The following is a 57,671-nucleotide window of genomic DNA, read 5'->3' on the forward strand; positions in this document are numbered from 1 at the left end:
AGACTTGATACTTTCGCTTTTGCAGCACACCCCGAAGGATCCACCGCCGCGTCGCCATCAAGCGCCCACACTTATCGGCTGTTAATTTTTAAAGAACTCTCGCTCAGAAGCTCTGCTTTCTTCGCGTCCGTCATCAAACGGGAGGCGAATTATGCGATGCCATCTGGGGCACGTCAAGCGTATTTGAGAAAAAAGTTTTAGGCCGCTAGATCGCGCCTTCAAGAGACCATCGCTAAGCTTTGCTAAGACGAAATTGCGCCTAAGACTTTTAGGCGAACCAAAACGAGGTGTTGCGGCGGCCTTATAAACAGCACCTCCTCAAAGCCCAATTATGTAGTAATCCTTATAAAAATGAACGCTACTTTTGACTATCACACTATATAGGTGGCGCACTGAGACCAATGCCCCACCCTATCCGCTCAGTTAGCCGAGCGGCGCAGCCGGCCAGACCATCTCGATCTCCACTGCGATAGAGCGGGCCAGCCCGTCGAGACCAGGGAACAACGATGCATTCGTAATGTTCATCCGGTACAGCCACTTCATTGCGTCCCAGCGTACCGAGGATGGCAGCACAATCTTGCGCAGCAGTTCGTCGTCGCTCGCATAACCGTCCAGGATATCGGGCAACGGACGGTCTATCACACCCGGAACAACAAACGTGCCTGACTGCGCGATCAGGCGATCATCCATCTCCTCGGGCTCACCGAACCAGACCACGGGGTTGCTATTGTCGAGAAAGTACTTCTCGAGGTTGCCGTCCACGCGAGGATCGATCAGGGTTCGGGTCAGCTCGGGTGCTCCTTTCGGAAGCGCACGGTTGTTCCATAGCACCGGTGTGTTGAGTGCGAAAATCGCCACGTCGGAAACCGAGCGCTCCAGTGCGAAGAACGCGGCCACAAACGGCGACTTGGTGAAATCGAGCAATCGTGTGGGCGCGCCATGATGCTGCATGAGACTCAGGACCCGCAGGTCGTCGTCGAGGAGGGTCGGATGCTGCACATAGTTGTGCGCCTTCCGTCTGAAGATGCGAATCGCGCGTTCTTCCCGCGCGCGCCACTGAGAACGGTCAGCTACATACGCAAGCATGTAGCGCGACAGGGAGCTAAGCAACGCCCACTCTGCGTCCTGCTGCCCTCGAAATGCCCAGCCGTCGAGCGTCGCTGATAGCTCCATAAACTGTTTCCAGCTCGAAACGACGGTGGTTTGCATCGGCCAGGCTCCTAAACACACAGACAGAAAACCCAATGATCGCTCAACGCTCCGGCGTTTGCACAGCCAGATTAAACTGCGTTCACGCTTCGTTCGCGATCGCCCCCTGCGCCGCACCCCGAGCCTCGGGGAAATCCGCGCTGTCTGCTGACGACTTCCGCTGAAGGGGCCGCTCGGGATGCAGGAAGATCCAGAGCACTGCGCCGCATGCAGCGGCGGCCCCGATCAGAAACAGGCCGCTTTCCCAACTGCCCGTGACTTTCACCGTGAAAGCAACCGCCATAGGCCCGGCTACGTTCGAGGCGGCGCCCCACAGATTAGTCCAGCCCGACATGACGCCGGTGTAGGCCTTGCCGAGATCCTGCGCGGCCGACCACACGACGACCTGGACAAACCCCACTGCCGCGAATGACAGGCAAAGCAGTGCGATCACCGTCGGCATATGTGCCGCCCTGGAGGCGCCGATCAGCGCCAGTGCACTGACGACAAAACCTGTCATCGCCACCGGCGTGCGCGCCCAGAACACCGAGCCCGTCTTCTTAAGGATGCGGTCGGAAATGGCCCCTGCCACGAAGACAGCAAAAAACACCGCGACCCATGGCAACGACGCGTACATGCCCATCGCCTTGAGCGACAAGCCGCGTGCTCGCATCAGATAGGTGGGCAACCATGTGGTGTAAAAGCTCTGGATCAGCACCAGCAGAAAATACTGCAGCCCAAACAACCAGAACCGCGGTTGACGGAAACATTGCAGGAATTCGCCCTTCACCGCGGCATTTTCCGGCGGCTGTCCAGCGGTAATCAATGCCGCCTCTTCCGGCGTGATCAGCGGATGTTCGGCGGGGCTATCGCGATAGCCCGTCCACCAGACCACGCCAAGCACCAGGCCGATAGCGCCAAAGCCATAGAAAACGGCATGCCACCCGAAATTCGCAATCGTCCACGCCGTCAGCGGAGCGGAAACGATCGGCCCCAGGTAGAGGCCCGCTAGCAGGATCGAGTTGCCTTTCGCTCGCTCGTTGTGCGGAAACCAGCGCTTGAGGGCGACGACCCCGCTCGACCAGTCCGCCGACTGCGCGCCGCCCAATACCGCCCGGCAGCCAAATAGCCACGCGAAGGTCGCCCCGAGCGGCGTGACGATCATCATGGCCGACCAAAGAACGCTGGTGGTGAACAGGACGTTGCGCGAGCCTCGACGCTCGGCCAGCCGGCCGGCCGGAATCTGACCCAATGCATAAGTCCAGAAATACACCGTGAGGATCATGGACATCTCCACGATCGACAACCCGAACTCTTTCTGGATCGTGGGGGCGGCGACCGTCATCGCGGCGCGGTCGAGCGTCATCACAAACGTGATCGGTGCAACAAGGAACGCCACAATCTTCCACCGCAGATTCGCTGTATGAAACGACATTTGTTCGCTCCTTGGAACTGCTTATGATTGAGTTGCGCCCGTGCTGCTCGCTTAACTACGAAAGCACCTCTTCTCGCACCGCGTCGCCGATGCAAATTCCCAACTGTTCTCTCGCGGCCTGGGCCGTCTCACGCAAGACGTCGGGCTGCGAGGCATGAATGCGCAATAGCGCGTCGCCCACGTTGACCGTATCGCCGACCCGACAGAGTAGATCGATGCCAGCGCCCTTGCAGGCGGGCGCGCCTGCCTGCAGCGCGAGTCCGGCAATACGCCAGCCGTCTATATCCGCAATCACGCCGGCCCGCTCAGCGCGCACAGTCTCCACATGCGGCGAAAGCGGCGCAAACTCGCGACTCCCCTGCGCATCGACGATCCGGTCAAAAGCACGACGGGCCGCTCCTTCATTGAGCAGGCGCTCCGCGATAGAACGTGCGGTATACACGTCCGCTATAGCAGGGTCCCAGGACAGGATGCGGGAAGCGAACTTCAGCGCCTTGTCGCGCAGGTCGCTGGGTGCGACCGGATTGCCGTCAAGCACCTGCAGCACGTCGCGCAGTTCGAGTGCAGGGCCGACTCCGCGGCCGATCGGCACGCGTCCATCGGTTATAACTGCATCGACCTGCATGCCAAGCTCCGCACCGACGCGCTCGAAGAGTTGCCCAAGCTGCTGCGCGTCTTCCTGCGTGCAGAGCTTGGTTCGCGGACCGTATGGCAGATCGACGACCACATGCGTGGCGCCGGCCGAATATTTCTTGGAGAGGATCGACGCCACCGACCAACGGCGCGTGTCCAGCCCTAGCGGGCGAACCATCGCGTTAGTCACATCGTCCACCTGCGAATGATTGAGCCGCCCGTTCCAGACGATGCAACCGCGCGCCGCCTTGACTGCGGCCCACATCTCCTCAGCATCGAGGTCGACACGCGCGGCGGCTTCCATCGCGTCGGCGGTGCCCGAAGCAGAGGTGATCGCGCGCGAAGACGTCTTCGGCATCAGAAGACCATATGCGGCAACGATCGGCACAACGATTAGCGTGACGCGGCTGCCTGGCACACCTCCCAACGAGTGCTTGTCGGCGACGATCTTCTCGCCCCAGTCCAGACGTGGCATGCAACGCGTGCGCACGCGCGCAAGCGATACGACCTCTTCGTCGCGCAAACCCGTGATCAACGCGCAGAGAATGGCCTGGCGATCAGCAGCGCAATAGCGATGATTGGCGAGGTCGTCGATCAAAGAGGCATAAGCTGTCTCGTCGAGCGTCGCACCGGCCAGCTTCGCGCGGTAGGCGTCCGCACTGGCGGAATGGCGCGTGGCAACCCGCTCGTGCAGCGCCACGCCCTCTTTGATGGCCGCCAGAAATCGCTCAATGCCGACCGCGCTGGTTGAATCGTTGACAACCTCGACGACCGTCACGCCCGACGGCGGCGGGCTAACCGCGCGTGCGAGGCGCGCCTCGATCTCGGCCGCGTTCTCCCGTCCTCGCGCCGCGATCCGTTGTGACAATAGTTGCCTCGGCGCGGTTACCTCGATGACCACCAACTGGGATACGCGCCCGACGAGCAAGGGGATCACCGCACGCGAGCCATTCGCAATGACATGCTGGCCCGCGTCTAGCGCATTGCTTAAATCGGCGGGCAGGCCGTAGCGAAGGCCGTGCGCTTCCCAGGTAATCAGGAATTGCTGAGCAGCATCGAGGGCGGCAAACTCCGCCTCGTTGACGCCCACATGCGCTTCGCCTGGGGCGCCCGCCGGACGGGTAATCGTGCGGGTAGCAAAGGCGTAATGCGCATCGTCGCGTAGCGCGGCTTTCGCTCCGTCGATCAGCGCGTCCTTCCCGACGCCGCTCGGTCCCACTACGAAAAAGAACACCCCGCCGTTGGCCATTTCTTACTCGGCGTCGTCGAGGCCGATGTCAACCGCCGGCGCCGACTGCATGATCTTGCTGGTGGAGATGTAGTCCACACCGGTTTCGGCGACGGCACGGATGGTGTCGATGCGGATGCCGCCCGAAGCTTCCACCTTGACCTTGCCCGCCACCATCTTCACAGCCGTCGTCATGTCGGCGACGGACATGTTGTCGAGCATGATCACATCCACCTCGGTCTCGAGCGCTTCGGCAACCTGATCGAGCCGGTCGCATTCGACTTCGACCTTGGTCAATACCGGCAATTTCCGGCGAGCACGCTCTACCGCCGCCTTGATGCTGCCGCACACCGCGATGTGGTTATCCTTGATCATCACGCCGTTATCGAGCCCAAGCCGGTGATTGAGGCCACCACCGCAACTCACCGCGTGCTTCTCGAGCATCCGCAGTCCCGGCGTCGTCTTGCGGCTGTCCAGCAGGCGCGCCTTCGTACCCTGAATGGCCTCGACGTAGCGGGCCGTTTCGTTTGCGATCCCGCTCATGCGCTGCACAATATTGAGCGCGGTGCGCTCAGCGGTCAGGATGCTGCGGGCTGGGCCGCGAACCGCGAGCAGGATGCCGCCGCGGCCAATGCGTTCGCCGTCCTGCACGCGTACGTCGATCTGCAATGAAGGATCGTAGCGGGCAAAGATGCGCGCGGCGACGTCGATGCCGGCGACGATCAGCGACTCGCGTGCGTTCATGACGAACGCACCCACATCGCCCGCGTCAATCATGGTCTGCGCCGTCAGATCGCAATATCCGATGTCCTCCAGCAACCACGTGTCGATCAACCGATCCACTGCAAATTGGTCGTACATAACCGCTCCTGATAAGTGAAGAGACTTGCTTCCGACCGTCTGCGACATCGACGCTTTAATAGCGTACACGCTTCAATATTCGTCAACAAGAAAATTTGACAGCGCTTTTCGGTGACGCTGCGAAGTCAATTTCTCCGATCAATCAAGGCCTAAAACACGATAGGAAGCGAAGAGACCATCGTCCCCGTCCGGTAGGCGCGGCTCCGTTAATAGCGCATACGCTATTTACTCGACGAATGCGATAGGCGCTATGTGCGGCGCCGACGCTGCCGGGTCACAGGCAAGAGCCTGACCCGGCATCTGAACGGCAGGCGCGCAAGGGAACTGCGGGGGCGAGGCGGTTGTACTAAATGGTGGGATGGGAGGAATAGACGTAGCGCACCTCGACGTAGGTGGAGACGGAAGATTGAAAGGAACAGCGCTATGGGGCTCCCGCGGTCCCGCTACTCCGCTTCAGTACCCATCATCTTGCGGAGCAGAAACGTCAACGCGACGCGCTCCGCCGGATTCAACTCCCCGTAGGTCTGTTCGGTCACTTCTTTGGCAAAGGGCACCGTACGATCGATCAGCGTCAGCCCCTGGGAGGTTGCGCGCACAAGCAATTTGCGGCCATCGCTCGGGTCTGCGGAAACCGCCACCAACCCACGCGCTTTCAGCCGATCGACTACGCCACGGATCGTGGCCTGATCGATCGCAGTTGTCTTGACGATTTCGTTTAGCGAACAGGCCTTATGTTCGCGCACTGCGCACAGCGTCACAAACTGCGCCGCGGTCAGATCGGAGTCAGGAATCGCTTCCTGGAAGATGGCGACGTGACGCTGGTAAGCCCGCCGCAACAGATGACCTATCTGATCGTGGAAATCGTAGTTATCGCTGCTGGACGTCATGTTTCATTGCAAAAGCGGGAATTTTTACAGTGTACACCCTTCATCCCCGCCTCCATCAGGCACGCCAGGGCAACAACGAATGCTACAGCTTAAAGGTGGAGACGCTGTCCGCCAGACCCTGGGCCTGCTCACGCATCGACAGGGATGCCGAAGCCGATTCCTCTACGAGGGCAGCGTTACGCTGCGTTGCTTCGTCGATCTGCGCAACCGCGTGGCCCACCTGCACGATACCGTCGCTCTGTTCCGCAGACGCCGACGCAATCTCCTGCATGATCGCCGCCACCCGTTGCACCGATACCAGGATCTCATCCATGCATCGACCGGCGTTGCCGACGAGCGTCGCGCCCTTTTCCACGTGCGAACCCGACGTGCCAATCAGCTTTTTGATGTCTTTCGCGGACACAGAAGAACGTTGCGCCAGATTGCGCACTTCGGCCGCGACCACTGCAAATCCCTTGCCGTTTTCGCCGGCACGCGCCGCCTCAACCGCGGCGTTGAGCGCGAGGATGTTGGTTTGAAAAGCGATGCCTTCAATAATCGCGAGGATCTCGGTGATATGTTCGGTACTCGTCTGGATCTGATCCATCGTCGCCACCACTTCCGAGACCACCTCGCTGCCGCGAATAGCCGAGGTTGAAGCGTCCCCGGCCAGCAGCGAAGCCTGCTGCGCGTTCTCGGCGTTCTGCCTGACCACGGAAGTCAACCGCTCCATACTTGCGGCCGTCTCCTGCAGCGACGCCGCCTGCTGCTCGGTTCGTGCCGACAGGTCCGCATTGCCGGCGGATATCTGGTTGGTCGACGTACCAATCGTCTGAGCGGCTTCGACGATCGTCACGACGGTCTCCCGCAGTCGCGTCTGCATTTCGCGTGTCCTGAACAGGAGGCTGCCGGCATCCCCGTCGTTCAATTGAATCGGATAGCTCAAGTCGCCACTGGCCGTGGCCTGAACCACCTCGGCAACATATTCCGGCGCCCCGCCGATGGTCCGGAACAGACTCCGGTTCACCAGGTAGACGACCAACGACAATACGCCTCCGATGACGGACACGGCGATCGCCAGCTGGATCAACGAGGAAACAAAGGCGTTGTCGATATCGTCAAGATACGCGCCCGTGATGAACGACCAGTCCCAGGGCTTATAGGTCAATACGTGGCTGCGCTTGCGTACCGGCTTGGTCGACCCCAGGCGCGGCGTCGCGTAGTCGACGAAACCCTCGCCGGAACCTTGCGCGATCGCGGCCATTGCGCGGTAAACGTATTTACCGTTGGCGTCGCGGTAGTCACCGAAATACTTACCTTCGGTCTCCGGCTTTGACGGATTCATCACCGAGTGCGACGCGGAATCGACGATTGAAATGTAGCCATCCTGACCGTAGCGAATGATCCGCAGTTCGGCTAGCGCCTGCTTTTTCGCCTCGGCAAGCGGCAATACCCCTTTGTCTGCAAGCGCCGCATATCTCAGCGTAATCTGCATGGCGATGTCGCCGGCATCCTTTAACGAGCGTTCACGCTCCTGCAGGCGAGCCTGATATGCCTGCCAGGCACCGAACCCCGCAACGCAGACCAGGCACAGAAGCGACAGGCCTAAAGGAATCCACAACCGTTGTTTGAATGTGAGGATACGCATGACGTCTCTACAGGAGTGAGCGAATACGTACGTCTACGGCAATTTTGCTAATACTTTTAATGGCGCCGCGAAACAGTCCCCGCGTCTCGAAGCTCACCGATTCGAGAGCATACACTACAAATTAATGCCATAGCGCAATTTGCCGCCGCACTGTTTGCGCTGAGCGCATGCGGAAGCAATGTGAATACTTTAGCGGGCGAGCCTGCTCTCGCGCCCCGGAAATCAGCCCCTAAGGCTTGACGAAGCACATAGGGGCAGCCCGGCCAATACAACGGATCAGTTAGGGTGGTAGCCGTCGTTTAACGTGCCGATAAACGCGATGATGTCCTTGATATCCTGGTCCGTCATCGCGGGCTTGTCGGTCGGCTTAACGTCGAACGGCGCGTCGGCATAGTCGATGTTGGCCTGATATTGCTTGGGAACATCGTCGAAGACCATCACCTTGCCCGACGCATCGCGCGGGTAGATCTTCTCGGGGTTCGTATTGCGAAGGTTATAGAAGTCCATCACCTGCTTCATGTCGTGATACACACCATTGTGAAAGTACACGTGGCGCGCTGCACTGTTGCGTAGCGTCGGCGTAAGGAACATTGAGCAATACTGGGTTTGCGTCGCCATATCCTTGCGGATCGGGCCGCACAATCCGATGTCGTAAGCCTTCGGGTCGCGGTTGTGCGCCAGCGCAGGGTTGCGAGGCACGCCGAGCGCTTCGTATTGAGTATCCGTGAAAAGCGGCGGCAGGTTGTCCGCAGTCGGCGCGCTCAGATGGCAGCCGGCGCAGTTGGCCTTCTTCGGATCGTTGAAAAGATGCAGGCCCCGCAGTTCTGTTTGCGTGAGGCGCGCCTTACCTTGCAGCCAGTAGTCGTATTTGCTGGTGAAGGCGTGGAATGACGTCTCCTCGAACTCGTAGCGGCCCACCGCGAACATGGCCTCCGCCGCGAACAGCTTCGGATCATTAAGGACACGTGGACCGAAAATCTGCTGGAACGTCTTGGCGTAAGGTGCTTTGGCAAGTTTGGCGGCCACGTCGTCGACGCTTGCATTGGCCATTTCGTTCGGATCGAGCAGCGGCCCAATTGCCTGTTTCTGCAGCGTGTCGGCACGGCCATCCCAGAACAGGCCGCCTTGAGGCACCATCGCTGGGGCAGCGGGAGCCAGACCTGCGACCTTGTCGGCGCGCTGCGTACCCTTCGCGGCCGAGGCGAGCGCAGCCAGATCGGGCGGGGCCTCGGCATCGGCTGCGTCAGGCCCGATGCTGAAAACCGCCTGACGATAGAGGTAAGCGAGCGACGGCGGCGGACGGTAGCCCGGTTGGTCCAGATGCGGGCCGCCCAGCTGCACGGACAGATTATTTGGCGGTCCGTACGAATGTTCTGGGCTGTGACACGAGGCACATGACTGCTTGCCCGAAGCGGACAATGAAGTGTCATAGAAAATCTGCTTGCCCAGTGTGGCGACAGCGCTCAGCGGAGCAGACGGCGGCAATACCAGTTGTACGGGGTGCGGATTCGCGCCGGTCAGATCTTCAACATAGTCTCCCACCGCATCGGGCATCCGCTCGGGGTAGACCAGTGCATAGCCGGCCAAACCCGCCACAGCGAGCAGCACGACCGCACACCCTGCCAACAGGCGCCGCCGGCCACGCGGCCTGGTTTGTCCGGGTGGCTGGGGGGCGATAGTCGATCCGGCTGATGGCGAGGTGGAGTGTGGGCTCGTAGACATGTGAAGGTGGTGAGAAGCGCAGAAGGTATCAAAAACGCATAGGGCCTGGCCGAAGCCAGGCCTCTCCAAAAAACTATCGTCCCGGCAGCGTGAGCCGCCGGGACGCGAGCCGACAGTGCAGCGTGCCGGCTTATGTCGCTCAGACCGACGGTTGCGTCGCGGAAGCGGACGCCGGCGGCGAGGCGACCTTGGTACCCTCGTTCGGATCGAGGTAGAGCACCGGATTCGGAGTGGTCGTCGAGAAGTTGAACAGGCTCATGATGCTGCCTGTAGCGGCGTCGTTCGAGCCTTGGCCGAGACGCGCACCGTTGAGCCAGTTGTCCTCGATGAAGCGCACCACCGATGCCTGCGTGATCTGCGTGTGGTCGACGTAGTTCGCCTTTGCATACGGCGAGATTACGAGGAACGGAATACGCGTGCCAGGCCCGCAGCGACCGTTGACCGCACCACCGTTGACACCGACACCTTGCACTGCACCCGCTGCGTTACACACGCCGGCGCCGCTCACCTGGTCGGCACCGGTAATGGTGCGCTTGTTGTCCGAGCTATTACCGGCGCTTTCCCCCGTCGTGGTGCTGTCGAACGACGAGGTCGTCGGCGTCGCGAACTGGTGGTCGTACCAGCCGTCCGAATCGTCATAGGTGACGATGACCGCAGTGTTCTTCCAGTCCGGCTGCTGTTCCAGGAAGTTCACCACGCTGGTGACGAAGGCTTGCTCGTCGATCGGATCGGAGTTACCCGGGTGCGCGTCGGCAATCGAAGGCGCCTTCAGGAAGCTGACCGACGGATAGTTGCCAGAGGACACAGCGGCGAAGAAGTCGTCCACGTCGTACTGGTGATGCACCGGCGTCGCGGTGTTGTCCAGCGGATCGGTAAAGCCAATTGCAGCCACCGAAGACGGACGGGTGTGTGCAAGATTCTGCGTGCTCGCGTAGTACTGGAACCACGCATGGTGCTGAACATAGTCGGCCTCGTTCTGCCCCAGCACGCTCGAGAAGGTCGTCCGCGCGCAGCCGGTCGTGCCGTTCGGGTTGACCGTGGTCAGGTTGAACCCGCCCATGAACCCGCCCCAGGTAATGTTGGCCGAATTGAGCAGATCGCCAATGTTCTTCGAGGTCATCGATGCCGTCGTCGCGGACTTGGCCTGAATCGTACAGGTGTCGCCGGTCGGGTCCAGGTCACCCACCAGCGTCCAGCCGCCCTGGAGGTCATAGACCACATTCGGCGACGGGTTGGCCGTCACGCTGCCCGCTACCACTGCGCCGTTGCTCGTGACCACGGCGCCGTTGTGCTGACCCGATACCACGGCGATTGCGCCCGGCGTCGACGGACCATACGTGTCGGTATAGGCGTTGTCGCTCATCGCGAAGTTCTGCGCGTAGTTCCACAGACCCGTCACAGTATTGCCGTCGTAGTAGCCCATCACGAGGCCCAGCGTGCCGAATTCGCCCGTGGAACCCGTCGCGTTGTTACCCGTATTCAGCGGGTACAAGTCCATCTTGCCGCCGTCGGCAGCAAGCTGTTCCGCCGTGTAGCCGTGGTTCTGACTCTCCGTGCCGGCCTGGGTGCGGTCGAGGCGGAACGGATTGATGTTGGTGCCGGCCGGATTCGCCGTGTTAGCGACGGTCGGATTCGAGTTCAGCAGCGCGGTCGTCAGACCGTTGACTGTCGGCGTGCCGGATACCGCGGTAAACGTCGGCTCGCCTGTGGGGTTCGTCGCACTCGGGTAGGTACCGAAGTAGTGGTCGAACGATTCGTTCTCACCAAAGATCACCACGACGTGCTTGATCGGCGTCGCGGTTTGCAGTGCATCCTGCGCGGACACGACAGGCGCGGGTGCGCTGCTCTTGACGTTGCTGCCGCAAGCGGCCAGCGCAAGTAACGTTACCGCGAACGAAATCGGTAACAGGGTCTTTCTTTGTAACATGTGGGGCGCTCCGGATATTCTGCGGCGGATCCATCGCTAAACGGAAAGAAGCCGGTTTGTTAAAGGAGTACAGCGTTGTTGTCAGCTCGGTTACGCCGCTGCATTGGAGCATTTGAATATGAAGGTTTTATAAATGCGCTAAAAGATGTTGGACAAAGCGCATTGATTGCGTGTCGGTTTGGTAATCGGAAGTTGAGCGAATGGATTTTGTAATATTGATGCTCGCTCGAACCAAAGCCCGAAAGTACCGGCGATTGAGGGCATGAAGGGGCCCGCCACGTCGAGAAAATCAGGCATCCGAAATCAGTCGGTGCGTGTGCCTTGACCTTGTCCACGCGCATTACCCGCTATCTTTCTATTCGCGCTTTGCGCCGATTGTGACGTAATTGTGATCGACACATTCGTTTTCAAAAAGACAGTATTTCGTCAATTCATTGAATTAAAAACTTATGCCTTGAACGGGACGCGCGGGCGCGACCGAACGGGTCGCAAAGCAAACTGCCGATGTGCGCAGCCAGTCGCAATCAGACCGGTTGCGCGGGGATTGTCGCTTCCCTATCACCAAAGCGTCTCCCAAACAGGCGTTTATCCGAAAAGGTACTGCGGTCATACTGTCGTCAGGCCTGAGGAGTTTGGCGCGAAGGGTTTTCTGCCCGGGTCGCGCCGGGCCAGGGCGTTTTAGAACCTTTACATGGCGACGGCAATGCTGACACGACAGGCGATTGACTCGGGCGAGTACCTCGACCACTTTGACTCGCTGCCCAACCTTTGGACGAAGGACCGCATCGAGAGCTCCCTCGCGGAGACCATGAGGTCCCGGCCAACGGGAACGGACGACGTCTGGATCTTCGCCTACGGCTCACTAATGTGGAATCCGATGGTGCATTTCGACCGAAAACAGGTCGCCACCTTGCACGGCTGGCATCGCAGCTTCTGTCTTCGCATGGATATTGGGCGTGCGAGCCCCGAGATGCCGGGCCGGATGCTTGCTCTCGAGTCAGGAGGACACGCGCATGGCGTAGCGTTGAAGCTCGCTCGCGCTACGATGGAGCAAGAGCTCGGACTCATATGGATTCGCGAAATGGTGTTGGGCTCGTATCAGCCGACGTGGGCCTCTGTCACGCTGGACAACGTCACCGAAACGCATGCGATTGCGTTTGTTGCAAATACGAGCCGCGACCAGTATGCGGCCGACTCATGCGTGTCTACGGTCGCGCCACTCGTGGCGAGAGCCTCAGGGAAATTTGGCAGCAACGCCGAGTACCTGTTCAAACTTCACGCTGCGCTTAAAGAATACGGTTTACAAGACTCGTATATCGATGAACTCGCTGGCGAGATACAGCGTATTTCCCCCTGTCGTGCCTGAACGATGCGTGCCCGCAACGCGGTTCAGCGCCAACCCTATTCTGCCGACTGAAAACGCAAACTACGTCAGGCGGACTCCGTCGACATTGGCCTCGCTTCAAGACAACGCACCAACGCGCTTTTCGGCTCAGCGACCCGTGGATGCGGTCGCCATCCGATTGCCTCAACCCTTGTGACGTCTGCATTCGTAGGCTAGTCGCGTCCTTAGGCAAGCAGTTCACAAAGTAGCTCGCAGCGCGGCGATTGTCGCTTCGGAAGCTACAAAGAAACCACTGCGCCCTACTTTATCGCCAGAAGCTCGCAGACCATACTTCCGTCAACACATCACGCCGCTCGAGCGCTGTAACGCTGCGACTTGACGACTGGCTCAAATCTTGCAATTTCGCTGAATTTCTTTGCCTATCAATAAGGATTACTACGCATGTTTACCAATCGAAAACGCGTCGTCGGCGCGCTTGGTGCACTGTTCGTGGTTGGCACAGTCGCTGGCATCGGCTTTAGTCACGGGCGCGATTCGTCGCCAGTGAGTGCAGCTCAAGCCGCAGAAACAGCCGCGCCAACGGTTATAGAAGTCGATGTCGCAACTGTGCTTTCCCAGACGATTACCGACTGGCAGAGTTACTCCGGACGCCTGGAAGCTGTCGACCACGTCGATGTTCGTCCGCTTGTTCCAGGCACCATCGTCGCGGTGCACTTCAAGGACGGCGCTCTAGTTAAAAAAGGAGATCCGCTTTTCACCATCGACCCGCGTCCGTATGTCGCTGAAGTCGACCGCGCCGCGGCGCAACTCTCCGCCGCGCAGGCGCGTGCGACGTACACCTCGACCGACGCGGCGCGCGCCGACCGGTTGCTGGCCGACAACGCCATCGCAAAACGCGACTACGACGAGAAGCAGAACGCCACTCGTGAAGCCGCAGCCGGCGTCAAGGCCGCTCAAGCCGCACTGGAAGCGGCTCAAGTGAACCTGAGCTATACGACAGTGACCGCGCCCGTGTCAGGACGCGTCTCGCGCGCGGAGCTGACGGTGGGTAACGTCGTATCAACCGGGCCCAATGCACCGCTCCTCACGACGCTCGTTTCGGTCTCGCCGATTTATGCGTCGTTCGATGTCGACGAACAGACGTACCTGCAATACCTGGGTCGCGACCGCAACGCGACGGTACCAGTTTCGCTGGGTCTCGCCAACGAAGACGGCTATTCCCGCAAGGGCACCATCACGTCGGTCGACAACCGCCTCGATACTTCATCGGGCACCATCCGCGTTCGCGCAAGCATCGACAACACCGACGGCGCGCTTGTGCCAGGCCTTTATGCACGCGTGAAGGTCGGCGGTGGAGAAGCCCATCCTGCGATCCTGATCAGCGACGCCGCGGTTGGTACAGACCAGGCGAAGAAATACGTGCTGGTCGTAGACGCTGCGGGCAAGGCGCAATACCGCGAAGTCCAGTTAGGTAGCCTCCACGACAACCTGCGTGTCGTCACCTCGGGTCTGAAGGCCGGTGAGCGCATCGTCGTCAGCGGCACCCAGCGCACCCGTCCGAACGATACCGTCCGGGCCAACATGGTCAAGATGACCGACGCCGCGAAGCCCGCCGCGTAAACGTCAACGGGAAGCCCATCATGAACATCTCGAGGTACTTCATCGACCGGCCCATATTCGCGGGCGTGCTGTCGGTGGTCATCCTGCTGGCCGGTGTCATCGCACTGACGAAGTTGCCAACCGCAGAGTATCCGGAAGTCGTACCGCCTTCGGTAGTCGTCCGCGCGCAATATCCGGGCGCGAACCCGAAGGTCATCGCCGAGACTGTGGCCTCGCCAATCGAAGAGCAGATCAACGGCGTCGAAAACATGTTGTACATGCAGTCGCAGGCAAATAGCGACGGCGCCATGACGACGACCGTCACGTTCAAGCTCGGAACCGATCCGGACAAGGCTCAGCAGCTCGTGCAGAACCGCGTGTCTCAGGCCATGCCGCGTTTGCCCGAAGACGTGCAGCGGCTCGGGGTCGTCACGGTGAAGTCCTCGCCAACGCTGACGATGGGTGTCAACCTTGGCTCGCCGAATGGCCGCTATGACCTGACCTACCTGCGCAACTACGCGCTCATCAACGTCAAGGACCGGCTTGCGCAGGTTCCCGGTGTCGGCGAAGTCGTGATGTGGGGAGGCGGTGACTACTCAATGCGCGTCTGGCTCGATCCGACCAAGGTGGCCAGCCGTAACATGACGGCCACTGACGTCATCAAGGCCATCCGCGAGCAGAACGTTCAGGTCGCAGCTGGCATCGTCGGCGGGGCGCCCATGACGACGAACGTGCCCTTGCAACTCAGCGTCAATGCACAGGGACGCTTGAAGACGGAAGACGAGTTCCGCAAGATCATCCTGAAGACGGGACCTGATGGCGCAGTCACGCATCTGAGCGATGTAGCTCGCGTTGAAATGGGTGCGTCCGAATATGCGCTACGCGCAAACCTCGACGGAAAGCCTGCTGTCCAGCTGATTATCTTCCAGCAGCCCAACGCCAATTCTCTGCAGATTTCGACGGACGTTCGCCGAATCACCGCCGAACTGCAGAAGGATATGCCGGATGGAGTCAAAGCCGAGATCGTCTACGACCCGACGCAATTCGTCCGCGAGAGTATCGACGCGGTAATCCACACGCTCTTCGAGGCCATCATCCTCGTCGTGATTGTAGTGATTGCGTTTCTGCAGACCTGGCGGGCCTCGCTGATTCCGCTGGTCGCCGTGCCGGTTTCGATTGTCGGCACGTTCTCGCTGATGCTTGCGTTCGGCTTCTCCATCAACGCGTTGTCGTTGTTCGGGATGGTGCTGGCCATCGGGATTGTGGTCGACGATGCGATTGTGGTGGTGGAAAACGTGGAGCGGAATATCGCCGCCGGGCTGACGCCGTTAGAGGCGTCGTATGAAGCAATGCGTGAAGTCAGCGGACCGATTATCGCAATCGCATTGACGCTGGTAGCCGTGTTCGTGCCGCTCGCGTTCATGTCGGGCCTCACAGGCCAGTTCTACAAGCAGTTCGCCATGACCATTGCGATTTCAACGGTCATCTCGGCGTTCAACTCGCTGACGTTGTCACCTGCTTTGGCCGCCGTGCTGTTGAAGGACCACCACGCACCGAAGGACTGGCTCACGCGCGTGATTGACCGCGTCCTCGGGCCGTTCTTCAACGTCTTCAATAAGGTTTTCAATCGCGGTTCCGATGCGTACGGCAAGGGCGTCGGCGGTGTCATCAACCGCAAGTTCGCAATGGTGGTCGTGTACGGCGTCCTGCTCGGTGGCACCGTCCTTCTCGGCAAGATTGTGCCGGGTGGCTTTGTGCCGGCGCAGGACAAGGACTATCTCGTCAGCATCGTGCAGTTGCCGCCAGGCGCCTCGCTCGACCGGACGGCGAAGGTCGTGCATGAGATGGGTGAGATTGCGCGTCGTCAACCCGGTGTTGAGCATACGCCTGAGTTCCCGGGTCTCAACGTGACCGGCCTGATGAATTCGTCGAGCAGCGGTCTGGTGTTTCCGGTGATGAGTCCATCGAAGCATCGCGGCAAAGATGAATGCGCCGCGACCATTGTCGGCAACCTGCAGAAGGAATACGACGGCATCAAGGACGCCACGATTGCGACGTTCCCGCCTCCGCCGGTTTCAGGTCTGGGCACCATCGGCGGCTTCAAGTTGCAGATTGAGGACCGTGGCGCCTTGGGCTACGAAGCGCTGAACAAGGCCGTCCAAGCATTCCTCGCTGCCGCGGCAAAGGCGCCCGAGCTCGGACCGTCGTTCTCGAGCTACCAGATCAACGTGCCGCAACTGAACGTCGAACTGGACCGCGAGAAGGCCAAGCAGCTTGGCGTCAACGTAACGGACGTGTTCGACACGATGCAGATTTACCTGGGCTCGCTGTACGTGAACGACTTCAACAGGTTTGGGCGCGTGTATCAGGTGCGCGCCCAGGCCGATGCCCCGTTCCGCGCCTCGGCCGAAAGCATCCTCGAACTCAAGACCCGCAACGCCGCTGGTGAAATGGTGCCGCTGTCGTCACTCGTGAAGGTCACACCCACCTTTGGACCGGAAACCGTGATTCGGTACAACGGGTTCCTTGCGGCCGACATCAACGGTGGTCCGGCGCCCGGCTATTCGTCCGGTCAGGCCATGGCCGCGGTCGAACGGATCGCGGCACAGACGCTGCCGCGCGGCATCAAGTTCGAGTGGACCGACCTCACGTATCAGCAGATTCTGGCTGGCAACGCCGCGCTCTGGGTGTTCCCGATCAGCGTGCTGCTGGTGTTCCTCGTGCTTGCTGCGATGTATGAAAGCCTCACGTTGCCGCTCGCCATTCTGCTGATTGTGCCCATGAGCATTCTCTCTGCGCTCTTTGGAGTCTGGCTCACGCAAGGGGACAACAACATCTTCACGCAGATTGGCCTGATGGTGCTGGTGGGTCTATCGGCAAAGAACGCGATTCTGATCGTCGAGTTCGCCCGCGAGCTTGAAATGCAGGGTCGCACGATTGTTCAGGCGGCAATCGAGGCTTCACGCCTGCGCTTGCGTCCGATTCTGATGACGTCGATCGCGTTCATCATGGGTGTGGTGCCGCTCGTGATCTCCACCGGTGCGGGGTCGGAGATGCGTCGCGCCATGGGCATTGCCGTGTTCTTCGGCATGTTGGGCGTCACATTCTTCGGGCTGTTGCTGACCCCGGTGTTCTACGTCCTGCTGCGCAAGCTCGCCGGCGGCAAGCAGTTGAAGGACAAGCACGGCAACCATCCGCATATCCACGGTCCCGATGACCACGGCCCTGACCGGGTTGGCGCTGACGATTCGCACGGAGCAACCGTGACGCCCGCGCCGCAACCCAAAGTGCAAGAGCCGGCGTTGCAGGACTAAAGGAGAACATCATGAAACGAATCTTTTCGATTAAAAGAGCTTTCACCGGTTCCGTTCTGCTGGGCGCGTTGCTGTTACTCGCAGGATGTTCGCTAGCACCGACGTACGAGGTGCCATCCACGCCGGCCATTGCCACCTTCAAGGAAGCGCCACAGGCAGTGACGCCTGAAGATGCGGGAGCGTGGAAGACAGCGCAACCGTCCGAAGATGTCGCCCGAGGCGAATGGTGGAAAGCGTTCGACGACCCCAAGCTGAACGACCTCGAGCAGCAAGCGCTCAATGCGAACCAGAACCTCAAGGCAGCGGCTGCGCGAGTGAAGGAAGCCCGAGCGATGAACCAGGCGGCGCGTGCTGGCCTCTTCCCGTCGCTTGACGCGGGGTTTGGTCCGACGCGTGAACGCGTGTCTGCTGCGTCGCTTTTTGAGCCTGACGGCACGAACGTACCGCAGCAGACCTTCTGGCGCGCCCAGGCGAGCGCTTCGTACGAAGTTGACCTGTTCGGCCGCGTCGCGTCCACAGTGGATGCGGCACGCGCCGACACGCAACGCAATGAAGCACTCTATCGTTCGGTTCTGCTCGCGCTTCAGGCCGACGTCGCACAGAACTACTTCGCCTTGCGCGAACTCGACGCCGAGGCGGACGTCTTCGCGCAGGCCGTCGAACTACGCGAGCAGGCGCTCAAGCTTGTAAAACGCCGCTACGCAGAAGGAGAAATCACTGAGCTCGATGTCTCCCGCGCCCAAGCCGAACTGGCAAGCGCGCAGTCCGACGCGATGACTGTGCAACGCCTGCGCGCTGCCTCCGAGCACAGCCTCGCGGTGCTGCTCGGGAGCGCGCCAGCGGAGTTCTCAATGGCGGCCGACCCGCTCAAGCCCGTCGACCTGCGCATCCCTCCAGGCTTGCCGTCGACCCTGCTCGAACGCCGTCCGGACATCGCCGCTGCGGAACGCACTATGGCCGCGGCGAATGCCCGGATTGGTGTTGCGAAGGCGGCGTTCTTCCCTTCGCTCATCTTGACGGGTACCGGTGGCTTCGAGTCGGCAACGTTGGGTGACCTCTTCAAATGGAGCAGCCGGGCGTTCCTGCTCGGCCCGTTGGCGGGGACGGCATTGAACATCCCGCTGTTCGACGGTGGGCGTCGCACGGGCAACCTTGCCAATGCGCGCGCTGTCTATGAAGAGGACGTCGCGGACTATCGCCAGCAGGTACTGGTGGCGTTTCGTGAAGTCGAAGACAACCTCTCGGACATGCGCATTCTGGAGGCGCAGACCCAAACGCAGGACGACGCCGTCAAGGCGTCACAGCGGGCTGCGGATCTGTCCCGTGTGCAGTACAACGAGGGAGCAGTGAATTATCTGGACGTCATCGACGCAGAGCGGACGGTCTTGCAAGCCCGCCGCGCAGCAGTTCAATTGCAGGGCGTACAGGCTGCATCCGCTGTCAATCTGATTCGTGCGCTCGGTGGCGGATGGGGAGATGTCGTACCGCAGCCGGCACAGATAGTTGCGGTAGGGACGAGTCCGGATCCGTCGACGCCAGCATCGGTCGTGCAGAAGTAGTCGAACGTGATTCGATTGGGTAAAAAGTGGGCCCGTCCAGAGAAGACGATGGGCCCGTTGCTTACCGGAGCGGTGAAATGAATCCGGAGAAGCCATCGGCCGTCGCTTATTCGCTCGTTTTCTGCAGCGTCTCAGCCAGATGATTGACCACCGCCCTAGTCTTCGCCGCCATCTTCTGACCAAGAGAAATAATGGCGTGCACAGGTGGCCCATCGGTGTCAGCTTCCGGCAGAAGATGAACCAGCTTTCCGGACTGGACGTAGGGCAGCGCCACCCGGTCAAGGATCTGCGTCACCCCGAAGCCCGCAACCGCAGCCTCTACGAGCGCCTGACCGTCGGCGAGGACGAGTACCGGCGACGGAGAGACGTCGCGAACATTGGCGCCGTCCCGCACCGTCCACGCCCGCAATCGACCGGTGGGCCCGCGGAACACAATCGCGTCATGGTCGGTCAGGTCGGAGAGCGACGTCACCTTACCTCGCCGTTCCAGATAGTCTGGCGAGGCGTACAGCCCGAGGCGCAGGTCACACAGTTTGCGTACGGTCAGGTCACTGTCTTGTGGCAGGGTACCAATCCGCACGACCACGTCCCAGCCTTCCCCCACCGGGTCCGACATTCGGTCCGTCAAAGCCATTTCCAGCGTGAGCTTCGGATACTTCTCGCGTAGCTGGATAAAGCTTGGTAACAGCAAGCGCCCAAAGCCGGCAGGCAGGTCTATCTTCACCCGCCCGACTGGTTCCGAGCGCCTTGCGGCCAACTGCTGCTCAGCCTCGCGCAGTCCATCCAGCGCGTCCTGTGCGGCGGCCAGATAGGTTTCGCCATCCTCAGTTAGCCGCACCGCCCGCGTGGTGCGTTGAAAGAGCTTCGTGCCGAGCCGGGCCTCGAGGCGTTGCACCGCCTTGCCGACGTTGGACTTGCTGCTGCCAAGGTCCTCCGCGGCACGAGTAAAGCTGCCGGTCTGGGCGACCGCCACGAATACCGCAATCTCGGCCATCGGTGCATCGACACGCTCGTTCATCTCTCGACCCATTCGGCAAAGTATGAAGACAGCTCACTTTATCAGTTATGACAAAAGGGCCGTCTGATACCAGACGGCCCGCGGGAGTACGTAATCGCAATCGGTGTCAGGCGCTTACCGTCTCACGGACCACTTCCTCTTTGCCATGGTTCTCGTCTGGCGTGGAGCCTGGTTCGTCGTCCTGAGGTGGTGTCTTGCTCAGAAAGGCAAAAGTCGCAAACGCCGATAGCAGCGTAATGACGATCAGCACGTGCAACAGGCTCGTAAATGCGTCTGCGTAGCTGGCCGAGAGCGCATGCCTGCTGACTTCAGGAAGCGTCGCAGCCGCGTGCACCATGTCGCCGGCAGTCACACGCTGCGCAGCTTCCGCGATTCGCGCGTGCATGGCCGGCGAAGTGTCAGGAACGATGCGTGCAAGACTCGTATGAGCAAGTGCAGCGAGGATAGCTGTTGCGATGGCTAGAGCGATTCCTTCGCCAGCAACCCGCGTCGTGCTGAAAATGCCTGACGCCATCCCTGCGCGTTCCTTCGGCACAACGCTGACTGAGAGACCATCCATCAACCCCCACGGCATTCCCGCGCCAAGTCCGATCACGAGCATCGGCATAACCAGCGCATCTCTCGACGCACTGAAATCCACGAGGCTCAACCAGTAAAGACCTGCCGCCGCGATGAGGAAGCCGATACCCGAGAGCACGCCGGCAGACAGCCAGCGCGCGAACGAAGCGACCAACATCGGAACGACAAGCATAGGCGCGGAAAGCGCGACCATCAGCATGCCGGCGTGCATTTCGTCGAGGCCTTCGGCGCCGATAAAGCGCAACGGCAGCATGACGATGAGCACGATGTAGCAATAGCACGTGCCTACCGGGAGAATCTGCACACCGACAAAGCGAGGATAGCGGAACAGGCTCAGTTCAAGCATGGGACGCTTCACTCGCGTCTCGACCATAACGAATGCGACCAGCATGACCGCCGACAATACCAGCAAGATCACAACCCAAGGACTGCCCCAGCCACTTTCCGGCGCCTGAATGACGCCGAACGTGAAGAGCGCGAGCGTCGCGGTAAAGGTGATGGTGCCCGGATAGTCGAGGCCGGTCGCGTTCGGATCCCGCGTTTCACGCATGCGCGGCACGCCGAAGATAAAGGCGATGACACCGATGACGGCAATGACCATGAAAATCGAGCGCCAACCAAAGTGTTGGATGAGTGTGCCGGCCATCAGCGGGCCGAATGCAAGGCCGATACCAAAGCTGGTGCCAAGCATGCTGAATGCCCGTGTACGGGCGTGCCCTTCGAACTCCTGAGCAAGCGACGCCGCGCCGCTCGACAGGGAGGCAGCCGCGGCGATGCCTTGTGTCGCTCGGAGAATATCCAGCCATAGCGTCGACGGCGCAAAGCTCATGGCAAGTGACGTGACAACGAATCCGCCCAACCCGAGGACGAAAAGGCGTTTGCGACCGAACTGGTCAGCAAGCGCCCCGGCCGCCATCAGCAGGCTGCCGAAGCTGAGCATAAAGGCGTTGGTGACCCACGTAAGCATGGCGGGGCTGCCGCCGAGGTCACGGCCGATTGCAGGAGTCGCGACCGCGCCTCCCGAAAACGCTAGAGGGAGCACGAGAGCCGACAGACAAACGGCTGCAAGAATCAGCAGTTTGTTCCTGTCGGCACCATGTGGCGTTTGACGATGCATGGGTGGGCCTATCGGAAGAGTTGAACAGCCCCGATAAACCAGAGCCTCGCTCTCGCCATGGGCTGTCGAAGCACGCCATTCTGAAGATGGCAGCGATAGAGATAAACGACCCCTCAGTGTTCAGAGCGTCTCCCTGAAAGCGACAATCGTCCGCACAGCAATTGTCGCCACGAAAACGACAGAGTGACTCCCGCACCGGTGTTTATCGCGCGAGCGATTCTCGCAATACTTCATCCCAACGGTGCGCGACGTCTCTCCCGCTTCCAGCTACCCGCCGCACACCAGCCATCCATTCAACTTAAAGGTTCGTCAAATGAAACTCTATATCGCGCAAGCGACATGTTCCCTGGCAGTCCAGGCCGTATTCAATGAGTTAGGGCTGTCCCCCGAACTGATCCACTACGACGTATTCGGCAAGTCCACGTCGGACAACGTCGACTTTGCGAACGTCAATCCACTCTCTTACGTGCCGGTCCTCGAGCTCGACAACGCAGATAAGGAGCGGATGACCGAAACCATCGTCATCGCGTCGTATCTCGCCGATCAATACCCCGACTCCGGACTGATGCCCGCGCACGGCACGCTGGAGCGTGTCAGGATGGACCAGTTGCTGACCTTTGTCGCCACCGAGATCGCGCAGAAGCACATTCCGCTGATGCGCAAACTGATGACCGAGGAAGGCGTAGCGTTCACCACTAACAAGCTGCTCACCGCCTACGCTGCACTTGACGCGCGTCTCGCCGATGGCCGCGCGTACCTCACCGGCGAGCAATTCACTGTCGCAGACGCTTATGTTTGGGCAACCATGTGGCACGAACGGTCTGGGGTAAAGCTTGATCACCTGACGAATCTGATGACCTATATCGCACGAATTGAAGCGCGGCCCTCAGTGCAGAAAGCCCTGAAGGATGAAGCCGAACTGATCAGCCAACACAGGGCGCAGTTGGCGGCGTAGGCCGCCGCAGGAAAATCGCACCGCGTTTCATCAACGCTTGCCGAACTCCATCTCCCACACCTGCTCGATCGCCTGCAACGCACTCAACACGATCGAGCGGTTCAGCGCCGCCGCGAGCGTGCCATCACGCTCCGCGTACGCTTCGCACAGCCGTTGATGATCGGCGCAAGACCGTTGCATCCGGCCGGGCAACGACGTGCTGAGGTGCCGCAGCCGGTTGGTGCGCATCCGCATCGAATCGAGCACTTCCTTGAAGATGCCGTTGCGGCTCACCCGCAGTTCTTCATCGCGAAACGCGACGTTGGCCCAGAAATAGCCGTCGACGTCCGCCTGCGCGGCGGCGTCGGCGAGACGCGCGTGCGCGCGCCACAACGAATCGATGTCGTCGGCAGTTGCATGCTCGACGATCGCGAGCGACACCTGTCCATATAGCAAGACGCGCAGTTGATAGATCTCGCGCACTTCCGTGAGGCTCATCGACGACACACGCGGCCGCCGCCGCGGCGACCAGTCGACCAGCCGCTCGCGGTTCAGCACGAAAAGCGCTTCGCGTACCGGCGTACGGCTGACGTTGAAGCGCTTCGCAAGATCGACCGAATTCAGGTCATCGCCCGGTTGCAGGCGGCCTTCGATAATGCCGCGCGCGACCCAATCGACGATCTCGCCGACCGGCGATGCGTCGCCCTGATCCTCCTCGTCGCGTGTGTCGACAGTTTCGTCCATCCCTCTATCCCTCGATATTCCTTGGTGTGCCGCCCGGCAGCGTGGACGGATTCTAGCAAACCGCCACCCCGCCGGACCGCGGCGCCTTACTACTCAATTCCCCCAAAGTGTACACAGTTAATCAAATTCTTCTTGAAATTTTACGCTGATAGGCCATACACTTTGCCAAAAGTGTCGACACTAACAAGATCGGACGACACACCGAGCGACTAGGTTGCATGGGACCGGAGTAAGCGCTAAAGCGCCTCCGGTCGACACAGGAGACGCGATGTACATGGAAAAGGAGTTCGCCGGCACGCGCGGCGCCGAAGCCAGCGTCTCGGCGCGGCTCGACCGCCTGCCGCCGACGCGTTATTTCAGCGGCCTGGTCGCGCGCATCGCGATTGGCGGCTGGTTTGAGTTTTATGAAATGTTCATGGCGGCCTATATCTCACTGGGACTCATCAGCAGTGGCCTGTATCACGCCACCACGGCGGGCCTCTTCGACGTCAACGGTTTCGCCAGCTTTCTCGGCTCGTTTTTCGCCGGGATGTTCGTCGGCACGGTGGCGCTCGGCAGCTTCACCGACCGCTTCGGACGCCGCGCCGTGTTCACCTGCGCGATGCTGATCTATTCAGTGGCGACCTTCGCCGCCGCGTTCCAGCATTCGCCGGAAGCCATGGATCTCTGGCGCTTCGTCGCCGGCCTCGGAATCGGCGTGCAACTCATTACTGTCGACACTTATATTTCCGAGCTGACGCCGCATCACACCCGCGGCCGCTACAGCGCGTTCAGCATCCTCGTGATCCTGACCTCCGTGCCGACCGTCGCAGTGCTGTCGTTTCTGCTCGTGCCGCACACCATCCTCGGCCTCGAAGGCTGGCGCTGGGTGATGATCATCGGCTCGGCAGGCGCGGTGCTGATCTGGTTCATGCGGCGCGGGCTGCCCGAGTCGCCGCGCTGGCTCGAAAGCAAAGGACGTTTCGACGAGGCGCGCGCGATCGTCGATGCGATCGAGGCCCGCGTCATCGCGGAAACCGGCCGCGCGTTGCAGGCGCCCGCGCAACACGCGCCCGAACCGCTGTCCGGTGAGCAGAGCGGGTCATGATCCGAGATGTGGAAAGGCCGCTACCTGAGCCGCACGATCATGCTGTCGTTCTTCAACTTCTTTCAGACCTTCGGCGTGTACGGATTCGGCGCGTGGGTGCCGGTTCTGCTCTACACGAAGGGCATCACGATCACGCATTCGCTGCTCTACACCATGGTGATCGCATTCGCGACACCGCTTGGCGCGCTCGGCGCAATGGCCTGCGCCGAACGGGTCCAGCGCAAGTGGCAACTGGTCGGCTGCGCGATCGTCGTCGCGGTGGCCGGTGTGCTGTTCGGCGTGGTGCGCGAGCCCGTGCTGATCCTGCTATTCGGCAGCGCCGTGACCATCGCCAACAACTGGCTCATCGGCATTTTTCACACCTATCAGGCCGAGCTGTATCCGACCCGGATTCGCGCCCGCGCCGTCGGTTTCGTTTTTAGCTGGAGCCGGCTGAGCTCAATCTTCGTCGGTTTCTGGGTGGCGGCATTGCTGAAGCATTCGGGCGTGCCTGCCGTGTTCGTGCTGATTTCGTCAGCCATGTTTGTGATCGTCGTGATGGTCGGGCTGCTAGGGCCGAAGACCAACGGCATCCGTCTGGAGGAGTTGTCTCAATGAGTTCCATCGCCGCCGCATTCGCGCACGGCCTTTTCGCACTGGCGCAGCGTCCGCTGCCGGTTCCGGTCGCAGAGGAAGCCAGGCGTTCCCTGATCAATGTCATCGGCACCTCGATCGGCGCGTCGCGCCATCCCGGCGTCGACGCGATCCTCGCTGCAGCTCACGAACTGGGCGTCGCCGAGATCGCGCCGGTGCCGGGCCGCAGCGAAAAGGTCGACCTGCATTTTTCGGCGCTCGCCACCGGCTTTGCCGGCCATCTCGACGATTTCGACGATACCCATCTCGCGACCGTCATCCATCCGGCCGCCTCGGTGCTCGCGGTGCTGACGGCGCTCGCGCCCGACACGCGCCCGACAGGCGCGGCCGCGCTAACTGCGTTCGCGCTCGGCTCCGAAGCGCAGTTGCGGGTCGGTGTATCGATCTCGCCGGAGCATTACGACCGTGGCTGGCACATCACCGGCACTTGCGGCGTGATCGGCTGCGCGGTGACAGCCGCCCTGCTGCTCTGTCTCGATGAAGCAGCGTTGAGCGCGGCGGTGTCGATCGCCGCCTCGATGTTCGTCGGCCATCGCGAAGCGTTCGGCACGATGACGAAGCCTTATCACCCCGGCAAGGCAGCTTCAAACGGCATTGCGGCCGCGCGTCTCGCGCAGCAAGGCCAGCGCGTCGTCGCCGACATTTTTGAAGCAGCCGGCGGCTACTCGCATTCGATGTCGACCAAGGTCGATTTCGACCTGATGAACGGCGCGTTTGGCGAGCGTTGGGAATTGCTGTTCAACACTTACAAGCCGTATCCGTGTGGGATCGTCGCGCATCCGGCAATCGACGCAGGGCTCGCGCTGGCACCGCGGATCGACGACGTGAAGTCGATCCAGTCGATCACGCTGCGTTGCCATCCGCTCGTGCCAGAACTGATGGGTAACCCGCAGCCGAAGGACGGCCTGCAGGCACGCTTCAGCGCGATCCATGGCGTGGCCGCCGCGCTGTGCGATGGCCAGGTCGGTCTCGCGCAATACGAAGACACGCGTGTGGTGCAGGACGACGTCATCGCCGTCCGTGCCTTGACGAAGCTCGCGCCTGACGCATCAGTGAATCGCGACGAAGTCTTTATCGCGGCGACGCTGAAGGACGGCTCGGTCGTCGAGCATCACGTCGAACATGCGCGCGGCAGTCTGGCACGTCCATTGACCGACGACGAACTGATGCACAAGGTCCGTCTGCTGGTGGACTCGCAGTTGGGCGATGGCATCGCCGCCCAACTCGCCGCCGCCGTGGCCACGCTGGACACCGCCGCCAATCTCGACGCGCTCTTCGCACTGTGTGCACCGAGTGCACTCGCAATGGGACCCGCATAAGCGCTAAAGCGCTAACGCTGGTCGACACAGGAATCGAATCATGCATAACGCCGCTCAACATTCTGTCGTCTCCGACGCCCTCGCCGGTTTCGCTACCGCCGCCCTGCCCGCTTCGGCTGATTCCGCGCTCGATGGCGCCCGCGACGCGCTCACGCACGCGCGCCTGCTCACCCATCAGGCGACGCGCTCGCCCGAGCAGATCGACGCGCTGCTGAAATCGCATGGCAGCGCGACTTACGACGCACGCACCCGCGCATGGATTCTCGGCGCATCGCTCGCGACGCAGGCCGCCGCGTCGCCGTCCATGCCCGTGCTCGCCGCTGTGATAGCGACCGCCGACAAGCTCGGCTCATCCGATGACGAAGCCATCGCCGCTGCCGCGATCGGCATCGAAGCCGCGACGCGCATTCTCGCTGCGGTCGATAGCGACGAATTTCGCGCGCGCTGGAACGTCGCATCGTCGGTGGGCGTGCTGGGTGCGGTGCTTGCGGTGGCGCGCCTCCTCGGCCTCGACGAAGCGTGCACGCGTCATGCGCTTGGTGTCGCCGCGACTCAGGCGGCGGGCCTCGCGCACAACGCGAACCACGAGATGGAAGCGATCGAGATCGGCAAGGCGGCTGCAGACGCACTCGAAGCAGCGCTGATCGCCAAGCACGGTTTCACGAGCGCGGCCGCCTCGATCGATGGGCGGCGCGGCTTTGCAGCGCTGATGGCGTATCGCTTCGACGCCGCTGCGATTACCGAAGCGCTGGGCACGCGCTGGACCTCGCTCGACTGAGCGTGATGCGCTTCGCTCGATGTCTTGACCACATCGGGCGAAGCCGTCGTCGATCGCCGCACCTGGCACGTTCAAAACTCAATCAGCCATCAACCGCTTCACGGGACTCCGTCATGACCAGCAAGCGAATCACTCACACTGCATTGCTCGTGCTGTTCTCGCTGTGCGCCGCGCTTAGCGGCGCAAACGCGAATGCGCAGGCACCTGCGTCGCAACCGTCGGCCGGTGGCCTGCCGGCGCGCACGCCATTCGATATTCCCTACGGCATGCCGATCAGCCTGCAAGCCGCCAACCAGGCGATCGAAACCGCCGAGGCCGAAGCTGCGAAACGCGGCTGGCGCGAAGCCATTGCGGTCACCGATCCGAATGGCGACCTCGTCGCATTCGCGAAGATGGACGATACGCAAAACGCGGCACCGAATATCGCGCTACGCAAGGCCGCCACTGCCGCGCGCTTTCGTCGCGATACGCGCACGTTCTACAACGCTTTCGAAGGCGGACACACCTATTCGGCGACGCTCGATCCTTCGTTAGTTGCCTCCCCAGGCGGCTATCCACTCGTGATAGACGGCAAGATTGTCGGCGCGATCGGATGCAGCGGCGGCAGCGGTGATCAGGATGGGGATATCTGCAAGGCCGGCGCGGACGCGACGAAGTAAGCGCGACGATCAACATGGACGACAAACACGACGCCGTATCAGCAACGCCTCCCATCCAGTCATCGCGGCGCCGGTTCCTGATCCAGACCGTCGCGGTGTTGCCAGTGGCGGGCAGTCTGGCCGCGTGCGATCGAGTGACCGACGGTACGGCCTCCGCTTCGACCGACGCTACCGCTGCCGCTGTTGCGGACAATCATAGTGCGACGCCTTATCAGCCGAAGTTCTTCAAGCCTGACGAATGGAGCGTCCTTCAGGCTGCAATAGATCGCCTGATTCCCGCCGACGCCGAAGGACCGGGTGCACTGGAACTCGACGTCGCGGCGTTCATCGACAAGCAGATGGAAGGTGCATTCGGTCATGCGGCGACATGGTACATGCAGGGGCCGTTTCATCCTGACGCGACGCCCCTCGCGGGCTATCAAAGTCCGATGACGCCGCGTGACCTGTACCGTACCGGCATTACTGCGCTCGACAGTTATTGCAGGGCGCACTTCGGCGGCAAGCCGTTCGTTCAACTGAGTGCTGCGCAACAGGACGCGTTGCTGCACCGCATGGATACCGGCGAGGTCAAGTTCGAGCAGACCTCGGCCGGGCATTTCATCGCGCTGCTGTGGCAGAACACAAAAGAAGGCTATTTCTCCGATCCCATTCACGACGGCAACAAGCACGCCGCGAGCTGGACCATGATCGGCTTTCCCGGCACACGCGCCGACTATCTCGACTGGGTCGCGCAACCTGGCAAAGTGTATCCGCTCGGACCGGTGACGATCGAAGGCAACACATAACCGCAGTCTTCGCGAAGCGAAGCGCACGGCAGCATCAGATAAAACACACGCCAGGAGGGGACACATGGCGAACATCAGGAAACCCAAAGTGGACGCGGTGGTCGTCGGCATGGGCTGGACCGGTTCTATTATGGCGATCGAACTGGCGGACGCCGGCCTCACCGTCGTCGGTCTCGAACGCGGCGAAAACCGCGATACGTATCCCGACTTCGCGTATCCGAAGATCGCCGACGAGCTGACCTACGTACAGCGCAACAAGCTGATGCAAAGCCTCGCTCACGAGACAGTCACGATTCGTCGCCATGCGAGCGAAGCCGCGTTGCCGCTGCGCCAGTACGGCGCATTTCTGTTCGGCGATGGCGTGGGCGGCTCGGGCGTGCACTGGAACGGCTTCACCTATCGCGCGACCGATGCCGACCTGAAGCTGCGCAGTCACTACGAGCAACGCTACGGCAAGGACTTCATTCCCGACGACATGACGATTCAGGACTGGCCTGTCAGCGCCGCCGAGCTTGAACCGTTCTATGACCGCTTCGAGTATGTCGCGGGCACCAGTGGCCAGGCGGGCAACCTCAACGGCCAGCCGGTCAGCGGCGGCAATCCGTTCGAAGCGCCGCGCTCGCGTGACTACGCGTTGCCGCCGTTGCCCACCGCCTATCCGTCGATGCTGTTCGAGCAGGCCGCGCGCGACCTCGGTCGTCACCCGTATCCGACGCCCGCGTCGATTGCGTCGAAGGCGTATACGAACCCGTACGGCATGCAGCTTGGGCCCTGCAACTTCTGCGGCTATTGCGAGCTGTTCGGCTGCTACATGTTTTCGAAAGCGTCGCCGCAGACCTGCATCCTTCCGGCGCTCGCGCGAAAGCCCAACTTCGAATTGCGCGACCGTTCGGCGGTCGTCAAGGTCAACCTCGACTCGACCGGCAAGCGCGCCACCGGTGTCACCTATATCGATGCACAGGGACGCACGGTCGAGCAGCCCGCGGTCGCGCTGTGTGCGTACCAGATGCACAACGTGCGTCTGCTGCTGTTGTCGGGTATCGGCAAACCGTACGATCCTGCCACGGGCGAAGGCACCGTCGGCAAGAACTATGCGTACCAGAAGAACAGTAAGATTCCCATCTTCTCCGATAAGGATGTCGCGATCAATCCGTTTATCGGTTCGGGATCGGGCGGCGTCGTCTATGACGACTTCAACGCCGACAACTTCGATCACGGTCCGCTAAATTTTATCGGCGGCGCCATCACCTTTGCGACCGTGACGGGCGGCCGTCCGATCGCCCAGGCACTGGTGCCACCCGGCACGCCGAAGTGGGGCTCGGGATGGAAGAAGGCGGTGAAAGAGCACTATCTGCATTCCTTCGCAATTTCGACGCAAGGCTCGGTGATGTCGTATCGCGACAACTATCTGGATCTCGATCCGACCTACAAGGATGCATATGGTCTGCCGCTGTTGCGCATGACGTTCGACTGGAAGGACAACGAAGGCCGGATGACGCAGTTCGTCAGCCACAAGGCCGCCGATGTCGCACGCGCGATGAACCCGAAGCCGAAATCGGTGGCGATCAACGCGGGCAAACCAGGTGACCACTTCGACGCCGGTCCGTATCAGAGCACGCACACGACCGGCGGTGCGATCGCTGGCGACCGGCCGGACAACAGTGTGGTCAATAAGTATCTTCAGTCGTGGGATGTGCCAAACGTGTTCGTCGCGGGCGCGTGTTCGTTTCCGCAGAATCTCGGTATCAATCCGACCGGCACGATTGGCGCGATGACGTACTACGCCGCGAAGGCGATCCGCGAGACCTATCTGAAGAATCCCGGCCCTCTCGTTCAGGCGTGAGCAAGCGACCATGAAAATCACGCTCAAACGCCTCACGCGTTGCCTGGTTCCCGCGTTCGCGCTGATGTGCAGCGGCGCGCCAGGAGGCGTGCATGCGCAAGTCCCGAACGCGTCCGCCACTTCGCTTAGGTCGGTGACGACTGACGCGCAACTGGCCAAAGGCGCCTATCTCGCGAAGGTCGGCGATTGCGCGGCCTGTCACACGGAGAACAAGGCGCAGCCCTTCGCGGGCGGTCTGCCGCTCGCGACACCCTTCGGCACGCTCTATTCGACCAACATCACAGCCGACATATCGACCGGTATTGGCGGCTATAGCTATGACGACTTCGCCCTGGCGTTGCGTCAGGGCATCGCCAAAGACGGCCGCCGCCTGTACCCGGCGATGCCCTATCCGTCGTACGCAAAAATCGACGATGCCGATATGCACGCGCTGTATCGCTATTTCATGCAAGGCGTCAAACCGGTCACGCAGACAAACCGCGCATCGGAACTCCGGTTTCCGTTCAACATCCGCGCGTTGATGACAGTGTGGGATCGTTGGTATGCGCACGACCATCCACCTTATCAAGCCGATCCGCGACAGAGCGTCGAATGGAATCGCGGCGCGTATCTGGTGCAAGGGCTCGCACATTGCGGCGCATGCCACACGCCGCACGGCATGCTCGGACAGGAGGACGCGCTCGATGACAAGGACAACACCGCGTTCCTGTCCGGGAATGCGCTGGCGGGCTGGTATGCGCCGAATCTGCGCGGACACCCGGCGGAGGCATCGGACATCAATAATGCATGGAGCAAGGCTGATCTCGTCGCCTATCTGCGCAGCGGGCGTCTGCATGACGGCGCGGCATTCGGTCCGATGACGGAAGTCATCGACGACAGCACGCAGTATCTGCACGACGACGATCTGAACGCGATCGCCACGTATCTGACGTCGCCGTCATTGCACGCACGCGCGACGCCACTCCGCCCGCAGCAAGTCGACGATATGGAGGTGACGGCCGCCGCGCTCAGAGCCGGTCACATCGATTCGAGCGGCGCGCGTCTCTATCTGGACAATTGCGCGGCCTGTCACCGCTCCGACGGCACGGGCGCGATGCCGACGTTCCCCAGCCTGAGCGGCAATGCCTCGGTGTTGAGCCACGATCCGACATCACTGATTCATATCGTGCTGAGCGGCTCGCATATGCCGTCCACCGCACCAGCGCCGACGCCACTCGCGATGCCCGATTTCGGCTGGCGTTTGACGGACCAACAGATCGCCGATCTATTGAGCTTCGTTCGAAGCAGTTGGGGAAACCGCGCAACTGCCGTCACCGCCGCCGAAGTGGGGAAAGTGCGCGCCGTAGCGATTACCGCGAAATAAGCGCGCTGCACCGGCCGGGCGTGACGCTGCGTGAATGTATGAGTGCGGCCATGGCGTCGATCGATGCCATGGCCCCTGCACACGTGGAAAAACAGCGCGCTTAGAACTTGTGACGAATCTCGATACGCGCCACGGCCTGATGATTGTTCGACGAATCGCCGAGGTTGCCGATATCCGCGACTGCCCGAGCACCCGTCGAACTCGTGCCGCTTGCGGTCTGGAACGTACCTAGCAGAAAGAGGTCGGTCCGCTTGGACAGCGTATAGTCAAACAGCAACGTGAACTGGTTGTAAGACTGGTCGCCGAGATCGCCCTTCACCGCATTGCCCTTCGTATAGTTGTATTCGCCCGCAACAGAGAAGTCCACCGCGAAGCGATACAACGCATTCAGCTCAAAACTGTTGAAGGTTGCGGTCTCACCGTTGAACGCCCCAATGTTCATGTACTTGACGTTCGCATACACCGCGTCAATGATTGCCCCGCCAAACTGATACGAGCCACCCGTCGTAATGATCTGCAGCGAGTTGGCTGGCTTCGTGCCGAGATAGCCGGAATTCAGCGAGTTGAACGTCGTAGCACTCGCATTGCTGTTCAGGAGCGAGCCCAGCGCAGACGGATTCTTGAATAGTTCGTATGCCACCGCAAAACCGATCGGACCGCGTGCATAGTTCGCACCGAGGCTGTAGCCGCTCGATTGCGAAATCTCGCCCGCCACGCCGCCCAGACTTGCGGTGCCGCCGAAGGTCAAGCCGCTGAAATTCGGGCTCGTGTATTTGATCGTGTTGTTGCTGCGAAACGTGTGGTTTACGTTGTCGATGTCGCCCGGATGCTCGGTCGTCGATCCACCGTAGGCCGCTCCAAAACCGTAGTTGCCGACGTAGTCGTTGATGCTGTCGTACTGGCGCCCCAGCGTCACCGTACCGTAGGTGCGGCTGCCAAGACCCACGAAGGCCTGCCGGCCGAATGCCGTGCCGCCCTGTCCGAACTGGCCCGTGCTGATGTTGATACCGGACTCCAGCACGGCGATCGCATTCATGCCGCCGCCCAGATCCTCGTTGACTCTCATGCCCCAGCGACTGCCCAGTGTGCCCGAGTTCGAATCCACCAAAAATTGCCGGCCGCCGACGTTCTTGCCGTTCACCACGTTTTTGGCGTTGGTGTTGATCATCAAGCCTTCGTCGAGGAGGCCGTACAGCGTCACCGAGCTCTGCGCATGGGCAGTTCCGGCGACGGTTCCCAATATCGACAATGCAAACAGCGTCTTTCTCATTCTGTCATCTCCACCAAGTATTATTTATTTATGTCTCAGACTTTACGATATGTACTACTAATTAATTTGATGTCGTTACCGCATGAATAATCCTCCTACGAACCCCGCGACACCGCTTTTAACCTGAAACTCTTCGACAGCGGCGCGCGGGTGTCGTCTCCAGCGCCGCTGCCGGAACGATCAGCCTAGAAAAGCGCCGCCGTTCGCGTGAATTGCCTGGCCCGTCAAATAGCGCGCTGTCGGGCCGCATAAAAATTGCACAAGGCTCGCCACCTCGTCGGGCTGGCCGCGCCGGCCCAGCAGTGTGGTGCGTTCAGCGTGATGGGCGGGTTCGGTATTGCCCGCCGAGCCGCCACGCACGGTTGCGATCAAGCCGGGAACCACGCAATTGACCGTTATGCCGTCCGGACCCAGGTCGTGCGCCAGGGCGCGCGTCAAACCCACGAGGCCCGCTTTCGCGGCGATCACGTGCGCGCGTCCCGCCGAACCCGCATGCGCCGACATGCCGCCAATATTGACGATCGCGCCCGCCTTCGACTGCCGCAGATACGGCAATGCCGCGTGCGCGCAGAGATACGCGCCGTCGAGAATCACCGACATCACCTCGCGCCAGCGCGCGAAATCCAGTTCCGCAAACGGCACTTCGCGACGCACAGCCGCGTTGTTGACGAGGATGTCGATCTGCCCGAAATGGTGAATCGCGGCTTCCATGAGACTTTGCGCGCCGGCCGGCTCGCTGACGTCGGCCAGATGCGCGGCCGCGCGCCCGCCCGCAGCCTCGATTGCGCGCACGACTTCGGCCACCTCGGCCGCGGAACTGCGCGCATTGACGATCACCGCATTGCCCGCCGCTGCGAGCTCCAGTGCGATCTCGCGACCAATATTGCGCGCCGCTCCGGTGACGACCGCAACGCCCCTGACCTCTCCATTCATGAATGCACTCCCAGTGATTTCGTTGATAACGTCGGTTTCGCAGTGCCTTGCAGCGGCCGGTCGGGGCGAATCCAGAACGACAGCACAATGCCGAGCAGCAACAGCGCAATCGACATCACGAACGGTACGCGATAGCTACCCGTCATGTCGGTGATCACGCCGAACGCGACCGGCGACACGATCGCGGCGAGACCGGCTGCCGTGCTGATAAAGCCGCTCGCGACGCCGGCATAGGCGGGTGCGATGTCCATCGGCACGGACCAGATCGGGCCTTCGGTCGCTTCGAGACAAAACAGTGCCGCAGCCAGACACAGCGCGATTACAGTCCGGTCGCGCACGAACAGCACGCACGTGAGGAACAGCAGCGAGCCTGCAAAGCCCATGATGATCACGTTGCGGCGCGCCTTGTTCAGATTACCGGTGCGTCGATAGATCGCGTCGGTCAGCAGGCCGCCCGCCGTATCGCCGATCACCCCGGCGAGAAACACGCCCGACGTAAACAGCGCCGTGCTTTTCAGATCGATGCCGTACACGCCGACGAAAAAGCTCGGCAGCCAGCTCAGATACAGCCACAGTGTCCAGGCGTGACAGAAGAACACCAGCGTGACGGGCATAATGCGCCGAATCAGCGGCCACCACGGCACCGCCGTACGATGGCGCGGCCCGGCGTACGCCGGCAACGCGTCGACTTCGGCGGTGGTGATAGAAGGATGCGTGCGTGGATCGTCGCGGAAATACAGCGCCCACACGGCCACCCAGATCGCGCTGACGCAACCCAGGGTGATAAAGGCGCCTCGCCAGCCGAGCAGCGGAATCATCAATACGATCATCGGTGGCGTGATGGTGGCGGCGAGGCGCGCGGCAGAGTGCGTGAAGCCCTGCGCGAAGCCGCGTTTTGCCAAGGGCACCCAGTTGGCCATCGCACGTGTGGCATTCGGAATCGTGCCGGCTTCGCCGAGACCGACCAGCGCACGAGAAAGAACCAGCGTTGCGAGGCCACCAGTCACGCCGGTCGCGAGCGTGCCGATCGTCCACAGAATGCCCGAGAACGCCAGCATCTTGCGCGGTCCGATCCGGTCACCCAGATACCCGTTGAGGACCTGAAAAATTGCATAGCAATAGCCGAACGCAGACAGCGCGATGCCAAGCTGCGTGTTCGAGAGATGCATCTCCGACTTCAGCAGCGGCGCCGCGATGGAAAGATTGACCCGGTCGATGTACTCGATGAAATACATCGCGCAGATCAGCAGAAACACTCTGCCTGTGGTCCCCGTGAACATGCCTGCTTTCGATTTCATCGTGAAGCGCTCTGCCGGTTACGTTGCTGCATGGTTCTGCTCCTGAATCCACCATCCACCGCGTTCGCTGGCATCGCGGCTTGTCTTATGTCGACAATGTTACCGATGACGCGCGTCGCTTCGTTCCCTGCTTCGCACTGTCGCCGCGCGCCGGTTACACGATACGCGCGTCATCGGTACTGCAAGTGGCACTTATGACGTCGTGCCGACCGGACGCGTCAGATCGGCCAGCGCGGCGACGTTCGCAAGCGATTCCATCTTCCAACCCGCGTCGAGTAGCCTCGCAGCTTGCGCGCCGCCCAGAATCGGTTCCACCAGATCGATGAACTTGGCGGCCAGATCGTCATTGCTCATCGGCCGCTCAATGCTGCCGATTGCATGTTCGACATGTTTCTCGAGGCGCTCGCCGTTCGTCAGCGTGATCGTGATGTGCACGGCATCGGCAGGCATCGCTGGGTCGATCTCGGCGGTCACCTTGTCGCGCAACTGCACTGTCGCGGCGCGGTGCACAGCGGCATCGCTGTATTGATGCTCGCCCGCACGACCGTCGATGATCGCCACCGCCGCCGAGTGATAGACGCTGAACTTGCCGTCGAGCCCGGTCTGCGGCGTGCGCTTGCCGGTCAATTCGAGCACCAGCGGATGCACCTTCAGCAGCACCGACGCAATCGCATCCGCCTTCAGCGCGTGTTCGTTGCGCAACTGGATGCAGCCGTCGATCGCAGGATGAATCACGATGCCGCACGCAAACGGCTTGTACGAATTCAGCAGACTTTCGTGACGCTCGCCGAGCCCTTCGGTGATTTCGGCGTAATTGCGATGCGTGCTCGTCACGTTTGCCCAGCCGCGTTTCGCTTCGATGCCCTGCTGCGAACTCGTATAGCCACGCTGCGCCAGCAACGCCGACAGCAAACCGTTCTGCGCCGCCCGGCCCGGATGGAAGCTCTTGGTCATCGTGCCGAACATCTCGCGCAGGCCAACCGGCTGCGTCGCCGCAAGCCCGAGCGCCCAGATCATCTGCTGCTCGTCGAGCCCGAGCAGCTTGCCCGCCGCAGCCGCCGCGCCGAACACGCCGGCCGTGCCGGTGATGTGCCAGCCGATATCGTAGTGATCGGGATAGACCGCGTTGCCAATCCGGCATTCGGTTTCGATGCCGAGCGCCAGCGCATGAATGAGCTCCTTGCCACTGACCGGGCAATACTCGGCCAGCGCAAGGATCGCCGACGCCACGGGCCCCGCCGGATGAATCACGGTCTTCAGATGCGTATCGTCGAAATCGAAGACATGCGAGCTAATGCCGTTAAAGAGCGCCGCGCACAGCACGTCGACCTTCCCCGCGCGGCCGAGCACCGTCGCCTGCGCCGGACCGCCGAACGGTGCGAGCGCGGCGATCGCGATCTCCACAGCTTCATGCCGCGACGCGCCCACCGCACAACCCATCCAGTTGACAAAGGTGCGCACCGCATGGTCGCGCACGGCTTGCGGCAGATCGTCGGCACGCGCGTTGACGAGGTAGCGTGCGAGGGTTTGGGTGACGCGGTCGGCTTGGGTCATTGGATCGTAAGCGGCAGTGAAAGCAGGTGAAAGGTAATGGCTAGAGTACGGAATAGCATTTTACATATTGTCGACAATAGTCAAATACAGGCAAATACCGGTTGCGCGATGAACTTCAGGATAGTATGTTGTCGACAATCCTCAAGACACAATCCACGCAGTAAACTGCCAGTTTTCCAGATACAGGCCCGTCCATGCCCCGTCCCACCACTTCGCTCGAGTTGCTTCGTTCCGTCACGCTGTCCGGTCTCGTGCAGGAGGAAATCCTCCGGCGCATCAAGACTGGCGAGCTTGAGGCCGGCATGAAACTCAATGAGATGGACCTCGCCGATCATCTGAAGATCAGCCGTAGCCCGGTGCGCGAGGCGTTTCGCGCCCTCGAGGAAGCCGGTCTCGTGCTGCTCGAAAAGAATCGCGGCGTCTACATTCGCGAGATTTCCGATGAGGAAACCGCCGAACTCTATGAAGTGCGCGCTGGACTCGACGAGATCGCCGGCCGGCGCCTCGCGACGAAAATCACCGACGCGCAGTTGCAGGAACTGCACGCGATGCTCGATCAGCTCGAAGCCAGTTCGATCCACGGCGAGCTGAACAATTACTTCACGCTGAACATCGCGTTCCACGACCGGTTGGTCGAACTGTCGGGCAACGCCACGATGCTCGGTCTGTACCGCCAAGTGGTTAACCGTATGCACCTGCTGCGCCGGCGCGGCTTTTCGATTGCCGGCAGCTCGCAGGCGTCGCACAACGAACACCGCATGATTCTCGACGCGCTCGCGCGCCGCGACCCCGATGCCGTCGCGCTGGCGATGCGTCAGCACGTGCAGGCGGGCTTCCAGCGCGCGATCAGCGCACACAACGCGGAAGACGCCGCGCCCGCAGCCGGCGCGGCCAGCGCCATTGCCGGCGAAGCGACGGCGCAATCCACCCTCGCCGACGATCCGCGCTAGGAGCCAGCACGCCTGGTACGCGCGACACGACGGCGCCCGCATTTCATTACCGACTCGGAGTGGTCACCCCGTATGAGCGTTGCAAAACCCGAAGGACACGGAATCATTGCCGAAAAACTCGGCGCCTGGATCGCCGATGCACACGCGTCGGCACTGCCCGCCCAGACGGTCGAAATTGCCCGTCTGCTGCTGCTCGATGTGACCGGTCTGTGCATCGCCGGACGTGGCGAAGACTACATCCGCGCGACGCTGCAGGCCACTGATGCGGGCGGCGCCTGCACGGCGCTCGGCCATGCGGGCAGTTTCAGCGCATTCGATGCGGCGCTGATCAACGGCACCGCCGCGCACGGTGAAGACTACGACGACACATTCGAGGGCGGTCCGGTGCATTCGGGCGCGGTAGTCGTGCCTGCGGTGCTCGCCGCATGCGAACGCGAAGGCCTCGGTGGCGAGGCATTACTGCGCGGCATCGCAGTTGGCACGGAGTTGATGTGCCGGCTGAGTCTCGTCGCGCCGCGCGCGATTCACACCGCCGGCTTCCATCCGACCGCGGTGATCGGCGCGCTCGCCGCAGCGGGCGGCGTCGCGGCCGCGCTGCACCTAAACGCGCAGCAGGCGACGTCGGCGCTCGGCATCGCGGGCAGTATGGCGGCCGGGATCATCGAGTACCTGGCCGAAGGCACCTCCACCAAGCGGATGCACGCCGGATGGGCCGCGCAGTCGGGCATTCGCGCGGCGCTGATGGCGCGCGGCGGCTTCGACGGTCCGCGCACCGTGCTCGAAGGCAAGCATGGCTTTTTCAAGGCGTTCGCACCGTCTCGTGCGCCCGATTTCTCGCCGGTGCTCGATACGCTCGGCACGTCGTGGATCATGGAGACGATCGCGTTCAAGCCCTACGCGTGCGGAACGATGACCCAACCGTATATCGATTGCGCCATCGCCCTCGCGGAGCGCGGCGTGCAGGCGGAACAGATTCGCGACATCGTGTGCGAGGTCGGCGATGGCACGGTGCATCGTCTGTGGGAAGAACTCGCCGTCAAGCATCGGCCGCCGACCGCTTACGCCGCCAAATTCAGTACACCGTACTGCATGGCTGTGGGTTTCTTCGATCGCAAAGCAGGCTTCAGCCAGTTCACCGAAGCACGTATCCACGATCCGGCGGTGTTGGCACTGGCGGGCAAGATCCGCTATGAGATCGATCCGGAGAACGAGTATCCGACCAATTTCACCGGCCATCTACGCGCGACGCTCAACGACGGCACGGTTCAGGAAGTGCGTCAGCCGCATATGCGCGGAGGCGCGCGCGAACCGCTGTCGCGTGACGAACTGGCGAACAAGTTCACCGACAACGCGCAGCACGGTGGCTGGAGCGCCGCGCTCGCCGAGAAGGCCCGCACATGGTGCGAGACCGTATTCGATGAGCCGGCGCTCGGCGCGATCGCGCAGTTCCGGCAATAGTAATAAACCGAGCGAAGCGTGCGACGCGCCGATCAATCCTGCAAGCCGAGCACGTTCCGGTACGAACAGCGGGTTGAATCGACGAAGCGCACGCGTAATTCGACCGGCTGGTCCTTGAACGTGTAGGCGGTGCGCTCGATGCGCAAGACCGGCGCGCCGACTTCGATATCGAGCGCGCGCGCCACCTCTTCGTCGGCGATCGCGCCACCCAGATCTTCCACCACGCGCACGACCGAAATGCCGTAGTGCTCCTGGTAAAAGCCGTAGATGGAACCACGCCGTGCGCTAAACATCTCGGCATCGAGATTCGGGAACACGTCGAGCGGAAACCACAAACGATCGAGCATGACAGGAACGTCGTCATGCAGCCGAAGATTGTCGGCGGTGGCAAGCCGCGCGCCCCGCTCGAGCTTGAGCATCGACGCCAGCGCCGGACTTGCGCGCTCCTTGCCGAAGCGCAGCAGGCGCGCGGTGACCTTCAACAACTCACCGTTGGTATCCACAAAGCTGAAGTATTGGTCGAACGCATGCTCGTCCGCGAACTTCGCGACGATCGTGCCCCGCCCTGCACGGCGGATCAGTAGGCGCTCGGCCACCAGTTCTTCGACAGCGCGGCGAATCGTGCCGATGCCGACGCCGAATTCTTCGGCCAGTTGCGGCTCGGTGGGGATCTTGTCGCCTGCAGTCCAATGGCCGGTACGAAGGCGCTCGAGAATTCCGGCGCGGACGATTTCATAGAGCGGTTGCTCTCCGGGCATACGAAGTCCTGGCATTCTGGTCAGTGTCGGATTGAATTCCGGAAGGATACAGGATCGACACGCGCCTACGTTACTGCCAGGCGACATGACAAATTTGCGTGGCGCAGATCGATACGGTCAGTGCCAACCCTAACCTATCCATTCAATCGAATCATTCGAATGATTCGATTGACGACAACTGCACGTCGTCCTAGACTGATCTCCATTGCGCAACCTGGCGCGCTTACATCAGAGGAGAGAACGCATGCCGAATTTCATCAAGCACATTGCATTCAAGGTTGAAGACGTCGAAAAGGAACGCGCGTTCTACGAGAACGTGTTCGGCTACAAACACGTGAACACGGTGCGTCGCAAGGGCAAGAATGGCGATCACATTTCGCATCACCTGACCGACGGTTATATGGACCTGACGCTGATTCACTATGAGTCGTCGGACTCCGACGAAGCCGATTTCGCCGGCCCGGCGCCGTGTATTCATCACATCGGCATGGAAGTGGAAGACCTCGACGCGTTCATCGCGCAGATCAAGGCGAACGGCGGCGAAATCCTGACGGCGCCCGGTCATCTGCCGGTCAAATTCCGTTCGCCGAATGGGCCGGTTGCCGAAGTCGTACCGATGCAGCGCTGGGAAAAGAAGACGCTCGCCGCCGGCGTACACGGCGAAGTGCTCGAGTAAGACGCTTCAGCTCGCACCGTACCCATTCATAGCGAGCTGTTCGACGTACGGCGACGCCGGAGCGGTCTCCAAGACGCCCGCGCCGCCGCGACACAAAACGTAACGGCACATGCTGTTACGTGGTCGCAAGGAGGAGACACGATGGAGCCGATTCGCCGGCGGAGCCGTTTTTCCGCGACGACAGGCGTACTGATTGTCCTGTGCATCATATCGTTCCTGATGTACGTGGACCGTACGAACATTTCCACTGCGGCGCTAGCGATCCGTCGCGATCTGCATCTGAGCAACTCGCAGCTTGGCATCGTGTTTTCCGCCTTCGCGATGACGTACGCGCTCGCGATGATTCCGGGCGGCTTTATCGGCGATCGTCTCGGCGCCCGCAAGATGCTCGCCGTATGCGGCGCGCTGTGGGGTCTCGGAACGCTCATGACCGGCCTCGCAGGCGGTCTTGGGACGCTCCTGCTGGCGCGCTTCGTCGTCGGGCTGGGTGAAAGTCCAATCGTGCCGGCATCGGCGCGCGCTCTGACCGCATGGATGGAACCCGAGCGACGCGGCTTCTCACAAGGCATCACGCACGCGTGCGCCCGGCTTGGCAATGCGTCGACGCCGATTCTCGTCGCCGGTCTGATCACCGCGTTTTCGTGGCACATCGCGTTTATTGTGCTCGGTGCGGCGAGTCTCGCGTGGGTCATCCTGTGGGTCTGGTATTACCGCGACAACCCCGCCGATCATCCGGGCATTACCCCTGAAGACATTGCTCGCCCGCCCGTAAAGATCGGCAAGGCGCGCGTACCGATGCGCTGGCGGCCGCTTATACGCGCGCTCTGGCCGGCTACTGTCGTGAGTTTCTGCCATGGCTGGATTTTGTGGTTCTTTCTGAACTGGATGCCGTCGTTCTTCGCGCAGGCCTATCACCTGAATATCCGGCATTCGGCCATCTTCAGTTCCGGGATTTTCTTAAGCGGCGTTGTCGGCACGACGCTTGGCGGCTCGCTCAGCGATCTGATGTTGAAGAAGACCGGCAATATCCGTCGCTCGCGTCAAACGCTGATTACGATCGGCTTTCTCGGCCCAATCGTGTTCTTCGTGCCGATGTTCATGCATACGTCGCCGACGCTCGCCGCGTTCTCGCTGGCTGCTGCGCTGTTTTTATCCGAACTGGTGACCGCGCCGCTGTGGGCGGTCGCAATGGACCTCGCGCCCAATCACGCGGCGACGTCAAGCAGCATCATGAATACGGGGCTTGGCGTTGCCGCATCGGTTTCGCCGCCGCTCGTCGGTTGGCTGGTCGATACGACGCATTCATGGCAGCCCGTGTTTGCGCTTTCGATGTTCTTTCTCGTGCTCGGACCTATTGCGGCGCACTGGATTCGCCCCGACCACCCGTATCTCGGCGAGCCGGAAGCGAAGTCGGAAGACGCGGGCGGGTTCGCGACGGCGGTTGATGCTTATTGAGCGCGCGCTTAACGCAGCATTCGGAATGCCGCGCTGACGCTTAACAAGCCACTGATTGCATGTCCGGCCCGCACAAGCAGGCGGCGAAACGATGTTCTCCCGGTACGTCACGGCATCTTCTTTGCCGCGTCCAACAGAATCAAAACTAATTCTGGGCTCATTCAGCGTCGTTACGATGGCTTCCATCGAAACACGAACCATGAACCGAGAACATCATGAACCTCTCAAGAATCACACGCGTCACCGTACCCATGGCGGTAGTCGCGCTCGCGTTGACTGGCTGCGCTGTCATGCCACCCACCGGCCCGAACGTGGTGGCGCTGCCGCCGAAGGGCATGCCGCTCGCCCAGTTCCAGCAGGACGATTACGCATGCCGTGATTATGCGTTCCGCTCGGATAATGGCGGCCAGGCCTCGCAAAACGCGCTGCAATCCGGCGTCGGCAGCTCCGCGATCGGCACGCTAGGCGGCGCCGCCGCAGGCGCGCTACTCGGCGCCGCGGCAGGTAACGCCGGGATTGGCGCTGCGATTGGCGCCGGCACGGGCCTGCTGTTCGGCAGTGCAGTTGGCGCAAACCGGGCACAGGACTCGTCCGCCGGCCTGCAGGCGCGCTACGACGCCGCCTACGCGCAATGTATGACCTCCAAGGGCAACACCATTTCGCAGCTACCGACGGTTTATACGACTACCCCGGTCTATGCCGCACCGCCCGTCGTCTACGCGCCGCCCCCGGTCGTCTACGGTTACCCGTACTAAGGCGCGGCGACGCCTGTCTCTTGAAGAGCACGCCGCACTAATTTTTCTCTAACTCTGCCGCGCGACGATACGGTCATGGATCACGAACAGCGGAAGCCAGCTGTCGTGTCTCACGGCTCCACTATTGGAAGGTGTTCAAAATGATTACGAAGATTCTCGTTGCCGTCAGCGCGAACTCGACCGACACCGTATTGGCGTCAGCCGTTGAAATCGCCCGAAAGAACGACGCTCGCATTGTTGCCCTGCACGTGGTTGATCCCACGCCCTGCTTCCTTGGACCGTACGACTCCGACTTCGGTCTGATCGTCGAGGCCATGGAGGAACATGGACGCAAAAGGGTCATGCGCATGAAGAGTGTGCTCAATGAGCATGCGCATCCTGCCGAAACTCGCATGGTTACGTTGCCGATGTCGGGTTTGACGATCGGTTGCGCAATTGCCGGTGTCGCCAAGGAATCGGGTGCTGACCTCATTATTCTAGGCGACCGGCAATCCGGCTTCTGGCGCTGTGTCAGGGAAGACGTTGCCGCCGCGGTACGGGTCCACAGCGGCACGCCGATTCAGATCATCCGCGGCAAAACCGCGGGCAGCGTAGCTCGTAACGCGAGCGCCCGCTGGACCGATGCAACGGTAACCTGGTCCCGATAGCGAAAGCAATGCGCGCAGCGTTACAAGGCCCTATGCCTTCGGTGCACTTGCGCGAGCAATCTCGAGAATCAGCGAGGTCATCGCCGAAGGTGGCCTGCCGCGGCGGGTAATGGCGACGATGCGCCGCCGCATCACCGGCTGCTCTATCGGAATGCGTTTGAGCTGGTATTCATGCAGTAGCTTTTCAGGAATCAGGCTGGGCAGGACACACTGCCCGTTGGTTACCGAAACCAGCTTGAGCATGGCGTCCACGGTTTCAACCTCGGCCGCGACAGTGGCATTGAAGGCCCGGCTGTGCAGCATACGGCGCAGCGCATAGCTCGCAGGAAATACCACCAACGGCGGCGTCTCTTCGTTTAGCGAAACAGCATCGAGCGCCGCAAACCGTGAGTTCTCGTGGACAACTAAACACATCCCCTCCTCAAACAGCGGAGTGATTTCCAGTTCATCGGACGCCACTGCCGAGTCGTAAACGAAGCCGATTTCCGCGCGACCAGCCTCGACCAGCTCGACAACGCCCGGCGAACTGCGTCCGAGCAGCGCGACGTTCGCGTTCGGCCGTTGGGCCATGAATCGGGCCACGACTTCGGCCATGAAGTAGTAGCTCAGCGTATGAATAGTGGCGACGTTGATGCTACCCGCGGTGACGCCGTGCTGATCGCGCAGCTGCACCAACGTGTTGTCGATCAGCTGGTAGGCGGAGCTGGCTGCCTCCAGCAATTTCCGTCCGGCTTCGGTCGGCTCCACGCCACGCCCGTGCCGTACGAAGAGCGGCTGGCCGATGTGGCTCTCCAGACTGGAAAGCTGTCGACTAAGGCCCGATTGCGTGAGCGATAGCGCCTCCGCCGCGGCGGACAGCGACTTGTAGTTCGCAATCTCGACGAACAGCCGCAATTGATGATCGACGTTGGCTTTCATCCGGTCTCCATGGCGTTGCGCGCGGCGTGTTGTGTCGCGCAGTGTACCGCTTCGAGTCACACTGGGCGCACGAACAGCCCAATCGTGAGGGCTACGCCAATACAAACCACGACGACCCGCAACGCCCGCTCGTTAATACGTTGCAGAGCCCATGAACCCGCCACACCACCCAACGTGGCGCCACAGCCCATCGTGATTGCGGCGATCCAATGCAATTGCGGCGACATCACGAAGATCACCACGGCGGACGCATTCATCACGCCTGCGAGCGCATTCTTGATCGCTGCCGCATTGCGCGTAGGAACGCCTGCCATCGAAAGCGCCGCCATCATCAAAAATCCGATGCCGCCGCCAAAATAGCCGCCGTAGATTGCAATCAGAAACTGTGCGACTGATGTTCGTAGAGGCCCGAGATGGACACTCGCTTCACTGCTCTTTCTGTAGAAACTGCCCCACGCAAACATCACGGTCGCGAACAGCACGAGCCAGGGCACCAGATGCTCGAACACCTTCGAGGGTGTGCTCAACAACAGCAGTCCACCCAGCGCACCGCCCCCAAGACTGATCACAAAGAGGGCCCAGAACGGCAGCTTGCCCGCGCCAGTGACCAGTTTCGCCGCGGCGATGCCCGATGCCGATTGGCCGGGAAACAGCGCGACCGTCGATGTGATGTTGGCTGCGAGAGGCGTCATGCCGGACAGGATCAGCGTGGGCAGCGTGACGAACGATCCGCCGCCGGCCAGCGCGTTCTGTGCACCGGCCCAGATGCCGGCGACCAGGATCAGTAGATAAAGAGCCATTGGGAGACCTCAGCTTTTCGATTGTTGTGTGGGCCACCCGGATCGTCGTCCTACACCTACCAAGGCGCACTGTTCTGGGGCAGGATCGCCCGGTATTCCTTGACGAACCGATTGCAGCAAGCTCCTGTACGCGGCACTTTACGCGATTCCAGCAATAAGCGTGGCAAACCGGACATGGGCGAGCCATCCCGCGCAATCTGATGAGTGGCGAGACATCGACGCGTAATAAGCCTGGCGCGCTCGCCGCTTCCAAGCTACCGCGCGCGCCTTATTTCCACTTCTGCTCGCTTACATGCGGTCTGCCTGGCGACACCAGTAATCAAAGGTGCCTTTCACGATCGATTGCTTCAACAGATAGTCATGTGCCTCCGCTGCCAGTTCGTCCGAGACCGGCGTAATTGGACCAAACGCGCGCGCACGCACCTGCATGCGAGCCGCCCGCTCGAGGTACACGGCAAGATAGGTTGCCTCTTCAACGTACGCCCCGGTCGTCAGCTGGCCATGATGCGCAAGCAGAATGCAGCGTTTGTCGCCGAGTGCCTTCGAAATGATCACCCCTTCCTGGTCGGTGATCGGCACGCCAGGCCAATCCGCCAGAAACGCGCAGTCGTTATGCAACGGCGTCATGTCCATCTGCCCGATTACCAGCGGTTGACGGGCTGCGACCAGCGCAGATACGTATGGGGAATGCGTGTGAATAATCGCGTTCGTCTGTGGGCGCGCTTCGTATACCCACAGATGAAAACGCGTCGCGGGATTGGCCATCCCCTTGCCGGTAATCGTGTTCAGGTCGGCATCAACCTCGATGAAATCGTCTGGCGTCGCTTCGTCGAAGCCCAAACCGAAACGCAAGGTCCAATAACACCTCGGTTTTTCCGAACGGGCCGTAATCTGGCCGGCCAGTCCAGCTTCCTGACCGGTCATCGCGAGGATCCGGCAGGCGTATGCCAGCTTCTCCTGAACCGTCCGCTCCTTTGGCTTCAGGTTCTCCTTCATCTCCTGTGTCGCGCGCTCGTCGAAATATTCCTTTGCTCGCAATTGCATGACTGCCTCCATTCCCAGAACTCGTTGACGCGCCAGATTGCGAAGATCAAACGCCCTTGATTTCGCCACCATCCATCCGCAGCGCCGAGCCCACAATCCAGCGGCCTGCTGGCGACAACACGAACGCCATCAACTCCGCGATATCCTCGGGGTTGCCATATCGCGTGATACCGGCCTCGGCCGGAAACTTCTCGAGCGCTTCCTCCACCGTCATCCCGTGCGCTGGCGCGTACTTCTCCATATACGTCCGGCGACGATTCGTCATCACCGGGCCGGGAAGCACGCTGTTGACCTGTACGCCATCCTTGACGCCACGATCTGCGAAGGCCTTGGCCATCGCGACGATGGCCGCATTGACAGTTGCAACCGCTGCGAATGGCGACTTCGGCGCCTGGGCGGAATTACCCGATGTGAAAATCACCGAACCTTCCGACTTCCTGAGCGACTCCCACGCGTGAATCGCAAGCCGACGCGCGCCATGCAATTTCAGCGCGAAGCCGTCATCCCACTGCTCGTCCGTCATGTCGAGCACATCGACCTGAGGAACGGCGCCGGCGATATTTACCACGGCATCGATACGCCCAAACTTCTCCAGCGTCTTGTCGACTGCCTCCTTCGCGGCAGCCGGTGTGCGCAGGTCCGCACCCAGGGACAGTGGTTCGGCACCGGCCGAGCGCACTGCCTCCGCCGTCTGCTCCAGCAGGTCCGTGCTTCGGGCCACCAGCACCACTCCGCCAAAGTCCTTTGCAAGGCGAATTGCCGTCGCCCGTCCGATTCCACGGCTTGCCCCAGTTACGATCGCGATACGATTGCTCATGTCGAATTCCTCCAGATAGTTGAACGAGTCCCACAACGGACTGCGTCGAGCCGATCGACTGGATCGCTTTGATCCCGACGGTTGAAATCAGTATCGGAGAAGGAGGTATGAGTAGCCATGCACCTTCATGTATAGCTGCTATGACTCACTCCTGCTTTCGGAGTGCTTTCAAAATTAGTCGCGCACCATCATGAGCAAATGCGAAGACATCATCGAGGCCAAGCGGCGACGTTGCCGAGAACGCTCCTGACCTGGCGGACTTCCAGGGTTATTCCACCTCTTTCAACAAATCGCTCAGGTCAATACCGTTCTTGGCCGCGGTCATCAAATCGTCTGGAGTCGGGCCCTCACGAGTGAGGTCGACGAGTGCCTGATTGAGATCCACATAGGGCCGCATCCGATATTCGTATGCGGCAAACGCTTGCGCCGGATGATCCCAGTTTCGCAGTTCACGAACGAGCACCAGAGCACCTACTAGCGCGAGGCTAGTGCCTTGACCCGAGAAAGGAGATGCGCAGTGCGCTGCATCGCCGGCGAGCACGACCCGGCCTTTCGACCACGACGGCATGCGGATTTGTGCAAGCTCGTTGTAGTAAAACTGATCGGTCGTGTTCATTGCTTCGATGAACTGAGGAAATGTGCCCTTCAGATGAGCGCACTGCGCAGCCACGATTCGCTTTTGTGTTTCCGTATCGCTTCGGGAAACAGCCGATTCGGGCTCCGCGAAACCGACTCCGATCCGTAATTCGCTCTTGTCGTGGCTCGGGTAGATCACGTAACCCACGCCGTCATTGCGATGTCCGAGTTGCCAATCCGTCAGATCGATCAGGTTGGGCGTCGAAAAAAGAGCGAGAACCACGCCTAACGGACAAACAAACGAGGATTCATCGTCGAAGCACTTCTTGCGAACGTTCGAGTAAATTCCGTCAGCGCCAATCAACAGATCGAATTTCGTGTTCAGACCCGTTGCGAATGTCACGGCCACGCCGTCACCCTGATCCTCGATTGCGGCGATGCTGTTGTCGTAGATGATTTCGACACGGTCGCTCATTGCGCCCATCAGAAGCTCGCAAAGATCATCGCGGAAGATTTCGATGTCTTCGCTGTCGAGCCGGCCCGCGCTGAATGTGCGTTCTTCGGTACGTTCCACCTCGTTGCCGTCGGCATCGAGCGTCGACATGCCCTTGAGCCGCGTGCGTAACCCCCGGGCATCGTCGAGCAATCCCATCGCGTTGACGACATCGAGCGCCACACCCCGGATATCAACGGCTTGCCCGCCTCGGCGAAATGCCGGGGAGCGCTCCACTAGCGTCGTAGTAAATCCCGCCCGATCCAGCCAGTAAGCCACGGCCAGACCGGCGACGCCTGCACCGGAGATCAATACGTTTCCATTCATCACGAACCCCATCGTTATTTTCAATGCTGGAATAATATGAGCTACGCTCATGTTTTAAAACTCGCGCTCTGCCGACTCGACAACCGCAAGAAAGTATATGAAAAATCAGATACTTAATCGTAGAAATCCCCGCCAGGCGCGGTCTCTTCATAAGGTCGAACTCATATTGGAAGCGGCCATGCAGCTGCTCGAGACCGGCGAAATCGACACGCTCACGACAAATGCCGTGGCGGCGAAAGCGGGCGTGAGTATCGGCACGCTTTACCAATACTTCGGCAGCAAACACGCATTGCTGGACGCGTTGGTGACGCGCGAACTCGGCGCCATGACGGACAAGATCGTCAGTTCGATGAGGCGTGCGACGCCCACGTCGGCCGGAAGCCAGGCCGGAAGTCAGATTCGCGAGATCGTACGTGCGGTGACCGCCTCGTATGGCGGGCGAAATCGCGTTCATCGACTGTTGATGGAATATTCGTCGACGAGCGCGCAAGGCGGACGGCTCGCACCGTTTTATGCGCAGTTGCTTGAAATCTCTGCGGCCGGCGGGTTGGCAATCCCTGGCGGGGACACTCGCAAACTCACCTCAGCCGAGGCGTTTGTGCTGACTTATGCTGTGACGGGAGTGCTGCGTATGCTGGCGGCAAGCGCTGACGCGCCTCCGTTGCAAGAGGTGGAAGATGCGCTCGTGCAACTGGTGGCTGGATTTATGGCGCGCAGGGCCGAGAACCTAAGCGGTTAATAATTCTTCGGCAACCGATAGACAAGGAGGATCACGCACCCCGACTCCGACGTCGCGGTATGCGGAGCGCCGGCCGCTCTGATGCAGTACTGGCCCTTCGCATAACGCCGCGTCTGGTCAGCAAATTCCCCCTCGAGAACGTAGATCTCTTCAAGCAACTCGTGCGAGTGAACGTCCGCAAACGCACCGGGTGCAACCTTCATAAGAACCGTCGATTCGCCAGTCAAGCGATTCTCGAAGAGTGTGATGGTATCGAAGCCCGGCGCATCCGAGACCTGCCACGGCAATTTGCCTGGATCAACGAACGACGATCCAACTGCATTCTCATCAAACGGCACTTGATCCTGGCTCATGGGCGTTTGTCCGTTCAATTTCATTGAACCAACCGCGGTGCTCCGACGTTTGTGGCGTTCGGATCAAGTCCGTGTTCTTTCAGGATCCGCGAGAGGTCGCCGGACTTGTGAAGTGCCTCGATATCGGCCGAGAGAGCGTCTCCGAGTGCCTGATTCGATTTCGTGAACGGAAATGCAGTTTGCCCTGGCTGAATCGATGCGGGAACGCGTTGATCAGGCTTGACCACGCCAATCTTCATCGATTTATAGCCACCCTTCTTTTGATCATAGACGGCAACCGCATAGCTGTCCGTACCAACGTCGATACGTCCTGCCGCCAGATCTTGCGCCATTGCCACAGGATTGGGGTAAATGGTCAGGTTGCTCCCCAAGACCTTCTGCATGTCCCCCGTCCACAGATAACCTGCCACAGCGCCAACGCGTTTTCCTTGCATACCCGCTATCGTGTCGACTCCCTGACTCGAAATGACGCCCATCTGATCCAGATACATCGGAGCACTAAGTCCCAGCACCTTGGCGCGATCAGCGGTGCGATACCAGTCACCCATCCCAATGTCGGCTTTCCCGGACACCACCGACTGGATAACCGCGGCCGCATCCACATTCGCGAAGGAGAGCGTCAGGCACTCCTTTGCCGCAATGAGCTTGAGGATGTCACCATCAACGCCGTTGACCTCGGTCGGCCCCACCGGAATGGAGTAAGGCGGGAAGTCCCAGGTTGCAACGGAAAGCGTACCCGGTTGGATGGTAGAAAACTTGTGTGCCGGAGTACAGCTTCCTGCCGCTTGCGCAACAGTAGCAAAACCAGCCAGAGACGCGGTGGCGCAAAACACGGCAAGACGTTTCAACGGCAGTTTCATGGTCAATCCTCGCGTGGCAGATACGATGGTAAGCGCTTTAGAGGGTGAAAATATCGACGCACTATCGTGCCGCGTGCCGTCCCAGTCTGCGCTCCAGCGCAGACACCGCGAACGTCGATGGAACACAGATAACGGCAAACAGCAAACCGGCCAGAATCAGCACGGGCATGTACTCAAACGTCGCGGACCCGATATTCGACGCTCTGCTGACCAGTTCCGGGAGCGCGATCGTGAAGCACAACGAAGTGGCCTGAAGCATCAGGATCGAGAATCCGAGTAGCGATGGGAGGGCGACGCGCATACCTTGAGGAATGGTCACGAAGCGCAATGCGTCTGTCGCGTTGAGGCCGATTGCGAGCGCAGCCTCTTTCTGCCCAAACGGAACGGCGTCGAATCCAGCACGAATCATCTCGCTCGTATAGGCCCCAGTGCAGCATGCGAGGGCAACGCAGGCGGACGCGAATGAAGTGAGTGTCAAACCCGCGGACGGCAGGCCGAAATAGCAAAACTGCAGCAGGATCAGCGCCGGCGCGCCCCGGCCCACTTCGACGAAAACCAACGCGAGGGTGCGAATCGGGCGCGATGGCGTGGAGACCATCAGTGCGAGCGCCAACCCCAGCGGGATACCAACGGCGAGGCTGATCCCCGTCACTTCCAGCGAAAGTCGATAACCGTCGAGCAGGTCAGGTAGCCAACCTTTCCATTGTTCAAGCAGATTATTCATCGTGACACCCGTGAACGAAGGTGAACATCAGCCCAGCGCGACAGCCATGCGACCGGAAGACTCAGCGCGATATACAGCAACGCCGCGGAGCCATAGACACTCAATCCCCGGAAGGTCGCCTGGGAAACGTGATAGGCCTGAAATGCCAGTTCGCCGACACCTATCGTTGAGGCAACCGCGGAATCTTTCAAAAGCCCGATGAGATACGTCGCACCGGTGGGCAACGCGATACGGATCAGCTGCGGAAATACGACATCGCGAAACTGCTGGAAACGCGTCAGGTTGAGCACTTTTGCGGCTTCGTACTGCCCTGGATGGATCGCAGTCAGCGCTCCACGATATATCTCGGACATATTGGCGGCCGTCACCACGCCGAGGCCAATGGCCGCAGCCACGAATGGGCTCATCGAGAACAGGTCATTGCCGATTCCGAAGAACACAAAGAACAGCCAGACGATTGGCGGAATCGATCGACAGACCACCACGATCCCGGTCGCCACGCCGCGAAGAAGGAAGTTTTGCGAAAGCCTCATTCCACAAAGCGGCAAGCCGAGAATCGATCCGAGAATGAAGCTCGACAGGGTGAGCGCAACCGTCCACGGCACGCCCTTCAGGAGGGCTGAAAGATCGATAATCATCTACCTGTCCCTCACTGCACTAAGGAACTTGGCGGCCCGTTCCGTCTTGGGACGCCGCATGACCTCTTCGCTGTCACCCTGTTCCAGGACCCGGCCATCGGCCATGATGATGACCCTGTCGGATACGCTTTCGGCAAAGTGCATCTCGTGAGTCACGACGATCATTGTCATCCCCGACGTTGCCAGTTCTTTCATCACGGACAGCACCTCCAGTCCGAGTTCCGGATCGAGCGCCGATGTCGGTTCGTCGAAGAGCATGATCTCCGGTTCCAGCGCCAGTGCGCGAGCAATGGCAATGCGCTGCTGCTGGCCTCCTGAACATCGAACTGGAAATTGCGACGCTTTATCCGCCAAGCCAACCCTCGCCAGCAGTTCGAGAGACCGTTCCTCTGCCTCCTTGCGGCTGCGGCCCATGGTTCGCTCCTGGGCGAGACTGACATTGCGTAGAACGCTCAAATGCGGAAACAGGTTGAAGGACTGAAACACCATCCCGATCCGTCGGCGCAAAGTCACAAGTTCCCGACGCGACGGCGCATGACCGGCTTTAATCGTCACGTCGTCGATCGTTACGCTACCTTCGGTGGGCGGTTCCAGGTGATTGATACATCGCAGCAGTGTGCTCTTCCCCGACCCACTCGGCCCGATGATGGCGATAACCTCACCGGCTCGCATCTGGAAACTGACGTCTTCAAGCACTCTGTGCGCCCCAAATACCTTACCGACGCGGTCCACACTCAGAATTGGCGCGCCTGATCTGGATGCGTGCTCCATGGCTGGTCCGGACTCAAGAAAGGGGGATGCGATGCTATTCATGAGATGCTCTCCGTCAACCTCTTGTCGTCACCACTCGTGTCTGACACTCATCAACTTGTCGAGGATTCTGTCCAGCACGCCTCTTTCCTCGTCGCTCAGAACCTTTAGCATCAGCGTCTGGCGATCAACCGCGACGGGTAACACCCGCTCGTAAAGGCGTCGCCCGTTGTCGTTGAGAATGAGCAGACTCTCGCGACGATCGCTAGTGTTGGTCTTCCTTTTGATCATCTTGCGTGTAACAAGACTGTTCACCGCCCGGCTGATACTGTTCTTCGGGCGTCCGGTCACGTCGCAGACATTCTTTGCAACCATCGATCCGCCATAGGACGCGAGGCAACTGAGTACGTTGAACTCATCCCGCCCAACGTCAAACTCTTGCGCGAGCGCTGCGAAAATGGGTTCGCAGTAGCAGTTCGCCCAAAAGGTCAGACGCCACATATCATTGAGTGGCCCTTTCGTCACCACCTTGTCGAACACATCGTCAGCGACCGGCCGGGAGTCTCCGTCTCGTCCCGCAGTCCTTTCCAACAAGCCTGCGGTCCTTGAATTTAATTCCATGGCGTGTTCCTTACTTACTCAGCTTTTAGGCCACTGCTCCGGCATCCGACCCCTGACGCGAAAAGATCCATTCTGCAAACATCAGATCGAGATGGCCGCCTCCGCCGTTCTTGAACAGCGTTATTTCATCGTCGCTCTGGCGTCCTTCAACCGTCTTTGCGCAAAGATCAAACAGATCTCCGCGGATATGCGAAGCTTTGATCACCCCTGTCCCCAGGGGTTGCACGATGTCGCCACAGTGCTCCATCACAAGCGCCCGGTGATCGACGTAAACGTGCGCGTTGAGCACAGCAGCGTCGTCGGCCTCGCGCATTTGCGGCGTAAATCCCCCCACCAGATCCACATGTGTGCCGGGAGTCAACCACTCGCCCTTGAGTACGGGTTCCGTTGCGCCAGTTGCGCATACGATGATGTCTGCTTCGCGTGCACTTCGCTCGAGATCTTCGGAAACCCGAACCTTAGCGGACAGTTCTAGCCGGTTGACAAGTCGTGTCGCACGACCCGTATCCCGGTTCCAGACATCGACGCGTCCAAGCGACGGAAATTCTGCGCACATGACTTCCAGATGAACCGGAGCTTGTGCACCTGCTCCGATCATCAACAATCGTTTTGGCTCGCTCGGGGCAAGAAATCGCGCTGCAAGCGCCGAGTCCGCAGCCGTTTTGAACCGCGTGAAGCTGTTGCCGACGATAAAGCATTTGATACTCGCGTCGACTGCATCGCACAGGAGAATGACTGAATGAATCGTATCCGTCTTGCTTCCTGCCAGATCCTTGTTGTCAGGCGAGACTGTCACGAACTTCATACCCAACCCGCCGTCCATTCGAGAACCCACCCATACCAGAATCTCTGCGTCAGGCCTTGCTTCTCGAGCTATCCGCGAATGGAGCCGTGCCGCGGGGACGTGTGTCCGGAGGTGTCCCCGGGCGAGCGCGTCGACCATCTGCTGAGGCGGTATGTTGCCTAGCACTGCGTCGGAATCGATCAATAACGGGAGTTTGCTCGCATGCATCGCATTGAAACCTGTTCAGACAAAACCGCGGTCTACGGTGGGGCACGGACATCCATCACATGATCTGCAAGGCTGTTTCGCACTCCAAACTCAAACATAGGGATCGTTCAGAAGCGGGCAATTCGAAAGAGGGATCGCACCCGTCGAGGTGATCAGAACCTGCTCTTCGAGTTTCACGCCCTCTTTCCCACCCTCTTCCCCGATAAAACTCTCGACAGATACGATCATGTTTTCCTGCAGCACGCCGTCGTATCCCCACGCGTCAAAGTCCACTGCGTAGGCTATGCTCGGATATTCGTCCACCAGTCCCACGCCGTGCAGCATCATCATGTAGCGGTTGTGCACATATCGGTCAGGCACCGGCCAGCAATGCTCGGCAAATTCCCGGAAAGTCATTCCAGCCTTCAGCAGACTGACGTTATGCGCTATCTGGTCCGCCGCAAAGCCGAGCAGATCACGCTGATTCCCGGAAACACTTGTCCCAGGACAGACGAAACTGCGTGATATGTCGGAGAGAGATCCACCTGGTCCAACCATATCCGTATCGAATGCAACCATGTCGCCCGCTTCGATTACGCGATTCGTTGCGTCCTGAAACCAAGGGTTGGTGCGGTGGCCAGAACTGAGAAGCCGGGACTCCGCCCACTCGCCTCCGTGCGAGATGTTGGTAGCGTGAAATACGCTCCACAGCTGATTTTCGGTTATCCCTGGACTGAGCGCTTCGCGCATTCTTGCGATACCCAGGTCGCAGACATTCATTGATATCCGATGCTGTTCGATCTCTTCCGGTCCCTTGATAACCCGTGCCTGTTCGGTCAAAGGCTGTGCATCGAAAAGTTGTATGCCATTGCGGGTGAGTCGCTCGGCTCCCCATGGATCGCAACGATCGACGGCAAGGCGGCGATTTCCTGAACCGTAGGTATGGACGAGATCGGCGATTTCTTTCGCCCACAGGTCCGCTTTTTCTCCGACCCGCGGACCTGCAAGGAAATATATCCACGGCGTTGCCGGACGAATTTCATCTATCGATTCGATCCCTTCGCTGTTGTGCCGGCTGCTGGTGAAGTCGAACAGGATCACCGGTCCGTCGGTCGCGACAAACACATAGCGGCTTGGAGAATGCATCACCCACAGGCCAAGGTTGTTGGTATCTGTGGCGTAACGGATGTTCAGGGGATCGGCCAGAAGCATGCCGACGTAGTCGTGAGCGCGGAGTTGCTCGCGCAGGCGCGCTAACCGGTACGCCCTCATTGTCTTCCGGTCTATAGCCTCGAATGCCCGAATCAACGAACCATCAATCGCCCCGGCCCGATAGCCGAGAACAGCGTCATCGGTTCTGTAGGCTGGCTGCGATCCTGCCCCCCGGAGGTGGAGGTCGGTGATCCTGTCGGCGATGCTCATTCGGTGTCCTTATCGTCATGCGATTATGGAGAACTGCGAACGTGCGAAAGCGGGAATCCAAGGTGAAATCAGATTAGTACCATCTGGAACCAACTGTCAACGCGTCAAAAATGGTGTTTACCCGCGTCCCCCAGGTCGTGCTCGCACAGCCGAGCGCCTCTCTCGGGGAGAGAGCCTTTGGCGTCAAGCACAGAGTGGCGACACGGCTCCTCCGGCTGGCCGAAACGCCGGATCGAACTCTTCGGAGTCTTTTTACGTGTACGCCGCAAAGAAATCGGCGGAGATCGTCCGATCGCTCGCCGATTTCATCTCTTAGGGAAAGGTCGGCTTCCCGTCAAAGATCTTTAACGAGCCGCAGCGCGTCGTAAATGGCGGCATGCGTGTTTCGCGCCGCAACTGCATCTCCGATTCTGAAGAGCTGAAAGAGTCCATCAGGGTTCGTTTCTTCGGCCTGTGCTTTTCCGCCGATGAGGTCATCGTAATTCACTGCGCCGAGGTTTTTGGAGAGTGGTTTCAGGTCGAAATACAGCTCGTCCATCGGAATGGTCCCATGGTTGACCACGATCTGATCGTAGCGCTGCTCGTTGCGAACACCACCGTAATCACTTCCGATGATTGCGACAAAGTCGTTGCCTTCGCGCCGCACTGCTTCAAGCCGGTAAGTGACCGTGAACTTCGTCTTCAGCTTTTGCAGCGAGCGCATATAAGGCACAAGGTTCATGCTCATGACCTCGGGCGAGAAAGCGCGATCTGGCGTCATCACCTCCACGCTGCCACCCGCCTGCGCGATCGTTTCGGCGGCCTGCAGCGCGGCGTGGTCGCCAGCATCGTCGAAAATCAGCACATTCGTGCCTGGCTTCACATCGCCCGAAATGATGTCCCACGATGAAACAACATGCTCGTTGCCTTCGGTCAGGACCTCCGTGTGCGGCATGCCGCCAGTCGCGACGATCACGACGTCAGGGTTCTGCGCCTTCACGGCTTCGGCATCGGCCCAGGTGTTGAACGAAAATCGGACCCCTAACTGCTCGCACTGGGACATGCGCCAATCGACGATGCCCATCATCTCCTTGCGGCGATCGCTCTGTGCGGTCAGGCGAATCTGCCCGCCCGGATCGTTCATGGCTTCGAGCACGAGGACATCATGGCCTCGCTCGCCCGCCACGCGAGCTGCCTCGAGGCCGGCGGGCCCAGCCCCCACAATGACGATCTTGCGCTTCTTGCTGGCCCGCGCGATCGTGTGAGGCATCGTCAGTTCGCGCCCGGTCGCAGCATTGTGGATACAGTAAGCCGCGCCGCCCTGATAGATACGATCGAGACAGTAGTTCGCGCCCACGCACGGCCGGATATCGTCTTCCCTGCGCTCGATGATCTTTCTGACGATATGCGGATCCGTCATATGCGCCCGCGTCATGCCCACCATGTCGATCTTGCGCGACTCGATGGCATACCTTGCCGTCGCAACGTCCTGGATGCGGGCTGCGTGAAAAGTGGGGAATCCCGTTGCCTCCCTGATCTCCCCTGCGAAATCCAGGTGAGGTGCGCTTTTCATTCCCATGATCGGAATGATGTCTGTCAGTCCGGCATCCGTCTCAAGGTGGCCCCGGATCACATTCAGATAATCCACCAGTCCACTTTTCGCTAACCGCTGAGAAATCTC

The 57,671-nt window shown here is 60.6% G+C and carries 49 protein-coding genes and 1 pseudogene (1 of these 50 running past the window's edge); 20 read left to right on the plus strand and 30 right to left on the minus strand.

Features of this window, described 5'->3' with window-relative positions; all coding sequences use genetic code 11:
- The coding region (locus tag P3T40_RS33650) for a hypothetical protein (protein WP_429272030.1) at positions 1-201 on the plus strand (201 nt) is incomplete at its 5' end.
- 222 nt (positions 202-423) lie between these two features.
- Here P3T40_RS33650 and P3T40_RS33655 read toward each other — a convergent pair.
- The 8 genes from P3T40_RS33655 to P3T40_RS33690 form a co-directional block, all read right to left on the minus strand.
- Positions 424-1,209 (minus strand): FRG domain-containing protein, encoded by a 786-nt coding sequence (locus tag P3T40_RS33655; protein WP_429272031.1) that lies wholly within the window; start codon positions 1,207-1,209, stop codon positions 424-426.
- Positions 1,210-1,291: 82 nt separating this feature from the next.
- The gene (locus tag P3T40_RS33660; RefSeq protein WP_429272032.1) at positions 1,292-2,623 is read right to left on the minus strand and encodes an MFS transporter; all 1,332 of its coding nucleotides are present in this window, start codon (positions 2,621-2,623) and stop codon (positions 1,292-1,294) included.
- A 55-nt stretch (positions 2,624-2,678) separates the two neighbouring features.
- Positions 2,679-4,505: a phosphonate metabolism protein/1,5-bisphosphokinase (PRPP-forming) PhnN gene (gene phnN / locus P3T40_RS33665; protein ID WP_429272033.1), complete on the minus strand. Its 1,827-nt coding sequence runs from the start codon at positions 4,503-4,505 to the stop codon at positions 2,679-2,681.
- Between the two features lie 3 nt (positions 4,506-4,508).
- Positions 4,509-5,345, minus strand: a complete 837-nt coding sequence (gene nadC / locus P3T40_RS33670; protein ID WP_429272034.1) for a carboxylating nicotinate-nucleotide diphosphorylase — start codon at positions 5,343-5,345, stop codon at positions 4,509-4,511.
- A gap of 443 nt (positions 5,346-5,788) precedes the next feature.
- The gene (locus tag P3T40_RS33675; protein WP_429272035.1) at positions 5,789-6,232 is read right to left on the minus strand and encodes a MarR family winged helix-turn-helix transcriptional regulator; all 444 of its coding nucleotides are present in this window, start codon (positions 6,230-6,232) and stop codon (positions 5,789-5,791) included.
- Between the two features lie 82 nt (positions 6,233-6,314).
- Entirely contained in the window at positions 6,315-7,859 is a 1,545-nt protein-coding gene (locus tag P3T40_RS33680) for a methyl-accepting chemotaxis protein (RefSeq protein ID WP_429272036.1), read from the minus strand.
- 276 nt (positions 7,860-8,135) lie between these two features.
- Complete coding sequence (locus P3T40_RS33685; RefSeq protein ID WP_429272037.1) at positions 8,136-9,581, minus strand: cytochrome-c peroxidase; 1,446 nt, start codon at positions 9,579-9,581, stop codon at positions 8,136-8,138.
- A gap of 139 nt (positions 9,582-9,720) precedes the next feature.
- Positions 9,721-11,508, minus strand: coding sequence for a phospholipase C (locus tag P3T40_RS33690; protein ID WP_429272038.1), 1,788 nt, complete (start codon positions 11,506-11,508; stop codon positions 9,721-9,723).
- Between the two features lie 703 nt (positions 11,509-12,211).
- Between P3T40_RS33690 and P3T40_RS33695 the strand changes: the two genes are divergently transcribed.
- From P3T40_RS33695 to P3T40_RS33710, 4 genes are all read left to right on the plus strand, one after another.
- Positions 12,212-12,874, plus strand: coding sequence for a gamma-glutamylcyclotransferase (locus P3T40_RS33695; RefSeq protein WP_429272039.1), 663 nt, complete (start codon positions 12,212-12,214; stop codon positions 12,872-12,874).
- Between the two features lie 420 nt (positions 12,875-13,294).
- Positions 13,295-14,473 carry an efflux RND transporter periplasmic adaptor subunit gene (locus P3T40_RS33700; RefSeq protein WP_429272040.1) on the plus strand — a complete coding sequence of 393 codons (1,179 nt, stop codon included), beginning with the start codon at positions 13,295-13,297 and terminating at the stop codon, positions 14,471-14,473.
- A 20-nt stretch (positions 14,474-14,493) separates the two neighbouring features.
- Positions 14,494-17,766, plus strand: coding sequence for an efflux RND transporter permease subunit (locus tag P3T40_RS33705; RefSeq protein WP_429272041.1), 3,273 nt, complete (start codon positions 14,494-14,496; stop codon positions 17,764-17,766).
- 11 nt (positions 17,767-17,777) lie between these two features.
- Complete coding sequence (locus P3T40_RS33710) at positions 17,778-19,325, plus strand: efflux transporter outer membrane subunit (protein WP_429272042.1); 1,548 nt, start codon at positions 17,778-17,780, stop codon at positions 19,323-19,325.
- 106 nt (positions 19,326-19,431) lie between these two features.
- On the opposite strand, the gene P3T40_RS33715 is transcribed toward P3T40_RS33710, so the two are convergent.
- Together P3T40_RS33715 and P3T40_RS33720 are read right to left on the minus strand one after the other, a co-directional pair.
- On the minus strand, positions 19,432-20,343 hold the full coding sequence (locus P3T40_RS33715; RefSeq protein ID WP_429272043.1) for a LysR family transcriptional regulator: 912 nt from the start codon (positions 20,341-20,343) through the stop codon (positions 19,432-19,434).
- Between the two features lie 106 nt (positions 20,344-20,449).
- Entirely contained in the window at positions 20,450-22,039 is a 1,590-nt protein-coding gene (locus P3T40_RS33720) for an MFS transporter (RefSeq protein WP_429272044.1), read from the minus strand.
- Between the two features lie 313 nt (positions 22,040-22,352).
- Between P3T40_RS33720 and P3T40_RS33725 the strand changes: the two genes are divergently transcribed.
- Positions 22,353-22,994: a glutathione S-transferase family protein gene (locus P3T40_RS33725; RefSeq protein WP_429272045.1), complete on the plus strand. Its 642-nt coding sequence runs from the start codon at positions 22,353-22,355 to the stop codon at positions 22,992-22,994.
- A gap of 30 nt (positions 22,995-23,024) precedes the next feature.
- Here P3T40_RS33725 and P3T40_RS33730 read toward each other — a convergent pair whose 3' ends face one another.
- On the minus strand, positions 23,025-23,717 hold the full coding sequence (locus tag P3T40_RS33730; RefSeq protein WP_429272046.1) for a GntR family transcriptional regulator: 693 nt from the start codon (positions 23,715-23,717) through the stop codon (positions 23,025-23,027).
- Positions 23,718-24,132: 415 nt separating this feature from the next.
- Here P3T40_RS33730 and P3T40_RS33735 point away from each other — a divergent pair.
- The 7 genes and pseudogenes from P3T40_RS33735 (at position 24,133) to P3T40_RS33765 (ending at position 32,184) form a co-directional block, all read left to right on the plus strand.
- Positions 24,133-25,401, plus strand: a pseudogene (locus P3T40_RS33735) (MFS transporter).
- Positions 25,398-26,756, plus strand: coding sequence for an MmgE/PrpD family protein (locus tag P3T40_RS33740; protein WP_429272047.1), 1,359 nt, complete (start codon positions 25,398-25,400; stop codon positions 26,754-26,756). The pseudogene P3T40_RS33735 and the gene P3T40_RS33740 overlap by 4 nt, the downstream one beginning before the upstream one ends.
- 40 nt (positions 26,757-26,796) lie before the next feature.
- Positions 26,797-27,534: an MmgE/PrpD family protein gene (locus P3T40_RS33745; RefSeq protein ID WP_429272048.1), complete on the plus strand. Its 738-nt coding sequence runs from the start codon at positions 26,797-26,799 to the stop codon at positions 27,532-27,534.
- A gap of 113 nt (positions 27,535-27,647) precedes the next feature.
- Positions 27,648-28,193 (plus strand): GlcG/HbpS family heme-binding protein, encoded by a 546-nt coding sequence (locus P3T40_RS33750; protein WP_429272049.1) that lies wholly within the window; start codon positions 27,648-27,650, stop codon positions 28,191-28,193.
- Positions 28,194-28,207: 14 nt separating this feature from the next.
- Positions 28,208-28,978, plus strand: a complete 771-nt coding sequence (locus tag P3T40_RS33755) for a gluconate 2-dehydrogenase subunit 3 family protein (RefSeq protein WP_429272050.1) — start codon at positions 28,208-28,210, stop codon at positions 28,976-28,978.
- A gap of 64 nt (positions 28,979-29,042) precedes the next feature.
- Positions 29,043-30,821 carry a GMC family oxidoreductase gene (locus P3T40_RS33760; protein WP_429272051.1) on the plus strand — a complete coding sequence of 593 codons (1,779 nt, stop codon included), beginning with the start codon at positions 29,043-29,045 and terminating at the stop codon, positions 30,819-30,821.
- A 10-nt stretch (positions 30,822-30,831) separates the two neighbouring features.
- On the plus strand, positions 30,832-32,184 hold the full coding sequence (locus P3T40_RS33765; RefSeq protein WP_429272052.1) for a c-type cytochrome: 1,353 nt from the start codon (positions 30,832-30,834) through the stop codon (positions 32,182-32,184).
- A 100-nt stretch (positions 32,185-32,284) separates the two neighbouring features.
- On the opposite strand, the gene P3T40_RS33770 is transcribed toward P3T40_RS33765, so the two are convergent.
- The 4 genes from P3T40_RS33770 to P3T40_RS33785 all read right to left on the minus strand — a co-directional run bounded on the left by P3T40_RS33770 (position 32,285) and on the right by P3T40_RS33785 (position 37,239).
- The gene (locus tag P3T40_RS33770; protein WP_429272053.1) at positions 32,285-33,454 is read right to left on the minus strand and encodes a porin; all 1,170 of its coding nucleotides are present in this window, start codon (positions 33,452-33,454) and stop codon (positions 32,285-32,287) included.
- A gap of 180 nt (positions 33,455-33,634) precedes the next feature.
- Entirely contained in the window at positions 33,635-34,387 is a 753-nt protein-coding gene (locus P3T40_RS33775) for an SDR family NAD(P)-dependent oxidoreductase (RefSeq protein ID WP_429272054.1), read from the minus strand.
- Positions 34,384-35,685, minus strand: coding sequence for an MFS transporter (locus P3T40_RS33780; RefSeq protein WP_429272055.1), 1,302 nt, complete (start codon positions 35,683-35,685; stop codon positions 34,384-34,386). Before P3T40_RS33780 ends, P3T40_RS33775 begins: the two co-directional genes overlap by 4 nt.
- Positions 35,686-35,877: 192 nt before the next feature.
- Complete coding sequence (locus P3T40_RS33785) at positions 35,878-37,239, minus strand: MmgE/PrpD family protein (protein WP_429272056.1); 1,362 nt, start codon at positions 37,237-37,239, stop codon at positions 35,878-35,880.
- Between the two features lie 194 nt (positions 37,240-37,433).
- Here P3T40_RS33785 and P3T40_RS33790 point away from each other — a divergent pair, with 194 nt between their 5' ends.
- Together P3T40_RS33790 and P3T40_RS33795 are read left to right on the plus strand one after the other, a co-directional pair.
- Positions 37,434-38,189 carry an FCD domain-containing protein gene (locus tag P3T40_RS33790; protein ID WP_429272057.1) on the plus strand — a complete coding sequence of 252 codons (756 nt, stop codon included), beginning with the start codon at positions 37,434-37,436 and terminating at the stop codon, positions 38,187-38,189.
- A 72-nt stretch (positions 38,190-38,261) separates the two neighbouring features.
- Positions 38,262-39,647 carry an MmgE/PrpD family protein gene (locus P3T40_RS33795; protein WP_429272058.1) on the plus strand — a complete coding sequence of 462 codons (1,386 nt, stop codon included), beginning with the start codon at positions 38,262-38,264 and terminating at the stop codon, positions 39,645-39,647.
- A 32-nt stretch (positions 39,648-39,679) separates the two neighbouring features.
- On the opposite strand, the gene P3T40_RS33800 is transcribed toward P3T40_RS33795, so the two are convergent.
- On the minus strand, positions 39,680-40,405 hold the full coding sequence (locus P3T40_RS33800; protein WP_429272059.1) for a GntR family transcriptional regulator: 726 nt from the start codon (positions 40,403-40,405) through the stop codon (positions 39,680-39,682).
- Between the two features lie 244 nt (positions 40,406-40,649).
- Here P3T40_RS33800 and P3T40_RS33805 point away from each other — a divergent pair, with 244 nt between their 5' ends.
- The 4 genes from P3T40_RS33805 (at position 40,650) to P3T40_RS33820 (ending at position 43,938) form a co-directional block, all read left to right on the plus strand.
- The gene (locus P3T40_RS33805; RefSeq protein ID WP_429272060.1) at positions 40,650-41,081 is read left to right on the plus strand and encodes a VOC family protein; all 432 of its coding nucleotides are present in this window, start codon (positions 40,650-40,652) and stop codon (positions 41,079-41,081) included.
- A 141-nt stretch (positions 41,082-41,222) separates the two neighbouring features.
- Complete coding sequence (locus P3T40_RS33810; RefSeq protein ID WP_429272061.1) at positions 41,223-42,536, plus strand: MFS transporter; 1,314 nt, start codon at positions 41,223-41,225, stop codon at positions 42,534-42,536.
- A gap of 215 nt (positions 42,537-42,751) precedes the next feature.
- Positions 42,752-43,291 carry a glycine zipper family protein gene (locus tag P3T40_RS33815; RefSeq protein WP_429272062.1) on the plus strand — a complete coding sequence of 180 codons (540 nt, stop codon included), beginning with the start codon at positions 42,752-42,754 and terminating at the stop codon, positions 43,289-43,291.
- A gap of 140 nt (positions 43,292-43,431) precedes the next feature.
- Positions 43,432-43,938, plus strand: coding sequence for a universal stress protein (locus P3T40_RS33820; RefSeq protein ID WP_429272063.1), 507 nt, complete (start codon positions 43,432-43,434; stop codon positions 43,936-43,938).
- 30 nt (positions 43,939-43,968) lie between these two features.
- Here P3T40_RS33820 and P3T40_RS33825 read toward each other — a convergent pair whose 3' ends face one another.
- The 5 genes from P3T40_RS33825 to P3T40_RS33845 all read right to left on the minus strand — a co-directional run bounded on the left by P3T40_RS33825 (position 43,969) and on the right by P3T40_RS33845 (position 48,913).
- Positions 43,969-44,856, minus strand: coding sequence for a LysR family transcriptional regulator (locus P3T40_RS33825; protein WP_429272064.1), 888 nt, complete (start codon positions 44,854-44,856; stop codon positions 43,969-43,971).
- 56 nt (positions 44,857-44,912) lie between these two features.
- Positions 44,913-45,656, minus strand: coding sequence for a sulfite exporter TauE/SafE family protein (locus P3T40_RS33830; protein WP_429272065.1), 744 nt, complete (start codon positions 45,654-45,656; stop codon positions 44,913-44,915).
- Positions 45,657-45,944: 288 nt separating this feature from the next.
- On the minus strand, positions 45,945-46,700 hold the full coding sequence (locus P3T40_RS33835) for an aldolase (protein WP_429272066.1): 756 nt from the start codon (positions 46,698-46,700) through the stop codon (positions 45,945-45,947).
- Positions 46,701-46,746: 46 nt separating this feature from the next.
- The gene (locus tag P3T40_RS33840) at positions 46,747-47,517 is read right to left on the minus strand and encodes an SDR family oxidoreductase (protein WP_429272067.1); all 771 of its coding nucleotides are present in this window, start codon (positions 47,515-47,517) and stop codon (positions 46,747-46,749) included.
- Positions 47,518-47,785: 268 nt separating this feature from the next.
- Positions 47,786-48,913, minus strand: coding sequence for an FAD-dependent monooxygenase (locus P3T40_RS33845; RefSeq protein WP_429272068.1), 1,128 nt, complete (start codon positions 48,911-48,913; stop codon positions 47,786-47,788).
- 97 nt (positions 48,914-49,010) lie between these two features.
- Between P3T40_RS33845 and P3T40_RS33850 the strand changes: the two genes are divergently transcribed.
- The gene (locus tag P3T40_RS33850; RefSeq protein WP_429272069.1) at positions 49,011-49,652 is read left to right on the plus strand and encodes a TetR/AcrR family transcriptional regulator; all 642 of its coding nucleotides are present in this window, start codon (positions 49,011-49,013) and stop codon (positions 49,650-49,652) included.
- Here P3T40_RS33850 and P3T40_RS33855 read toward each other — a convergent pair.
- The 9 genes from P3T40_RS33855 to P3T40_RS33895 form a co-directional block, all read right to left on the minus strand.
- Positions 49,649-50,005, minus strand: coding sequence for a cupin domain-containing protein (locus P3T40_RS33855; protein WP_429272070.1), 357 nt, complete (start codon positions 50,003-50,005; stop codon positions 49,649-49,651). The genes P3T40_RS33850 and P3T40_RS33855 overlap by 4 nt on opposite strands.
- Before the next feature lie 20 nt (positions 50,006-50,025).
- A complete protein-coding gene (locus tag P3T40_RS33860) occupies positions 50,026-50,865 on the minus strand; it encodes a substrate-binding periplasmic protein (protein WP_429272071.1) in 840 nt (279 codons plus the stop codon).
- Between the two features lie 61 nt (positions 50,866-50,926).
- Positions 50,927-51,589, minus strand: a complete 663-nt coding sequence (locus tag P3T40_RS33865) for an amino acid ABC transporter permease (RefSeq protein WP_429272072.1) — start codon at positions 51,587-51,589, stop codon at positions 50,927-50,929.
- Entirely contained in the window at positions 51,586-52,227 is a 642-nt protein-coding gene (locus tag P3T40_RS33870) for an amino acid ABC transporter permease (protein ID WP_429272073.1), read from the minus strand. The genes P3T40_RS33865 and P3T40_RS33870 overlap by 4 nt, the downstream gene beginning before the upstream one ends.
- Positions 52,228-53,040, minus strand: a complete 813-nt coding sequence (locus tag P3T40_RS33875; RefSeq protein WP_429272074.1) for an amino acid ABC transporter ATP-binding protein — start codon at positions 53,038-53,040, stop codon at positions 52,228-52,230.
- Between the two features lie 27 nt (positions 53,041-53,067).
- Positions 53,068-53,598 carry a MarR family winged helix-turn-helix transcriptional regulator gene (locus P3T40_RS33880; RefSeq protein ID WP_429272075.1) on the minus strand — a complete coding sequence of 177 codons (531 nt, stop codon included), beginning with the start codon at positions 53,596-53,598 and terminating at the stop codon, positions 53,068-53,070.
- Between the two features lie 25 nt (positions 53,599-53,623).
- Positions 53,624-54,403: an ornithine cyclodeaminase family protein gene (locus P3T40_RS33885; protein ID WP_429272076.1), complete on the minus strand. Its 780-nt coding sequence runs from the start codon at positions 54,401-54,403 to the stop codon at positions 53,624-53,626.
- A 297-nt stretch (positions 54,404-54,700) separates the two neighbouring features.
- On the minus strand, positions 54,701-56,011 hold the full coding sequence (locus P3T40_RS33890) for a M24 family metallopeptidase (protein ID WP_429272077.1): 1,311 nt from the start codon (positions 56,009-56,011) through the stop codon (positions 54,701-54,703).
- Between the two features lie 334 nt (positions 56,012-56,345).
- On the minus strand, positions 56,346-57,671 hold the 3' portion of the coding sequence (locus P3T40_RS33895; RefSeq protein ID WP_429272078.1) for an FAD-dependent oxidoreductase. The gene runs 711 nt beyond the window's last position; 1,326 of the gene's 2,037 nt are visible here — the last part of the coding sequence; its start codon lies off the right edge, out of view — the gene reads right to left on this strand; the stop codon is at positions 56,346-56,348.

This window comes from Paraburkholderia sp. EB58 (assembly GCF_050436665.1).
In the GTDB taxonomy this organism is placed as follows: Bacteria; Pseudomonadota; Gammaproteobacteria; order Burkholderiales; family Burkholderiaceae; genus Paraburkholderia.

What these genes read in the sequence shown, in the direction of transcription:
- P3T40_RS33655 (WP_429272031.1), bottom strand. Translation starts at nt 1,209, where the DNA reads ATGCAAACCACCGTCGTTTCGAGCTGGAAACAGTTTATGGAGCTATCA.
- P3T40_RS33660 (WP_429272032.1), bottom strand. Translation starts at nt 2,623, where the DNA reads ATGTCGTTTCATACAGCGAATCTGCGGTGGAAGATTGTGGCGTTCCTT.
- phnN (WP_429272033.1), bottom strand. Translation starts at nt 4,505, where the DNA reads ATGGCCAACGGCGGGGTGTTCTTTTTCGTAGTGGGACCGAGCGGCGTC.
- nadC (WP_429272034.1), bottom strand. Translation starts at nt 5,345, where the DNA reads ATGTACGACCAATTTGCAGTGGATCGGTTGATCGACACGTGGTTGCTG.
- P3T40_RS33675 (WP_429272035.1), bottom strand. Translation starts at nt 6,232, where the DNA reads ATGACGTCCAGCAGCGATAACTACGATTTCCACGATCAGATAGGTCAT.
- P3T40_RS33680 (WP_429272036.1), bottom strand. Translation starts at nt 7,859, where the DNA reads ATGCGTATCCTCACATTCAAACAACGGTTGTGGATTCCTTTAGGCCTG.
- P3T40_RS33685 (WP_429272037.1), bottom strand. Translation starts at nt 9,581, where the DNA reads ATGTCTACGAGCCCACACTCCACCTCGCCATCAGCCGGATCGACTATC.
- P3T40_RS33690 (WP_429272038.1), bottom strand. Translation starts at nt 11,508, where the DNA reads ATGTTACAAAGAAAGACCCTGTTACCGATTTCGTTCGCGGTAACGTTA.
- P3T40_RS33695 (WP_429272039.1), top strand. Translation starts at nt 12,212, where the DNA reads ATGCTGACACGACAGGCGATTGACTCGGGCGAGTACCTCGACCACTTT.
- P3T40_RS33700 (WP_429272040.1), top strand. Translation starts at nt 13,295, where the DNA reads ATGTTTACCAATCGAAAACGCGTCGTCGGCGCGCTTGGTGCACTGTTC.
- P3T40_RS33705 (WP_429272041.1), top strand. Translation starts at nt 14,494, where the DNA reads ATGAACATCTCGAGGTACTTCATCGACCGGCCCATATTCGCGGGCGTG.
- P3T40_RS33710 (WP_429272042.1), top strand. Translation starts at nt 17,778, where the DNA reads ATGAAACGAATCTTTTCGATTAAAAGAGCTTTCACCGGTTCCGTTCTG.
- P3T40_RS33715 (WP_429272043.1), bottom strand. Translation starts at nt 20,343, where the DNA reads ATGAACGAGCGTGTCGATGCACCGATGGCCGAGATTGCGGTATTCGTG.
- P3T40_RS33720 (WP_429272044.1), bottom strand. Translation starts at nt 22,039, where the DNA reads ATGCATCGTCAAACGCCACATGGTGCCGACAGGAACAAACTGCTGATT.
- P3T40_RS33725 (WP_429272045.1), top strand. Translation starts at nt 22,353, where the DNA reads ATGAAACTCTATATCGCGCAAGCGACATGTTCCCTGGCAGTCCAGGCC.
- P3T40_RS33730 (WP_429272046.1), bottom strand. Translation starts at nt 23,717, where the DNA reads ATGGACGAAACTGTCGACACACGCGACGAGGAGGATCAGGGCGACGCA.
- P3T40_RS33740 (WP_429272047.1), top strand. Translation starts at nt 25,398, where the DNA reads ATGAGTTCCATCGCCGCCGCATTCGCGCACGGCCTTTTCGCACTGGCG.
- P3T40_RS33745 (WP_429272048.1), top strand. Translation starts at nt 26,797, where the DNA reads ATGCATAACGCCGCTCAACATTCTGTCGTCTCCGACGCCCTCGCCGGT.
- P3T40_RS33750 (WP_429272049.1), top strand. Translation starts at nt 27,648, where the DNA reads ATGACCAGCAAGCGAATCACTCACACTGCATTGCTCGTGCTGTTCTCG.
- P3T40_RS33755 (WP_429272050.1), top strand. Translation starts at nt 28,208, where the DNA reads ATGGACGACAAACACGACGCCGTATCAGCAACGCCTCCCATCCAGTCA.
- P3T40_RS33760 (WP_429272051.1), top strand. Translation starts at nt 29,043, where the DNA reads ATGGCGAACATCAGGAAACCCAAAGTGGACGCGGTGGTCGTCGGCATG.
- P3T40_RS33765 (WP_429272052.1), top strand. Translation starts at nt 30,832, where the DNA reads ATGAAAATCACGCTCAAACGCCTCACGCGTTGCCTGGTTCCCGCGTTC.
- P3T40_RS33770 (WP_429272053.1), bottom strand. Translation starts at nt 33,454, where the DNA reads ATGAGAAAGACGCTGTTTGCATTGTCGATATTGGGAACCGTCGCCGGA.
- P3T40_RS33775 (WP_429272054.1), bottom strand. Translation starts at nt 34,387, where the DNA reads ATGAATGGAGAGGTCAGGGGCGTTGCGGTCGTCACCGGAGCGGCGCGC.
- P3T40_RS33780 (WP_429272055.1), bottom strand. Translation starts at nt 35,685, where the DNA reads ATGAAATCGAAAGCAGGCATGTTCACGGGGACCACAGGCAGAGTGTTT.
- P3T40_RS33785 (WP_429272056.1), bottom strand. Translation starts at nt 37,239, where the DNA reads ATGACCCAAGCCGACCGCGTCACCCAAACCCTCGCACGCTACCTCGTC.
- P3T40_RS33790 (WP_429272057.1), top strand. Translation starts at nt 37,434, where the DNA reads ATGCCCCGTCCCACCACTTCGCTCGAGTTGCTTCGTTCCGTCACGCTG.
- P3T40_RS33795 (WP_429272058.1), top strand. Translation starts at nt 38,262, where the DNA reads ATGAGCGTTGCAAAACCCGAAGGACACGGAATCATTGCCGAAAAACTC.
- P3T40_RS33800 (WP_429272059.1), bottom strand. Translation starts at nt 40,405, where the DNA reads ATGCCCGGAGAGCAACCGCTCTATGAAATCGTCCGCGCCGGAATTCTC.
- P3T40_RS33805 (WP_429272060.1), top strand. Translation starts at nt 40,650, where the DNA reads ATGCCGAATTTCATCAAGCACATTGCATTCAAGGTTGAAGACGTCGAA.
- P3T40_RS33810 (WP_429272061.1), top strand. Translation starts at nt 41,223, where the DNA reads ATGGAGCCGATTCGCCGGCGGAGCCGTTTTTCCGCGACGACAGGCGTA.
- P3T40_RS33815 (WP_429272062.1), top strand. Translation starts at nt 42,752, where the DNA reads ATGAACCTCTCAAGAATCACACGCGTCACCGTACCCATGGCGGTAGTC.
- P3T40_RS33820 (WP_429272063.1), top strand. Translation starts at nt 43,432, where the DNA reads ATGATTACGAAGATTCTCGTTGCCGTCAGCGCGAACTCGACCGACACC.
- P3T40_RS33825 (WP_429272064.1), bottom strand. Translation starts at nt 44,856, where the DNA reads ATGAAAGCCAACGTCGATCATCAATTGCGGCTGTTCGTCGAGATTGCG.
- P3T40_RS33830 (WP_429272065.1), bottom strand. Translation starts at nt 45,656, where the DNA reads ATGGCTCTTTATCTACTGATCCTGGTCGCCGGCATCTGGGCCGGTGCA.
- P3T40_RS33835 (WP_429272066.1), bottom strand. Translation starts at nt 46,700, where the DNA reads ATGCAATTGCGAGCAAAGGAATATTTCGACGAGCGCGCGACACAGGAG.
- P3T40_RS33840 (WP_429272067.1), bottom strand. Translation starts at nt 47,517, where the DNA reads ATGAGCAATCGTATCGCGATCGTAACTGGGGCAAGCCGTGGAATCGGA.
- P3T40_RS33845 (WP_429272068.1), bottom strand. Translation starts at nt 48,913, where the DNA reads ATGAATGGAAACGTATTGATCTCCGGTGCAGGCGTCGCCGGTCTGGCC.
- P3T40_RS33850 (WP_429272069.1), top strand. Translation starts at nt 49,011, where the DNA reads ATGAAAAATCAGATACTTAATCGTAGAAATCCCCGCCAGGCGCGGTCT.
- P3T40_RS33855 (WP_429272070.1), bottom strand. Translation starts at nt 50,005, where the DNA reads ATGAGCCAGGATCAAGTGCCGTTTGATGAGAATGCAGTTGGATCGTCG.
- P3T40_RS33860 (WP_429272071.1), bottom strand. Translation starts at nt 50,865, where the DNA reads ATGAAACTGCCGTTGAAACGTCTTGCCGTGTTTTGCGCCACCGCGTCT.
- P3T40_RS33865 (WP_429272072.1), bottom strand. Translation starts at nt 51,589, where the DNA reads ATGAATAATCTGCTTGAACAATGGAAAGGTTGGCTACCTGACCTGCTC.
- P3T40_RS33870 (WP_429272073.1), bottom strand. Translation starts at nt 52,227, where the DNA reads ATGATTATCGATCTTTCAGCCCTCCTGAAGGGCGTGCCGTGGACGGTT.
- P3T40_RS33875 (WP_429272074.1), bottom strand. Translation starts at nt 53,040, where the DNA reads ATGAATAGCATCGCATCCCCCTTTCTTGAGTCCGGACCAGCCATGGAG.
- P3T40_RS33880 (WP_429272075.1), bottom strand. Translation starts at nt 53,598, where the DNA reads ATGGAATTAAATTCAAGGACCGCAGGCTTGTTGGAAAGGACTGCGGGA.
- P3T40_RS33885 (WP_429272076.1), bottom strand. Translation starts at nt 54,403, where the DNA reads ATGAAGTTCGTGACAGTCTCGCCTGACAACAAGGATCTGGCAGGAAGC.
- P3T40_RS33890 (WP_429272077.1), bottom strand. Translation starts at nt 56,011, where the DNA reads ATGAGCATCGCCGACAGGATCACCGACCTCCACCTCCGGGGGGCAGGA.